General features: G+C 44.4%; 47 protein-coding genes, 2 tRNA genes and 1 pseudogene (2 of these 50 running past the window's edge). 19 read left to right on the top strand and 31 right to left on the bottom strand.

The window, feature by feature from the left end; all coding sequences use genetic code 11:
- Positions 1-2,578 carry the 3' portion of a SusC/RagA family TonB-linked outer membrane protein gene (locus tag H8S63_RS02825; RefSeq protein ID WP_186925669.1) on the top strand. 170 nt of this gene lie to the left of the window's left edge, so only the last 2,578 of its 2,748 coding nucleotides appear in the window; its start codon lies beyond the left edge, outside the window; the stop codon is at positions 2,576-2,578.
- An 11-nt stretch (positions 2,579-2,589) separates the two neighbouring features.
- Positions 2,590-4,233 (top strand): RagB/SusD family nutrient uptake outer membrane protein, encoded by a 1,644-nt coding sequence (locus H8S63_RS02820; protein ID WP_370527595.1) that lies wholly within the window; start codon positions 2,590-2,592, stop codon positions 4,231-4,233.
- A 167-nt stretch (positions 4,234-4,400) separates the two neighbouring features.
- On the opposite strand, the gene H8S63_RS02815 is transcribed toward H8S63_RS02820, so the two are convergent.
- The 3 genes from H8S63_RS02815 to H8S63_RS02805 all read right to left on the bottom strand — a co-directional run bounded on the left by H8S63_RS02815 (position 4,401) and on the right by H8S63_RS02805 (position 7,488).
- The gene (locus H8S63_RS02815) at positions 4,401-5,540 is read right to left on the bottom strand and encodes a DNA alkylation repair protein (protein ID WP_186925667.1); all 1,140 of its coding nucleotides are present in this window, start codon (positions 5,538-5,540) and stop codon (positions 4,401-4,403) included.
- 138 nt (positions 5,541-5,678) lie between these two features.
- On the bottom strand, positions 5,679-6,869 hold the full coding sequence (dnaJ, locus tag H8S63_RS02810) for a molecular chaperone DnaJ (protein WP_186925666.1): 1,191 nt from the start codon (positions 6,867-6,869) through the stop codon (positions 5,679-5,681).
- Positions 6,870-6,906: 37 nt separating this feature from the next.
- Entirely contained in the window at positions 6,907-7,488 is a 582-nt protein-coding gene (locus H8S63_RS02805; protein WP_022275529.1) for a nucleotide exchange factor GrpE, read from the bottom strand.
- 271 nt (positions 7,489-7,759) lie between these two features.
- Here H8S63_RS02805 and H8S63_RS02800 point away from each other — a divergent pair, with 271 nt between their 5' ends.
- Positions 7,760-9,382 carry an ABC-F family ATP-binding cassette domain-containing protein gene (locus H8S63_RS02800; protein ID WP_007753894.1) on the top strand — a complete coding sequence of 541 codons (1,623 nt, stop codon included), beginning with the start codon at positions 7,760-7,762 and terminating at the stop codon, positions 9,380-9,382.
- 90 nt (positions 9,383-9,472) lie between these two features.
- On the opposite strand, the gene H8S63_RS02795 is transcribed toward H8S63_RS02800, so the two are convergent.
- The 4 genes and pseudogenes from H8S63_RS02795 to H8S63_RS02780 all read right to left on the bottom strand — a co-directional run bounded on the left by H8S63_RS02795 (position 9,473) and on the right by H8S63_RS02780 (position 12,394).
- A complete protein-coding gene (locus tag H8S63_RS02795) occupies positions 9,473-9,643 on the bottom strand; it encodes a hypothetical protein (protein ID WP_186925665.1) in 171 nt (56 codons plus the stop codon).
- Positions 9,624-10,213: pseudogene (locus tag H8S63_RS02790) on the bottom strand (AAA family ATPase); the annotation flags it as partial. The pseudogene H8S63_RS02790 and the gene H8S63_RS02795, both read right to left, overlap by 20 nt.
- A 147-nt stretch (positions 10,214-10,360) precedes the next feature.
- On the bottom strand, positions 10,361-11,326 hold the full coding sequence (locus H8S63_RS02785; protein ID WP_255467619.1) for an alpha/beta hydrolase: 966 nt from the start codon (positions 11,324-11,326) through the stop codon (positions 10,361-10,363).
- A gap of 18 nt (positions 11,327-11,344) precedes the next feature.
- Complete coding sequence (locus H8S63_RS02780) at positions 11,345-12,394, bottom strand: leucine-rich repeat protein (RefSeq protein ID WP_186925663.1); 1,050 nt, start codon at positions 12,392-12,394, stop codon at positions 11,345-11,347.
- A 102-nt stretch (positions 12,395-12,496) separates the two neighbouring features.
- Here H8S63_RS02780 and H8S63_RS02775 point away from each other — a divergent pair, with 102 nt between their 5' ends.
- On the top strand, positions 12,497-13,393 hold the full coding sequence (locus H8S63_RS02775) for a CPBP family intramembrane glutamic endopeptidase (protein ID WP_186925662.1): 897 nt from the start codon (positions 12,497-12,499) through the stop codon (positions 13,391-13,393).
- On the opposite strand, the gene H8S63_RS02770 is transcribed toward H8S63_RS02775, so the two are convergent.
- A complete protein-coding gene (locus H8S63_RS02770) occupies positions 13,365-15,497 on the bottom strand; it encodes a Tex family protein (RefSeq protein ID WP_186925661.1) in 2,133 nt (710 codons plus the stop codon). The two genes, H8S63_RS02775 and H8S63_RS02770, sit on opposite strands and share 29 nt — an antisense overlap.
- A 119-nt stretch (positions 15,498-15,616) precedes the next feature.
- Here H8S63_RS02770 and H8S63_RS02765 point away from each other — a divergent pair, with 119 nt between their 5' ends.
- From H8S63_RS02765 to H8S63_RS02755, 3 genes are all read left to right on the top strand, one after another.
- Positions 15,617-17,548 (top strand): HAMP domain-containing sensor histidine kinase, encoded by a 1,932-nt coding sequence (locus H8S63_RS02765; protein WP_186925660.1) that lies wholly within the window; start codon positions 15,617-15,619, stop codon positions 17,546-17,548.
- Positions 17,545-19,290, top strand: a complete 1,746-nt coding sequence (locus H8S63_RS02760) for a bifunctional UDP-sugar hydrolase/5'-nucleotidase (protein ID WP_186925659.1) — start codon at positions 17,545-17,547, stop codon at positions 19,288-19,290. The genes H8S63_RS02765 and H8S63_RS02760 overlap by 4 nt, the downstream gene beginning before the upstream one ends.
- A 92-nt stretch (positions 19,291-19,382) precedes the next feature.
- Complete coding sequence (locus tag H8S63_RS02755) at positions 19,383-20,285, top strand: AraC family transcriptional regulator (protein ID WP_007753908.1); 903 nt, start codon at positions 19,383-19,385, stop codon at positions 20,283-20,285.
- A gap of 5 nt (positions 20,286-20,290) precedes the next feature.
- Here the strand turns inward: H8S63_RS02755 and H8S63_RS02750 are convergent, their stop codons facing one another.
- Positions 20,291-20,875, bottom strand: coding sequence for a Crp/Fnr family transcriptional regulator (locus tag H8S63_RS02750; protein WP_007753911.1), 585 nt, complete (start codon positions 20,873-20,875; stop codon positions 20,291-20,293).
- A gap of 15 nt (positions 20,876-20,890) precedes the next feature.
- Here H8S63_RS02750 and H8S63_RS02745 point away from each other — a divergent pair, with 15 nt between their 5' ends.
- Positions 20,891-21,715 (top strand): DUF3845 domain-containing protein, encoded by an 825-nt coding sequence (locus tag H8S63_RS02745; RefSeq protein WP_186925658.1) that lies wholly within the window; start codon positions 20,891-20,893, stop codon positions 21,713-21,715.
- Between the two features lie 17 nt (positions 21,716-21,732).
- Here the strand turns inward: H8S63_RS02745 and H8S63_RS02740 are convergent.
- A tRNA-Glu gene (locus H8S63_RS02740) sits at positions 21,733-21,804 on the bottom strand.
- A 67-nt stretch (positions 21,805-21,871) separates the two neighbouring features.
- Positions 21,872-21,958 (bottom strand) — tRNA-Ser (locus tag H8S63_RS02735).
- A gap of 633 nt (positions 21,959-22,591) precedes the next feature.
- Between H8S63_RS02735 and H8S63_RS02730 the strand changes: the two genes are divergently transcribed.
- From H8S63_RS02730 to H8S63_RS02720, 3 genes are all read left to right on the top strand, one after another.
- Positions 22,592-23,035: a hypothetical protein gene (locus H8S63_RS02730; RefSeq protein WP_186925657.1), complete on the top strand. Its 444-nt coding sequence runs from the start codon at positions 22,592-22,594 to the stop codon at positions 23,033-23,035.
- 117 nt (positions 23,036-23,152) lie between these two features.
- Complete coding sequence (locus H8S63_RS02725) at positions 23,153-24,817, top strand: putative transporter (protein ID WP_186925656.1); 1,665 nt, start codon at positions 23,153-23,155, stop codon at positions 24,815-24,817.
- A 154-nt stretch (positions 24,818-24,971) separates the two neighbouring features.
- On the top strand, positions 24,972-26,966 hold the full coding sequence (locus H8S63_RS02720) for a fructose-bisphosphatase class III (protein WP_007753923.1): 1,995 nt from the start codon (positions 24,972-24,974) through the stop codon (positions 26,964-26,966).
- Between the two features lie 194 nt (positions 26,967-27,160).
- Here H8S63_RS02720 and H8S63_RS02715 read toward each other — a convergent pair whose 3' ends face one another.
- The 5 genes from H8S63_RS02715 to H8S63_RS02695 form a co-directional block, all read right to left on the bottom strand.
- On the bottom strand, positions 27,161-28,309 hold the full coding sequence (locus tag H8S63_RS02715) for an LA_2272 family surface repeat-containing protein (RefSeq protein WP_186925655.1): 1,149 nt from the start codon (positions 28,307-28,309) through the stop codon (positions 27,161-27,163).
- Complete coding sequence (locus H8S63_RS02710; RefSeq protein ID WP_186925654.1) at positions 28,306-29,964, bottom strand: AMP-binding protein; 1,659 nt, start codon at positions 29,962-29,964, stop codon at positions 28,306-28,308. The genes H8S63_RS02715 and H8S63_RS02710 overlap by 4 nt, the downstream gene beginning before the upstream one ends.
- 232 nt (positions 29,965-30,196) lie before the next feature.
- Positions 30,197-31,267, bottom strand: a complete 1,071-nt coding sequence (locus tag H8S63_RS02705; RefSeq protein WP_007753932.1) for a GDP-L-fucose synthase — start codon at positions 31,265-31,267, stop codon at positions 30,197-30,199.
- Between the two features lie 100 nt (positions 31,268-31,367).
- A complete protein-coding gene (gene gmd / locus H8S63_RS02700; protein ID WP_007753935.1) occupies positions 31,368-32,438 on the bottom strand; it encodes a GDP-mannose 4,6-dehydratase in 1,071 nt (356 codons plus the stop codon).
- A 76-nt stretch (positions 32,439-32,514) separates the two neighbouring features.
- Entirely contained in the window at positions 32,515-33,699 is a 1,185-nt protein-coding gene (locus H8S63_RS02695) for a dicarboxylate/amino acid:cation symporter (protein ID WP_186925653.1), read from the bottom strand.
- 110 nt (positions 33,700-33,809) lie between these two features.
- On the opposite strand from H8S63_RS02695, the gene gnd reads away from it, so the two are divergent.
- The 3 genes from gnd to pgl are packed head-to-tail and all read left to right on the top strand — an operon-like array spanning position 33,810 to position 37,556.
- Positions 33,810-35,285 (top strand): decarboxylating NADP(+)-dependent phosphogluconate dehydrogenase, encoded by a 1,476-nt coding sequence (gnd, locus tag H8S63_RS02690; RefSeq protein ID WP_022275002.1) that lies wholly within the window; start codon positions 33,810-33,812, stop codon positions 35,283-35,285.
- 58 nt (positions 35,286-35,343) lie between these two features.
- Entirely contained in the window at positions 35,344-36,840 is a 1,497-nt protein-coding gene (zwf, locus tag H8S63_RS02685) for a glucose-6-phosphate dehydrogenase (protein ID WP_007753944.1), read from the top strand.
- Positions 36,837-37,556 carry a 6-phosphogluconolactonase gene (pgl, locus tag H8S63_RS02680; RefSeq protein ID WP_186925652.1) on the top strand — a complete coding sequence of 240 codons (720 nt, stop codon included), beginning with the start codon at positions 36,837-36,839 and terminating at the stop codon, positions 37,554-37,556. Before zwf ends, pgl begins: the two co-directional genes overlap by 4 nt.
- Before the next feature lie 19 nt (positions 37,557-37,575).
- Here pgl and H8S63_RS02675 read toward each other — a convergent pair whose 3' ends face one another.
- From H8S63_RS02675 to H8S63_RS02645, 7 genes are all read right to left on the bottom strand, one after another.
- Complete coding sequence (locus H8S63_RS02675; RefSeq protein ID WP_007753948.1) at positions 37,576-37,788, bottom strand: hypothetical protein; 213 nt, start codon at positions 37,786-37,788, stop codon at positions 37,576-37,578.
- Positions 37,789-38,050: 262 nt separating this feature from the next.
- On the bottom strand, positions 38,051-38,749 hold the full coding sequence (locus H8S63_RS02670) for a LytTR family DNA-binding domain-containing protein (RefSeq protein ID WP_022275003.1): 699 nt from the start codon (positions 38,747-38,749) through the stop codon (positions 38,051-38,053).
- A 45-nt stretch (positions 38,750-38,794) separates the two neighbouring features.
- Positions 38,795-39,856, bottom strand: a complete 1,062-nt coding sequence (locus H8S63_RS02665) for a sensor histidine kinase (RefSeq protein ID WP_186925651.1) — start codon at positions 39,854-39,856, stop codon at positions 38,795-38,797.
- Between the two features lie 18 nt (positions 39,857-39,874).
- On the bottom strand, positions 39,875-41,095 hold the full coding sequence (locus H8S63_RS02660) for an ABC transporter permease (protein WP_055279717.1): 1,221 nt from the start codon (positions 41,093-41,095) through the stop codon (positions 39,875-39,877).
- A 34-nt stretch (positions 41,096-41,129) separates the two neighbouring features.
- Positions 41,130-41,876 carry an ABC transporter ATP-binding protein gene (locus tag H8S63_RS02655; protein ID WP_007753972.1) on the bottom strand — a complete coding sequence of 249 codons (747 nt, stop codon included), beginning with the start codon at positions 41,874-41,876 and terminating at the stop codon, positions 41,130-41,132.
- Positions 41,877-41,884: 8 nt separating this feature from the next.
- The gene (locus H8S63_RS02650) at positions 41,885-43,114 is read right to left on the bottom strand and encodes an efflux RND transporter periplasmic adaptor subunit (protein ID WP_186925650.1); all 1,230 of its coding nucleotides are present in this window, start codon (positions 43,112-43,114) and stop codon (positions 41,885-41,887) included.
- Between the two features lie 38 nt (positions 43,115-43,152).
- Entirely contained in the window at positions 43,153-44,550 is a 1,398-nt protein-coding gene (locus H8S63_RS02645) for a TolC family protein (protein ID WP_186925649.1), read from the bottom strand.
- 218 nt (positions 44,551-44,768) lie between these two features.
- Here H8S63_RS02645 and H8S63_RS02640 point away from each other — a divergent pair, with 218 nt between their 5' ends.
- The 3 genes from H8S63_RS02640 to cydB are packed head-to-tail and all read left to right on the top strand — an operon-like array spanning position 44,769 to position 47,751.
- Positions 44,769-45,005, top strand: coding sequence for a DUF4492 domain-containing protein (locus H8S63_RS02640; protein WP_007753982.1), 237 nt, complete (start codon positions 44,769-44,771; stop codon positions 45,003-45,005).
- Positions 45,006-45,025: 20 nt separating this feature from the next.
- A complete protein-coding gene (locus H8S63_RS02635; RefSeq protein WP_186925648.1) occupies positions 45,026-46,597 on the top strand; it encodes a cytochrome ubiquinol oxidase subunit I in 1,572 nt (523 codons plus the stop codon).
- Positions 46,598-46,608: 11 nt separating this feature from the next.
- The gene (gene cydB, locus H8S63_RS02630; RefSeq protein WP_007753990.1) at positions 46,609-47,751 is read left to right on the top strand and encodes a cytochrome d ubiquinol oxidase subunit II; all 1,143 of its coding nucleotides are present in this window, start codon (positions 46,609-46,611) and stop codon (positions 47,749-47,751) included.
- A gap of 107 nt (positions 47,752-47,858) precedes the next feature.
- Here cydB and H8S63_RS02625 read toward each other — a convergent pair whose 3' ends face one another.
- The 4 genes from H8S63_RS02625 to wecB all read right to left on the bottom strand — a co-directional run bounded on the left by H8S63_RS02625 (position 47,859) and on the right by wecB (position 53,864).
- The gene (locus H8S63_RS02625; RefSeq protein WP_022275010.1) at positions 47,859-48,812 is read right to left on the bottom strand and encodes a D-2-hydroxyacid dehydrogenase; all 954 of its coding nucleotides are present in this window, start codon (positions 48,810-48,812) and stop codon (positions 47,859-47,861) included.
- A gap of 23 nt (positions 48,813-48,835) precedes the next feature.
- Entirely contained in the window at positions 48,836-50,113 is a 1,278-nt protein-coding gene (locus H8S63_RS02620) for a replication-associated recombination protein A (protein WP_007753994.1), read from the bottom strand.
- Between the two features lie 5 nt (positions 50,114-50,118).
- Complete coding sequence (locus H8S63_RS02615; RefSeq protein WP_007753997.1) at positions 50,119-52,695, bottom strand: DUF5686 and carboxypeptidase-like regulatory domain-containing protein; 2,577 nt, start codon at positions 52,693-52,695, stop codon at positions 50,119-50,121.
- 83 nt (positions 52,696-52,778) lie between these two features.
- Positions 52,779-53,864 carry a non-hydrolyzing UDP-N-acetylglucosamine 2-epimerase gene (gene wecB / locus H8S63_RS02610; protein WP_186925647.1) on the bottom strand — a complete coding sequence of 362 codons (1,086 nt, stop codon included), beginning with the start codon at positions 53,862-53,864 and terminating at the stop codon, positions 52,779-52,781.
- A 92-nt stretch (positions 53,865-53,956) separates the two neighbouring features.
- Between wecB and H8S63_RS02605 the strand changes: the two genes are divergently transcribed.
- The gene (locus H8S63_RS02605) at positions 53,957-54,580 is read left to right on the top strand and encodes a trimeric intracellular cation channel family protein (protein ID WP_186925646.1); all 624 of its coding nucleotides are present in this window, start codon (positions 53,957-53,959) and stop codon (positions 54,578-54,580) included.
- A gap of 1 nt (position 54,581) precedes the next feature.
- Here the strand turns inward: H8S63_RS02605 and H8S63_RS02600 are convergent, their stop codons facing one another.
- Positions 54,582-55,070 (bottom strand): DUF4251 domain-containing protein, encoded by a 489-nt coding sequence (locus H8S63_RS02600; RefSeq protein ID WP_055279723.1) that lies wholly within the window; start codon positions 55,068-55,070, stop codon positions 54,582-54,584.
- 268 nt (positions 55,071-55,338) lie between these two features.
- Here H8S63_RS02600 and H8S63_RS02595 point away from each other — a divergent pair, with 268 nt between their 5' ends.
- The gene (locus tag H8S63_RS02595; RefSeq protein ID WP_007754006.1) at positions 55,339-55,842 is read left to right on the top strand and encodes an RNA polymerase sigma factor; all 504 of its coding nucleotides are present in this window, start codon (positions 55,339-55,341) and stop codon (positions 55,840-55,842) included.
- A gap of 56 nt (positions 55,843-55,898) precedes the next feature.
- On the opposite strand, the gene mtgA is transcribed toward H8S63_RS02595, so the two are convergent.
- The 3 genes from mtgA to H8S63_RS02580 all read right to left on the bottom strand — a co-directional run.
- Positions 55,899-56,651, bottom strand: a complete 753-nt coding sequence (gene mtgA, locus H8S63_RS02590; protein WP_186925645.1) for a monofunctional biosynthetic peptidoglycan transglycosylase — start codon at positions 56,649-56,651, stop codon at positions 55,899-55,901.
- Positions 56,629-57,345, bottom strand: coding sequence for an OmpA family protein (locus H8S63_RS02585; RefSeq protein ID WP_007759796.1), 717 nt, complete (start codon positions 57,343-57,345; stop codon positions 56,629-56,631). Before H8S63_RS02585 ends, mtgA begins: the two co-directional genes overlap by 23 nt.
- Positions 57,346-57,504: 159 nt before the next feature.
- Positions 57,505-57,671 carry the 3' end of an MATE family efflux transporter gene (locus H8S63_RS02580; RefSeq protein WP_149923465.1) on the bottom strand. 1,186 nt of this gene lie beyond the right edge of the window, so 167 of the gene's 1,353 nt are visible here — the last part of the coding sequence; its start codon lies beyond the right edge, outside the window — the gene reads right to left on this strand; the stop codon is at positions 57,505-57,507.

Below are 57,671 nucleotides of genomic sequence, written 5' to 3'. Positions count from 1 at the left end.
GGAGACACAGATGAATAAAGACCAGATAACGAACCCTTTGGAAGCAATCCGCGGACGTGTGCCGGGCTTGACTATCCAACGCGGGTCAAATGGTCCGGCAGCCTTGGATGCAGTACGCCTGCGGGGAACTACCTCACTGACCAGTGGCAATGACCCTTTGATAATCGTCGACGGAGTATTTGGAGACTTGAGCATGCTCACCTCCATTTACCCTACGGATATTGAGAGCTTTACCATTCTGAAAGACGCTTCCGAAACCGCACAATACGGTTCACGAGGAGCTTCCGGTGTGATCGAGGTCACCACTAAAAAAGGAATGAGCGGCAGAACACAAGTAGCCTACAACGGTAGCTTCGGAATTTCCACCGTCTACAAGAATCTGAAAATGCTGTCCGGCGATGAGTACCGCCGTATCGCTTCGGAACGCGGGATTTCCATTCTGGACAAAGGATATAATACCGATTTTCAGAAAGAGATTGAACAGACAGGACTACAACAAAACCATCACATCGCCTTTTATGGTGGTTCCAGTGAGTCCAGCTATCGCGTTTCTCTTGGTTTCATGGATCGTCAGGGAGTGATTTTGAATGAAGACATGAAAAACTTCACTTCGAATATGAACATGAATCAGAAAATGTTCGACGGCTTCCTGAACTGCGAGCTGGGAATGTTCGGTTCCATTCAGAAGAATCATAATCTGGTGGATTATCAGAAAACGTTCTATTCGGCAGCCACATTCAACCCCACCTACCCCAACCATAAAGACCCCGTCACCAATTCCTGGGACGGAATAACGACTGCCAGCCAAATTACCAATCCATTGGCATGGATGGAAGTGCAGGATGATGATGCCACTTCGCACATCAGCACGCACGCCCGTCTGACTTTCAATCTGCTGGAAGGACTGAAACTAAACCTCTTCGGCGCCTATACCTATAATATCGTGGAAAATTCGCAATACCTCCCCACCTCCGTCTGGGCGAACGGCCAGGCTTACAAAGGAACCAAAAAGCGAGAATCCTTGCTGGGCAACATGATGCTGACCTATAAGAAAAACTGGAAAAAACATTTCTTTGACGTGCTGGCACTTGCCGAACTTCAAAAAGAAACCTACACGGGATATTATACAACAGTAAGCAATTTCAGCACCGACAAATTCGGATATAATAATCTTCAGGCAGGTGCACTCCGCTTATGGGAAGGCACTAATTCTTACTACGACCAACCCCGTCTGGCATCTTTCATGGGACGTTTCAACTATACATACGCCGACCGCTACGTACTGACGCTGAACGCCCGTACAGATGCTTCCTCCAAATTCGGAGCGAACCATAAATGGGGATTCTTCCCCTCCGCATCTGCCGCATGGGTGATTAGTGAAGAAGAATTTATGAAGCAGTTGCCGATGGTGGATAATCTGAAATTCCGTATTGGCTATGGTCTGGCAGGTAATCAGAGTGGGATTGACTCATACACTACATTGAACCTTGTAAAGCCGAACGGTGTAGTCCCCGTCGGAAACTCCGCCGTCGTATCTTTAGGAGACTTGCGGAACACGAATCCCGACCTGAAATGGGAAGTGAAACATACCTTTAATACCGGTATCGACGTAGCTCTTTTCGGCAACCGCCTGCTGCTTTCCGCCAACTATTACAACTCCCGAACCACAGATATGCTTTACCTTTACAACGTAAGCGTACCGCCTTTCACCTATAACACCTTACTTGCCAACATCGGTTCCATGCGCAACTGGGGTACGGAAATCGCCATCGGCATCACCCCCTTGAAGACCAAGGATATGGAACTGAATATCAATGCCAATATCACTTTCCAGCGCAACAAACTGCTCTCATTAAGCGGTATGTATAACGGCGAAATGCTTTCTGCTCCCGAATATAAAAGTCTTTCTGGCCTCGACGGAGCCGGCTTTCATGGAGGATACAACCACATTGTATATCAGATGGTGGGTCAACCGTTGGGCGTGTTCTATCTTCCCCACAGTACGGGACTGGAATCCGACGGAAACGGTGGATACACCTATGGCATCGCCGATCTGAATGGCGGAGGTGTCAGCCTTGAAGATGGTGAAGACCGCTACGTGGCAGGACAAGCCGTACCTAAAACGATTCTTGGCTCCAACATCAGTTTCCGCTACAAGCGTTTCGACCTGTCTTTGCAGGTTAACGGAGCTTTCGGACATAAAATTTACAACGGAACCTCCCTGACCTATATGAACATGAATATATTTCCCGACTATAACGTAATGAAGAAAGCCCCGAAACAGAACATCAAGGATCAAACCGCCACCGACTATTGGTTGGAAAAGGGAGATTATGTCAACTTCGACTATGTGACGCTGGGTTGGAACGTGCCGATTGAGAAAGTGCAGAAACTGAAAAAATATGTCCGTTCCCTGCGTCTGGCATTTACAGTCAACAACCTGGCAACCATTTCCGGTTATTCGGGACTTTCACCCATGATTAACAGTTCAACGGTGAACTCCACTTTAGGCGTGGATGATAAACGGGGATATCCGTTGGCGCGGACGTACACACTGGGATTGAGTATTAACTTTTAATGGAGGAGGAGATGATGAAACAATATATGAAAAATAAAAGTCGGTTAGGATTCTTTCTGGCAATGTGCCTGGGTTTATTCTCATGTAGTAAGTTTTTGGAGGAAAATCCGAAAGATAAGTTACCCGAAGATGACGTTTACAATACAATCTCGGAAGTATATCTCAATGCAGTAGCTTCGCTTTATACATACGTAGGCGGTTATAGTGATAGTCAGGGATTGCAGGGAACGGGTAGGGGAGTCTACGACCTGAACACCTTTACCTCCGACGAAGCCATTATCCCCACCCGTGGAGGTGACTGGTATGACGGTGGTTTTTGGCAAGGACTTTACCTGCACGATTGGGGAATAGAGAATGATGCCATTCAGGCTACATGGGAATATCTCTATAAAGTCGTCATGTTAAGTAACAAATCACTGGAACGGATAGACAAATTCGCCGTAACTCATTCCGCTACGGAACTGCCGACATACCGTGCCGAAGTACGTGCCATGCGGGCTATGTATTATTATTACCTGATGGATTTGTTCGGACGCATTCCGCTAGTTCAATCCTCTTTCGTAGCAATGAAAGATGTAGTGCAAAGTGAACGAAAAACGGTCTTTGACTTTGTTGTCAAGGAATTGCAAGAGGCGGCTCCTTTGTTGAGCGATGCACATAGCAACCAGTCCGGCCCTTACTATGGCCGTATCACTCGCCCCGTGGTTACTTTCCTATTGGCCAAACTGGCTTTGAACTCCGAAGTTTATACAGACAATGATTGGACAGACGGACAACGCCCAGATGGAAAAAATATAAAGTTCACTGTGAACGACAGCGAACTCAATGCCTGGGAAACAGTCATCTACTATTGTGACCAACTCAAGACTATGGGCTACAAACTGGAACCGGAATACGAAACGAATTTCTCTATATTCAACGAACCGTCCGTAGAGAATGTCTTCACTATCCCGATGAATAAAACTCTGTACACCAACCAGATGCAATATCTCTTCCGTTCCCGCCACTATAATCACGCCAAGGCTTACGGGTTAAGCGGTGAGAACGGTCCTAGCGCCACCATTGAAGCCCTCGAAACTTTCGGTTATGAAACCGCGGAACAAGATCCCCGTTTTGATATTTGCTATTTTGCAGGAATTGTCCACGACCTGAAAGGAAACATAATCAAACTGGATAATGGAACGGTACTGGAATATCTGCCCTGGAAAGTATCTCTGGATATAACAGACACTCCATACGAACAAACCGCAGGAGCCCGCATGAAAAAGTATGAAGTCGACCCGACTGCCACAAAAGACGGTAAGTTGATGGAGAATGACATTGTATTGTTCCGCTATGCAGACGCTTTGTTGATGAAGAGTGAAGCGAAAGTCCGGAACGGAGCAAACGGAGATGAAGAACTCAATGAAGTTCGTAGCCGTGTCAACGCTTCTCCCCGCACTGCCACTTTAGAGAATATCCTTGCCGAACGTCAGCTGGAACTGGCTTGGGAAGGATGGAGACGACAGGACCTAGTTCGCTTCGGGAAGTTTACAAGAGCTTACAGCAGCCGTCCGCAACTGCCGGATGAAGCAAGTGGCTATACAACTGTATTTCCTATACCGGAGAAAATACGGGTGATGAATGAGAGGTTGAAACAGAATCCGGGGTATTAGGAAGAAGATAGTAGTAATCAAAATAAAAAAATCCTCGATTTTCATCCGGAGAATCGAGGATTTATATTATTTGTTGCAGCGCTTGTAGAGATAATAGCTAATGCAGAAATCCATATTATATGTAGTGGTTATTACCCAATCCAATCAAATAACTCAATTAAATCGAATTACTCAATCAAATCGAAATCATATTTTTCAAATTCACTCCCATTGATTATTATAGCGATTTGATGAAGCCCGAGATGGAATTTTCTCGTCGTAACCACACGGAAAGAGTGTTTTCGCGTTATTCGTGTGGTAGAATTTCCGGTATATTCTTTTTCGCTGATTTTATGAACTTTCTTCGTCAGCGTTCCATTTACTTTTTGGTAATAAATACCATATTCAAGCCGTATTTTGATTGTCTTATTGCTATGATTCAACAAGTTAAAACCAAACTCCAACGAATCCCCGACTTTAACCTTAAGACTTGAAATCTGAAAATCTTCCACACTAATATTATTTCTGATAGAATCAAAGCCAAACAACTCCATCACCTCCGGAATCCCTTGCTTTAAGAGCGTCCGGCAACCGTGTTTAATAATCCAGTCTACCTCTTTCGATTCCCCCTTCCATTTCTTTGCCAAATCAATGACAATTTCCGGATTATCTTTCGCAATATCATTCAAATTATTGGCAACGCTCAACCGTACAAATCTTGCCGGATCATTTTTAAGATTCTCCAAAATAGGAATAATAGGTGTCGGATCTTTCTTCAGATTCGGCAAAGCCATCGCCCAAGGCAAACGCGGACGGCAACCTTCTGACGCAAGCCGCCTTACTCCCCAATGCTCATGTTTCGACCAAACCAACATCTGCTTCATCATTTTATCCGGATATTTTATTATAAAAGGATGAGTCACAAATTCGCAACTTGTGAACTGTGTGATTTTCTCTATCGCCTTGACAGACGTTTCATAATCATCCAACCCATATTGCTCGACATAATTATTCATAATCACCCCATACTCCAGCATCAATCCAAACTTCGTATCGTCTATCACCGAAAAATCAGGCCGCGTACTTTTTACATGATCCAACAACTCAAGAATCTTAGCGATCGCCTCTTTGTAATCTGCCGGCAAAAACTTTTTCAGAATGCTAGTGATATGTATCCAGCGCTGTTTTAATTCCCTGCCTTCCCATTCATCATCCATTATTTGAGAAACAAAACCGTGAGCATCAAAATCATCGATAACAAGTCTCAAATCTTTCGTAAACAGATCGAAAAATTGCTTGTTGTACATATTCTTAAAAGGTTCTGCCATACTTGAAGTCTATATTTAGTATCCATTTATTTGCTACACAAATATATGTCTTTTTTTTAAAAGGACAAGCCCTAAAAACAGAAGTGAGCCACAAAAAAGATTGCAGCTCACTTATACCTTATATATTATAGCAAAAAATTAATCGAAGAAACTCTTGAACTTCTTGAAAATCTTCTCCTTCACCGACGTGTTAGGTTTGAAGTTGTCCGAAGCCTCCATCTTTTCGAGCGTGCTCTTTTCCTCTTTATTGAGCGCTTCCGGCACATAGATACTGATGTTGACGAGTAAATCCCCCGTTCCGTACCCGTTCACATTCGGCAATCCCTTGCCGCGCAAACGAAGCACCTTACCCGGTTGAGTACCCGAATCAATCTTTACTTTCACTTTGCCGTCGATAGTCGGAATTTCCACAGCTCCGCCTAGAGCAGCAGTCGGGAAACTAAGCAACAGATTATAAATCAAATCATTCTCGTCGCGAATCAAGTCCTGATGCGGTTCTTCCTCTACGAGAATCAGCAAGTCGCCTGCCACACCGTTGTGTTTGCCGGCATTTCCTTTGCCACCCATAGAAAGCTGCATACCCTCTGCCACTCCGGCAGGGATTTTCACCGATACCACTTCTTCACCGTAAATGATTCCGTCGCCACCACATTTCTTACATTTGTTCTTGATAATCTTACCCTCACCGCCACAAGTAGAACAAGTGACGCGAGTCTGCATAGTGCCCAGAATAGTCTGCTGGTTACGGATTACGGAGCCGCTACCCTTACAAGTAGGACAAGTCTCCGAACCACCGTCACCTTCGGCACCCGTGCCATGACACTGGTCACACGGCACATATTTTTTGAGTTTAAATTTCTTTTCTACTCCGGTAGAGATCTCCTTCAACGTCAGCTTCACTTTCACACGAAGGTCACTGCCGCGATACCGGCGTTGCTGTGAGCCTCCACCGCCTCCACCGAATCCGCTAAAACCTCCGAAACCACCTCCGAAACCGCCACCGCGACCTCCGAAGATATCACCGAACATGGAGAAAATATCATCCATCGACATGCTTTCGCCACTGAAACCGCCGAACGGCCCTCCATTTCCTGCCGCACCGCTCACTCCCGCATGGCCGAACTGGTCATAACGCGAACGTTTTTCCGGATTGCTCAATACATCATACGCTTCCGCAGCTTCCTTAAACTTCTCTTCCGCCTCCTTGTCGCCAGGATTCTTGTCGGGGTGATATTGAATCGCTTTTTTGCGGTAAGCCTTTTTTATTTCTTCTACTGTGGCCGTCTTTGTTACCTCCAGTACTTCGTAATAGTCTCTTTTTTCTGCCATGCTTCTTTAAAAAAAATATGAGTTTTATGGGTTGTCCTTATTCCCCTACTACCACTTTAGCGTGGCGGAGCACTTTGTCGTTCAATGTATAACCCGTTTGTACACAATCCAGAATCTTACCTTTCTGTTCCTCAGATGGTGCAGGGATTACTGCGATGGCTTCGTGATAATCGGTATCCAACGGTTGGTCTTTAGTCTCGATAACCTTTACACCGTTTTGTCCCAATACAGCCATGAATTTATTATAAATCAGCTCGACACCTTCTTTCACGGCACTCACATCGGTTGCCGTCTCCATCGTTTTGATGGCACGCTCGAAGTCATCCACTATCGGAAGAATGCTGCTGAGACTTTTTTCTCCACCGTTCAGAATCAGTTCCGCCTTTTCCTTCATGGTGCGTTTACGATAATTGTCGAACTCGGCGGACAAGCGCAGATATTTGTCTTTCTGCTCATCAATAGTCTCCTGAGCCTTTTCCAATTCCTTTTCCAACTCCTCTTCGTGCGTCAGTGGAGCCGCCTCTTCAGCTTGTTCGTTTTGCGGTTGTTCATCCGCACCGTTCTGAGTTTCTTCAACATTCAGTTCTTCTTCCTTCACTTTTTTTTCTTTTGGATCCATTTTGGTATTTACTATTTAACTAGTTACTATTTATTGTTTAAAAACACGTTATCTTTTAGAGATACCGTCTATTCGACATACTGGACTGACCGGATGTCATTAGTTTTGCTTGCAAAAACTTTGCCAAGTCGGTGTTTTTGCCAGAAAACGCAGCAAAGGTAACACTTTTATGTCAGATTGGCACATATCGGATAGCTCATAATTCATTTTAAATGTCTACCTTTGCACGCTAAAACAATAAGTAGTAACTAGTAAAATAGTAAATAATAAGATGATTACAGTTTCAAACGTTTCGGTACAGTTTGGTAAAAGAGTGTTGTTTAATGACGTAAACCTGAAGTTTACAAGTGGTAACTGTTATGGTATTATCGGTGCGAACGGTGCGGGAAAATCTACGTTTCTCCGTACGATTTACGGAGATCTGGACCCTACAACAGGTACGATTGCGCTCGGACCGGGCGAACGTCTCTCAGTGTTGAGTCAGGACCACTTTAAGTGGGATTCATATACCGTCATGGATACCGTTATGATGGGACATACCGTGTTGTGGGACATCATGAAGCAACGCGAAGAATTGTATGCAAAAGAAGATTTCACAGACGAAGACGGACTGAAAGTATCCGAATTGGAAGAAAAATTTGCCGAGTTGGACGGATGGAATGCCGAAAGTGACGCAGCCATGTTGCTGAGCGGATTGGGCATTAAAGAAGACAAACACTATACATTGATGGGTGAACTGAGCGGTAAAGAAAAAGTTCGTGTCATGCTAGCTCAGGCGTTGTACGGAAACCCGGACAATCTTTTGCTCGACGAGCCTACCAACGACTTGGATATGGAGACGGTAACCTGGTTGGAGGAATATCTTTCCAATTTCGAACATACGGTATTGGTGGTGAGTCACGACCGTCACTTCCTCGACTCTGTATGTACGCACACCGTAGATATTGACTATGGAAAAATCAATATGTTTGCCGGTAACTATAGCTTCTGGTACGAATCCAGCCAGTTGGCTCTCCGTCAGCAGCAGAACCAGAAGGCAAAGGCGGAAGAGAAGAAGAAAGAGTTGGAAGAGTTTATCCGTCGGTTCAGTGCGAACGTAGCGAAGAGCAAGCAGACTACTAGTCGTAAGAAAATGCTTGAGAAGTTGAATATAGAAGAAATCAAACCTTCTTCACGTAAGTATCCGGGCATTATTTTTACTCCTGAACGCGAGCCGGGCAACCAGATTCTGGAAGTTTCCGGATTGAGCAAGAAGACGGAAGAAGGCGTAGTGCTCTTCAACGACGTGAACTTCAATGTAGAGAAAGGTGACAAGGTGGTATTCCTGTCACGCAATCCGCGCGCGATGACTGCTTTCTTCGAAATTATCAACGGAAACATGAAACCGGATGCAGGTACCTTCAGCTGGGGGGTAACCATCACCACTGCTTACCTGCCGCTGGATAACACCGATTTCTTCAATACCGATCTGAACCTGGTAGACTGGTTGAGCCAGTTTGGAGAAGGCAACGAGGTATATATGAAAGGCTTCCTCGGTCGTATGCTTTTCTCCGGCGAAGAGGTGCTGAAGAAAGTAAGCGTACTCTCCGGAGGTGAGAAGATGCGTTGTATGATTGCCCGTATGCAGCTGCGCAATGCAAACTGCCTCATTCTGGACACTCCGACCAACCATCTGGACTTGGAATCTATTCAGGCTTTCAATAACAACCTGAAGACATATAAAGGAAATATCCTTTTCTCATCTCATGACCACGAATTTATCCAGACTGTTGCCAACCGCATCATCGAACTGACGCCGAACGGTATCATTGACAAGATGATGGAATATGACGAATATATCACTTCCGACCATATTAAGGAATTGCGGGCGAAGATGTACGGTGACAAATTGTAATTTCACCACAGAGGACACGGAGGACACAGAGGTTGTTATTCAGAGATAATTAGAGTCTCTGCGTCCTCTGTGTCCTCTGTGGTTGTTCTATTATGATACTTCTTCCATCAGCACCAGCTCCCAGCTTCTCCATACGACCGTTGTCAGTTTCAGTTTCCCTTTCTGACGGGCTTCCGCCACACATTCGTCCTTGCTATAACGGATCAGCTGCTCCCGCGCTTCATCGGCAAGCTCCCTTATTTCGGGTATACCCTTCACCATGCATCGCTTTCCGATATAAGTCCGTTCCGTAAGTCGATAGGATGGTATTCGTGAAATTATCGTATTCATCGATCAGTAGATATATTTTGATGTCCCCTTTGCGGGTGGCGTAAGTGTTGATGGCTGACAAAAAAGCGCCGGGCTCTTCTTTTGTTTTTTCATCCAGCACTTTCCAGATGTCTTTTCCCAGCAAATGTCCGTACCTGTAAACAAAATCAGAAAGCTTCCCGCAGCAATGCATCCGGAAAGATTCCTCCACCTCATTGATATTCGAGCTCACCTCCGAGAAATTGAATCTCATGATGAGAAACTGGTTATGTATGGATGTGGGATGTTGCCCGATATACAGCTTCCCGAACAATTCGTCGAACTGGTCAGCGTAACGGACATCATAGTACGCCTCCAACATCGCCAGCGTGAGGCTTTTCCCGAAGCGTCGGGGCGGATGAGGAAGAGATAAGACGGCTGCATTTCTATCTTTTCGATAAACATTGTCTTATCCACATAATAATAGTTTTCTTTTTGGATGCGTCCGAAATCCGTCAATCCGTATGGTATTTGTTTCATCATATCGCGATTCCCTTCTTTAATTCATATCGAAGCAAATATACGGAAAACGATGAAAGGGCATTTTTAAAGCTACTTATTTATTCGTTTATTTGTTATTTTGTAAGAAAACAGCTATTTTTATCTCCATTGTTGAGTTTTGATTAGTTTTTATTTGCCAAGAAACTCCACTGTATACTTCACCGCTTCATTGAAAGCTGTTTCTTGACCGGGCACAGTGATAAACAAATGCACTGCCGAGGGAAATTCGAGTCGGGTAGCATTTACGCCAAGAGAGGTGATACGGTCGATAAACTCTTTCCCTTGACAAGCCAGGATATCTCGTCCGGCTGCGATAAGGAGTGTGCGAGGTAGTTTTTTCAAGGTTTTGTCTGTAGCCGACATGGGGGATATTTCCGGATTGTGTATCCTGTCGGGTGATGGTTCATAACTTTGGTTGAACGCTTCCATTAAGTCTCCGTCCAGCCCGAATCCCTTGTCGTACTTCTGCCATGAAGGGGTATGGTCATTCCATGCCTTCACAACGGGATAGAAAAGCAAAAGCCCCGCTATATCCCCTTCGTTCATTCTCAATGTGGAAGAAATGGCGAGATTGCCGCCGGAACTATCACCGCCTACCATAATCCGGTTGGGAGAACATCCCCAACGGGCTGCATTCTTTATTGCAAATCTGATAGCTTCCTCACAATCGTCAAGCGGTGTCGGATAAGGGTGTTCGGGGGATAAACGATAGTCAACAGCGAGGACACTTATGCCGCTTCTAGAACAGACTTCGCTGCAAAACCGGGCACAACTGTTCAAACTGCCGATTGTCCATCCTCCGCCATGCAGATAGATAAGCAATGTATTGTTGGTGGAAGTGGTAGGGGTGTAAAGCCTCAGATTACCGGCGGGCTCTGTCACTTTTACATTTGCGGGATAAGTAGGTTTGCTATTACGCGCATTTCTTACATTTTCCAACTTCTTCGTATTTCCGTTGATAGCTGTAAATATAGCGTCACGCTGTGTGGGTTGCAGCGTCGGACTCATCTGTGCCATGAACGCATCTGCCTCTTTCCACATCACTGAGTCTTTGGGCTCGTCAGCGACGGGTATCCCCATGAGAGATACCGCCATTATCGTTGTTAGAATCATTTAGTTCTTATAAATCAACTTGCTCGGCACTCCTTCGCCAAACAAACTGTCTCCGACGGTCGTAATCTTATCTCCGGTAGCCACTACATAGCGAAGATTGTCGCATCCCATAAATGCGCCGAACTCAATAGCCGTCACACCGGCGGGAAGCTCCAATGTGCCGCACAGACGGCCGCAATTACTGAATACACGTTGACCGATGGATTTCAAATTGCGGGGTAGTTTTATTTTCAGCAGGTATTTTTTCTGTGAGAAAGTGAAGTCGGGGATGGCCGTTGCGTTTGTTTTTGAAATGTCGACCGCTACCAGATTCGGCATATAGTCGCGGATTAGTTTGAAATCGGCGTTGTCCAGTTTGCCTTCTACAGTCAGGAAATTGATGTCTCTAGGTTGTAATCCGGCTTTCAAAATCTCTTCTTCCAATTTGCCCATCAGTCCCACTTGCAGGGTTGCTTCTACCGGTTCACCCTCGATGAAAGCGAAGTTCCGCCATCTGTCCTTATTGCGGTAAGAATCGCTGCTGCCTAGAGGTACGAAAATGGCGGTAACGCTGTCCGCCAACGCTTCCGGCAACAGATTGGGAGCTGTCTTTTTGCGAATCTGACAGATTCTCAAGTTTTCGCAACCTTTGAAGGCTGCATCCTCTATGTTTTTGGTTTTTTCCGAAAGTATTATCTTCTCCAACGTCTTTTTGCCTTTGGTTACTCCGTCTACAACATTTGAGAATGCGTATGCGGGAATGAAATTCGGCATATAAATGTAGAATTTTCCGTTGGGATAAGTGCCCGCCTTGCCGCTGTACATCTTAATCTCGGCATTCGAGATGTCCAATACTTTTAGACTAGCGAATTCGTCACGCAGATGTCGGAAGTCTTCTGCATTCAGCTTGCCGGTCAGGGTGAGATGGGTGACGGTGTTGGCTTCCTCCTCCGTCATCATGGAAATAAGTGTGCCGGGTTTGCTTACATAATAAGTTTTACTCACTTGTGCTACTGCTCCTAAAGCGTTGGTTGCCAATAAAAAGCTTATCAATAGTAGTTTAATTTTCATAATCATGCGAATTTGTTCTGACAAATATAGGAAAAAACGAAATTATATGGTGTTTTTTTATGTTTTATATCTAATTTTGCAGGTGGATTAACAAATTGTAAAATGACGGCAGAAGATATTGTGGAGAAAAAAGAACCTAAGAGACTTCCTGTATGGGCGTGTATCCCATTGTTTATAGGAATATTTTTCATATTTATGGGATTGTACGGCACGCTGGCGAGAGGATTTTTGTCGATGGTGCTTGGAGTGGAAGCCCGTCATCCGGGATTGGTGGGGTATATTTTGCTGGAAAGCAGTATGCTGCTGGCTGTTCTCACTGCCGCCGCTATCATGTTGCGTTTTGAACGCTGCCCGTTCTCTGGCTTGGGGCTGTCCGTCAGAGGACATACGAAAGGGTTGTGGTACGGGTTTCTGATGGCTGTCCTGTTGTATGTGGTAGGCTTCGGTCTGTCGTTGGCTATGGGCGAAGTGGAAGTAATCGGTTTTCAGTTCAAGGCTTGGGATTTAGCGGGGGCATGGGTGTTTTTCCTGCTTGTCGCAGTGTTTGAAGAGATTCTGATGCGTGGCTATATATTGGGACGTTTATTACATACTCGTCTGAATAAATTCCTTTCCCTGTTTATCTCGGCATCGTTATTCGCATTCCTGCATATTTTTAATCCTGGAATAAATGCCTTGCCGATGATCAACCTTTTGCTGGCAGGCATGTTGCTGGGTGCTCCTTATTTATATACGCGGAATCTTTGTTTCCCGATTTCCCTCCATCTTTTCTGGAATTGGATACAAGGTCCGGTTCTGGGCTATCAGGTGAGCGGCAACAATTTTGTATCTACTATGCTGAAACTGAATATGCCCGAAAAGAATGTGCTGAATGGCGGAGCCTTCGGTTTTGAAGGCTCGCTCATTTGCACGGTACTGATGATTCTGTTTACTGTTCTTATTATCTGGTGGGGTGAGAAAAGAACGGCGATCAGTCTTGCGGTACACCGATCATGCTAAGCTGAATCCGTTTGCGGTCGGTATCTACGTTCATCACTCTGACCATGACGTGCTGGTGGATGGAAACGATTTCCGTAGGATCGGAAATGTAACGTTCCGCCAATTGGGAGAGGTGTACAAGACCGTTCTCCTTGATACCTATATCGACGAAAGCTCCGAAATTGGTGATGTTTCCTACAATGCCCGGAAGAATCATACCTTCGCGCAAATCGGCTATGGTACGTACATTCTTGTCGAACTCAAATACTTTGATGGTTTTTCGCGGGTCGCGTCCGGGCTTTTCGAGTTCCTGCATAATATCCTGTAAGGTAGGCAGGCCGACGACGGGAGTGACGTAATTGGAGATATTGATTTTCCGGCGGAGTTCCTTGTCGGCTATCAACTCATTGACAGTGCATTTCAGATCTTTTGCCATCTGTTCCACAATATGGTAACTTTCCGGATGTACGGCCGTATTGTCGAGCGGATTCTTTGCTCCGGGAATACGGAGGAACCCGGCACACTGCTCGAAAGCTTTGGCGCCCATACGCGGAACTTTCATCAGTTCTTTGCGGGAGTTGAAGGCTCCATTCTCGGCACGATAATTGACGATATTTTGCGCCAGTTGAGGACCTAATCCGGAAATGTAAGTCAACAGATGGCTACTGGCTGTATTCAGGTTCACTCCTACGAGGTTTACGCAATTCTCTACGGTCTGGTCGAGCGCTTTCTTTAATTTCGTCTGGTCTACATCATGCTGATACTGACCGACTCCGATGGACTTGGGATCTATCTTGACTAATTCCGCCAACGGATCCATCAGACGGCGACCGATGGAAACGGCTCCTCTGACCGTCACGTCGTAGTCCGGAAATTCGTCGCGGGCGATCTTGGAAGCCGAATAGATGGAAGCCCCCTGTTCGCTGACTACAAATACAGGAATCTGACGATCGAATGTCTGTTGGTTGATAAAGTCCTCCGTTTCGCGGCTGGCTGTTCCGTTGCCGATGGAGATAGCTTCGATCTGGTAGGCTTCGACCATCTTACGGAGTTTCGAAGCGGCTTCACCGGTCTTGCCGACCGGAGGATGCGGATAAATGTTTTCATTATGCAGCAGATTACCTTGAGCGTCGAGACAAACAACCTTGCAACCGGTACGGAAACCGGGATCGATGGCGAGTACCCGCTTCTGTCCCAATGGGGCGGCAAGGAGTAGCTGGCGGAGGTTCTCCGTGAAGACGCGGATGGCTTCGTCGTCGGCTTTCTCTTTTGATTGTGCGGCAAATTCCGTTTCGATGGAAGGTTTAAGCAGACGTTTGTAGGCGTCGATAGCAGCCTCGCTCACTTGCTCGCTACATTCATTATTACCACGTACGAATTGGCGTTCCAGACGTTCGATGCACGCCTCGTCGTCCGGAGTGATGGACACTTTCAGCAGCCCTTCGGCTTCGGCACGGCGGATGGCAAGCAGGCGATGGGAAGTGCAGCGTTTCAAAGGTTCGGAAAAGTCGAAATAGTCCCGGTATTTGGCGGCCTCTTCTTCTTTGCCTTTAACTACTTTAGCGTTGATTTCCGCTTGGCGGCTGAATTGATTGCGGACAGCATTACGGGCACGTTCGTCTTCGTTCACTTGCTCGGCTATGATATCGCGAGCCCCTTTCAATGCGTCTTCCACGTCTTTTACCTCTCCCTTGACGAATGAGGCGGCACGGGCGCTCAGGTTGTTTTCCCTCTGTAATAGCAGTAGGGTGGCAAGCGGCTCCAACCCTTTCTGACGGGCGGCTTCGGCACGTGTCTTACGTTTGGGCTTGTAGGGGAGGTAGATGTCCTCCAGTTCTGTCGGATTCCAGGTGTCGTTGATACGTTTCTCCAGCTCGGCGGTGAGTTTTCCTTGTTCGGTGATGGTGCCGAGAATAGTCTCTTTCCGTTTGGCTATGTCGCACAACTTATCATGTTGCTCTTTGATCTGTTCTATCTGAACTTCATCCAGCCCGCCTGTAGCTTCTTTGCGGTAGCGGCTGATGAAAGGAATCGTAGCGCCTTCACCCAGAAGGTGGAGGGTACTGCTTATTTGTTTTTCCGATATGCCTGACAGTCCGGAAATCATCTTGTGAAATAATTCCATAAATTGTATTTTTTGAGAATAAATGAGCGACAAAAATACACATTAATCCGTTAAAACCGACAAGTTTTACTATATTTGCAACCTAAATAAATAAGTAAGCACATCAAAACTGCATAACTATGCCCAGATATTCAGGATGTCTTTTTGCTTTCTTCCTTTGGCTATCCCTGTCAATGGAGGTCCTTGCAACCTCTAAGGATATGAATCCTATTCTAATTATTTGTTCCTATAATCCGGCTGCCCATCAGACTTCAGTTACTATTTCCGATTATATGGAGGGATATACCAGATTGGGAGGGAAACGTGATATTATTATTGAGAATATGAACTGCAAGAGTTTCTCGGAAGCTCCTTTGTGGAGTGGTATGATGACACAAATCCTTGCTAAATATCAGGGGGGGAAGCAGCAACCGGCACAAATTATATTGTTAGGACAGGAGGCGTGGGCAGCTTATCTGTCTCAAAGGGATTCGATGCGGGTGAAAGTTCCGGTAATGTGTAGTCTGGTCAGCAGCAATGTCGTGATATTGCCGGAGGATACCGTCGGAGATTTGGATAGCTGGTTGCCCGGATCTGTAGATATCTTTGAAGATCATATGAATATTCCTGAATTGCAGTCGGGATTTATCAATCATTATAATATAGGAGATAATGTGCGTATGATTCGTGCGTTCTATCCCGAAACAAAACATATTGCTTTTATCTCGGATAATACGTATGGCGGCGTCACGATGCAAGCATTGGTGCGAAAGGAAATGAAAAATTTCCCCGATCTGGATCTTATTCTGTTGGACGGAAGAAAACATACCATTTATACGATTGTAGAGGAATTACGGCATTTGCCGGAGCATACTGTTATCATCGTGGGCACTTGGCGGGTGGACATGAATGAGGGGTATTTTATGCGGAACGCCACGTATGCGATGATGGAAGCGGCTCCTGCCATTCCTACCTTTACACCTTCATCGGTGAGCCTGGGGCATTGGGCGATAGGAGGTGTGTTGCCCGATTATCGGAAAGTGGGAGAAGAGATGGCTATGGAATCTGTCCGGATGGATAATCAGTCCGGCAACACGGAAAAACATCTGCAGATTATTGAATCTAAGGCTGTGATGGACAGTAGGAAAGCGAAAGAATGGGGGCTGGATCCGAAGGCTTTGCCTTTTGGCGTGGAGCTCATCAATCAGCCGGTTTCATTCTATCAGCAGTATACATATCAGATATGGTCTGCTTGCACTTTGTTTGTTGTATTGGTATTGGGGCTGTTTATTTCTCTCTTTTATTATTTCCGTACGAAGCGGTTGAAAGACGAACTGTTGAGATCGGACAAAGATTTGCGTGTGGCGAAAGACAGGGCGGAAGAGTCCAACCGACTGAAAAGTGCTTTCCTGGCAAACATGAGTCATGAGATACGTACACCGCTGAACTCAATTGTCGGATTCTCGGATGTGTTGGCTGTGGAAGGAAGTACGGAGGAGGAACGTCAGTCCTATTTTCAGATTATCAAGACTAATTCAGATTTACTGCTCCGCCTGATTAATGATATTCTTGACCTTTCGCGACTGGAGGCTAACCGGGTGACGCTGACTTGGGAGGAGTGTGATGTCGTACTGTTGTGTCGGCAGGTGGTTGCTTCCGTTAGTTTTTCACGGCAATCTTCGGATAATCAGTTTCTGTTTACCACTTCATTTGAGACGTACCGGATGGAGACGGATATACAGCGTATGCAGCAGGTGATTATCAATCTCTTGTCGAATGCTGATAAGTTTACGAAAAAGGGGAAGATTACATTGGACTTTTCTGTCGATGAAAAAACGGGAATGGCGGTTTTCTCAGTGACTGACACCGGATGCGGTATCCCGAAAGAAAAACAGAAACTTGTGTTCGAACGCTTTGAAAAACTGAATGAGTATGCTCAGGGAACCGGATTGGGGTTGTCTATCTGTAAATTGATCGTATCTAAATGGAAGGGAGCTATATGGATTGATCCCGACTATACAGGCGGGGCACGATTTATATTCTCGCATCCTCTAAAAATAGAAAAAGAATGAAACGAATAACATTGATTTATGCTTGGCTTTTCTGTCTGACACTGTCCGTTGCAGCACAGGAAAAGGTAGTGAAGTTGAAGATTGTACAGACAAGTGATGTACACGGAAATTATTATCCTTACAATTTTATAACCCGTCAGGAATGGAAAGGGAGTCTGGCCCGGATATACTCATTTGTTGAGAAGGAACGCCGGGAGTATAAAGATAATCTGATATTGCTGGATAATGGGGATATTCTGCAAGGACAGCCTACCGCTTATTACTATAATTATATAGATACCGTGTCTCCGCATCTTTGTGCCGAGATGATGAATTATATGAAATATGATGCGGGCAATATGGGGAATCATGATGTGGAAACTGGACGTGCTGTATTCGACCGTTGGATTGGAACCTGTGACTTTCCTGTACTGGGAGCCAATATCATTGATACGTCTACGGGGAAACCTCATCTTCCTCCTTATAAAGTGTTGGAACGGGACGGGGTGAAGATCGTCGTTTTGGGGATGATTACACCGGCCGTTCCTGCCTGGCTTTCGGAAAATCTGTGGAGAGGGCTTCGTTTTGACGATATGGAGGAGACGGCTCGCAAATGGATGAAGATAATCCGTGCAAAGGAGAATCCGGATGTGGTAATCGGGTTGTTCCATGCCGGACAGGATGCGTTTAAGATGTCCGGTAAATATAATGAGAATGCGTCTCTGAATGTGGCAAAGAATATTCCGGGATTCGATGTGGTATTGATGGGACATGATCATGCCCGCGAATGTAAGAAGGTGATGAATGTTGCCGGAGATTCGGTGTTGGTTATTGATCCGGCAAGCAATGGAGTGGTGCTGTCCAATGTCGACATCACTTTGAAGTTGAAGGATGGCAAGGTACTGAGCAAGGATATTCAAGGGGTATTGACGGAGACAAAGGATTATGGTGTCAGCGAGGATTTTATGAAACGTTTCGCTCCGCAGTATGAGGCTGTGCGGAAGTTTGTGTCCAAGAAAATCGGTACGTTTACTGAGGATATCTCTACGCATCCTTCTTTCTTCGGTCCTTCTGCTTTCATCGATCTGATACATACTTTGCAGCTCGATATCACGGGAGCCGACATTTCTTTTGCAGCACCGCTTTCATTCGATGCGGAAATTAAGAAAGGGGATGTGTTCGTCAGTGATATGTTCAACTTATATAAGTATGAAAATATGCTGTACGTGATGACTTTATCCGGTAAAGAAATCAAGGATTTTCTGGAGATGTCTTATTTCATGTGGACTAACCGGATGAAATCACCGGACGACCATTTGCTGTGGTTCAAGGAAAAACGTCGGGATGGTGCGGAGGACAGGGCTTCTTTCCAGAATTTCAGTTTTAACTTTGATTCGGCTTCCGGCATAATCTATACGGTGGATGTTACTAAACCGAAAGGGGAGAAGATTACGATTGTCAGTATGGCAGACGGCTCTCCTTTCGATATAAATAAGATTTATAAAGTGGCGTTGAATTCTTATCGTGGTAATGGTGGCGGTGAATTGTTGACAAAGGGTTCGGGCATTCCTCAAGAGAAATTGAAAGACCGTATCATTTTCTCTACTGATAAGGATCTTCGTTTTTACCTGATGAATTACATCGAGGAGAAAGGGGGAATGAGTCCGAAAGCGTTGAATCAGTGGAAATTCGTTCCGGAGGAGTGGGCTGTTCCTGCTGCCCGGCGTGACGCTGAATATCTGTTCGGGGTGGTCAATAAGTAGCCAAAAATGTTCATTTTGTCTGGTGATACTCTGTTTTGACTTGTATATCTGATTTATTGCTGGTATATTTGTCGCAAAAAGAGAGAGAGAGTATGGATATTCAAAATGTTCCTAAAGTAGGTATTTCTTCTGTAGTTCATTCTAAACATATAGATGCTGATAGCATTGATGTCATTGATAATGATATAGCGCTCTTCGATTCGGAGAGCGTTATTTCCTTATATAGCGGTCCCAGCAAGTTAGAGGTATTGACAATAGGACTTTGCCTGGAAGGTGAGGGGACTTTTAATATTAATCTGCAGGATTTTCAATTATCTTCGGGAGGGATGGTGATAGCCCTGCCGAGCCAGATTATAGAACACCGGCAGTTTAGTCCCGACTTCAAGGGAATCTTCTTTGCGGTATCCAAGAGTTTGCTGGAGACATTGCCTAAAGTAGGCAATCTGCTTGCATTGTTTTTCTATCTGAAAGATTATCCCTGTTTTAGCCTGACTCCGAACGAGCAGCGCACGGTGCAGGAATATCATACGTTTATCAGAAAGAGGTTGAGGAGTAAAGGGGATCTGTATCGCAGGGAGGTCGTGCTCGGACTGATGCAGGGTTTCTTTTTTGAATTGTGCAACATTTTTAACAATCATGCGCCTGCAGTCACTGCTTCGGTGAAGTCGAAAAGCCGGAAAGAGTATATCTTTGAACGTTTCTATGAAACGCTGGTAGAATCTTATCAATCAGAACGTAGTGTGAAGTTTTATGCTGACCAGCTGTGTCTGACACCGAAACATCTTTCCGGAGTTGTGAAAGAGGTGAGTGGAAAGACCGTGGGCGAGTGGATCGATGAGTTTGTGATCTTGGAAGCAAAAGCACTTCTAAACTCCTCAAGCATGAATATACAGGAGATAGCTGACCGCTTGAGCTTTGCCAACCAGTCCTTCTTCGGGAAATATTTTAAGCATTATACGGGGATGTCTCCCAAAGAATATCGGAAGAACCGATAATGTGTTTACAGAACTCCGGAGCGTACGCGGCTCAAGGTCTCCGGTGTCATCAGCAGGTAAGAGGCTATGTGTGCCAAAGGAGCGCGTTTGATGATTTCCGGATGTGTCTCGAGCAGGAGATTATAGCGTTCGCGGGCGGATTCAAAGCGCCAGGAGTCAGCTTTGACTTGCGATACAATTAAAGAGTATTCCAATATTTTCTGATAGAACATATTGATTTCCCAATTTTCTCTCGCCAGCTTCTGTATCATGTCGCGGGGGAAAAGGTAGATAATGGAAGGTTCCAGTGTCTCCACTATAAGCCGGGTAGGTACTTGCTTCAAGAAACTTTCAATGCACATCACGATACATCCTTCGTAAGAGAAATGCTCGGTAACGTCTTTCCCGTTTTTGTAGTAGTATTGTCTGAGCATACCTTTACCGACGAATACAATCTCGTGAGCGACCTCTCCCTCATTCAGTGCAATGGCTCCTTTGGGAAACTCTTCACGGATCAATATACTTTCTATCTGCCGTCTTCCCTCTATACTCATTTCCGGAAAGCGGGAATTTACAACGGCATTCACAGTTTCTCTTAACAATGTATCCATGTCTTTTTTGTTTTGGTGTGTGCAAAAATACTAAAAACGGTTGATATAAATCAATTGCAGCACAAAAAAGATGTATATTTGTTATTAAATCAAGATATAGAAAAGATTATGAATAAGATAATAGGATTAGCAGTATTGCTGCTATGCGTTTGTGGCTGTGCGAAGGATGATGATGCGATTTATTATCCGGTAGGCAATGTGGATATTGAAAGGGGTGATGTCGCTCTGGAAGATGGAAAGGGAGAATTGGTAGCCGGGAGTTATAATGAGGAGGATTATGTGCTGGATACGCTGGCGCAGTATCCGGGAGATCCTACTCTTGGCAAACTGACGTTTATGATTGATCTGAAGAATCAGTTGGCGAGACAGGAAGCTGGCGGATTTAACGGAATCGGTAAATCGGGATTGACAATGAGTCTGGGATATAAGAATGGTGACTATCCGTCGGAAAGTCAGATACCTGTTTATACTTCTCCTGATGTAACTGCTGCGTATGCGGTTAAACTCCGTTTAAAAGGGGAGCTTGCTTTGGCAGGAGATGAATGGATGATTGATTACATTTATGTGCAATTGGCTGGCTTATTTCAACCTTATCCGCCTGCGTCCTTTCCTGAAGTGTTTATGTGTAAAGGTGGTGAGCAGACATTTGCTGCTTTTGACTCTTTTCGTAGGACTTGGACATTTGATATTACTTATAGCCGTTCCGGTCTTTCTTTCAGTCAGTTATATTTCAATTTATTCTTGAATTTGGCAGGGCAGAAACGGGAAGAGAGAATTAGGTTGAGGATTGATAAAGAATCTTTCTTTGAGGTGTATAAATTAAACGAGGAAATGAATTGATTCATTTCCTCGTTGTGTAGTGGGTACGAGAATCGAACTCGTATTACATGCGTGAGAGGCATGTGTCCTAACCGTTAGACGAACCCACCGGATTTTGATTGATTTAAAAAGAGCTAAGTCTTAAAATACTTAGCTCTTTTTATTTTTGAGATTTTGCGGAAGCTGGGGGATTCGAACCCCCGGTACCCTTACGAGTACGTCAGTTTAGCAAACTGGTGGTTTCAGCCACTCACCCAAACTTCCTTGAACCCGCATTCTCTCTCAAATGCGGTGCAAAGATAGGGGGAAGTTTTTGACTATGCAAATCTTTTAGCAAGATTTTTTTTACTTGTTTTTCAATAATGGAGATAACCCTCTATGTTTCAAATGTTAAACGGAATAATTTTTTTCGAAATTTTTTAGGGCTTGTTTCATTTCTATTCAGAAACGTTCATAAAATGTCGCTATAAGTAAAAGATGCATTGGATTTATTGAATAAAAGAGGGGAGATAATGTAGGTGTATAAAAAAAGGCTATCTATCCCAGACAGCCAATCTTTTTGTTAACCTTAAATCTAATACTATGAAAAACACATTGCAAATATACGGACTTCTGTGATATCTGCAAATAATACAAGAAAAAACGGATGTTTTATAACATTGATTAAATGTTTGCTTCTTATATTCTATTTTTATTAAGACTTTGGGTACTTGGAATGAGCTGTGCACGGTATTATACCATTAAATCTCAAGCGTGGGGATTTGCCCCTATAAGTAGGTAATTTCCTCCTGAAAAGTAGGATTTTTCAGTTTCAAGGGGAAAATTCATTCTATACTTTTGTCATATCGAAGGATAAATGATAGATATTAATAAACGAATCATTAAAAATAAAGGAATATGAAAACGAACACATTTAAATATTTAGGTCTGGCTTTGATGGCTGTATTGATGGTCGGTCTTACTTCTTGCGAAGTGGAGATAGACAGTTTCTACGATGATGATAATAACGGACCGGGTTATTACAACCGTTCGGCCGATTTGTGTAGCCGCATTTGGGTCAGTTTTTATCGGGATATAGACAACAACTACTGCTGTCAGGAACTGGATTTCTTTTTAGATCGTACAGGAATAGACTACATACGGGTGGAATATCCGGACGGATATGTGGAAGAATTTGAATATAAGTTCCGTTGGAGTTGGGAAAATTTCGCGCAAACTTCCATCCGTATGTCGTATGGGCCCAATGATGTTTCCTACCTGGACGACGTATATATTGGAGGCAACAGGTTGAGTGGCTATCTGGATGGGCGGAATAATTTTGTGGAATATCAAGGAAGATAAGAAAGATGATATAAAGAATATCAGCACGAGGCATGAGTAGGGCGTAAAATGAAAGCATAAAAGTTTTGAATGGGACTAAATAGTTTTTATCTTTGCGCCCTGTTAGTTTGAAAATACATGGAGTGGTTATATAGTCTGTTTCTCGAACATTCTGCCTTACAGGCGGTTGTGGTGTTATCGTTGATTTCTGCGGTAGGTTTAGGCTTGGGAAGAGTGCATTTCTGGGGAGTATCCTTAGGAGTCACTTTTGTTTTTTTTACAGGTATCCTTGCCGGACATCTCGGACTTTCGGTAGATCCTCAGATGTTGAATTATGCGGAAAGTTTCGGTTTGGTGGTTTTCGTTTATTCTTTAGGTTTACAGGTCGGTCCTGGTTTCTTCAGTTCTTTCCGTAAAGGAGGAGTAACGCTGAATATGCTGGCATTGGGAGTCGTCCTGTTGGGGACATTGTTGACGGTCGTAGCCAGCTATGCCACAGGTGTCTCACTTCCCGATATGGTCGGTATCCTTTGTGGAGCGACAACGAACACTCCGGCGTTGGGAGCTGCTCAGCAAACTCTGAAACAGATGGGGCTGGAGAGTAGCACACCTGCTTTGGGATGTGCGGTAGCCTATCCGATGGGAGTCGTCGGTGTGATACTTGCCGTCTTGTTAATCCGTAAAGCATTGGTTCGCAAAGAAGATTTGGAAATAAAAGAGAAAGATGATGCGAACAAAACTTATATTGCAGCGTTTCAAGTACACAATCCTGCTATTTTCAATAAGAGCATTAAAGACATAGCACATATGAGCTACCCGAAGTTTGTCATCTCCCGCTTATGGCGGGACGGACACGTCAGCATTCCGACTTCCGACAAGGTGCTGAAAGAGGGAGACCGTCTGTTGGTTATCACTGCGGAGAAAGATGCTTTGGCGTTGACTGTACTTTTCGGTGAACAGGAAAATACGGATTGGAACAAAGAGGACATTGACTGGAATGCGATTGACAGCGAACTGGTTTCACAGCGTATCGTCGTCACTCGTCCCGAACTGAATGGAAAGAAGCTGGGATCGCTCCGATTGAGAAATCATTACGGCATCAATATCAGCCGTGTCTATCGTTCGGGTGTGCAACTGCTCGCTACTCCGGAACTGATACTCCAGTTGGGCGACCGACTGACAGTAGTAGGGGAGAAAGCTGCCATCCTGAATGTGGAAAAAGTATTGGGTAATGCCATTAAAAGCTTGAAAGAACCCAATCTGGTTGTTATATTCATCGGAATAGTATTGGGATTGGCATTGGGAGCTATTCCCTTTTCAATACCGGGTGTCAGTACTCCCGTGAAACTGGGACTGGCCGGCGGACCGATTATTGTTGGTATTCTTTTGGGGACATTCGGACCACGGATACACATGATAACCTACACTACCCGCAGCGCGAATCTGATGTTGCGTGCCTTAGGGCTTTCCCTGTATCTCGCATGTCTGGGATTGGATGCCGGAGCTCACTTTTTCGACACCGTATTCCGTCCGGAAGGTCTGCTGTGGATTGCTTTGGGAGCCGGGCTGACTATCATCCCGACAGTATTGGTAGGTTTTGTCGCCTTCAAAATGATGAAGATCGATTTTGGTACGGTATCCGGTATGTTGTGTGGAAGTATGGCCAATCCGATGGCGTTGAATTACGCTAATGATACAATACCCGGTGATAACCCTTCTGTGGCTTATGCGACGGTATATCCGCTCTGTATGTTCCTGCGGGTGATTATCGCACAAGTACTTCTGATGTTCTTCTTGGGCTGAAAAATGAAACTTTGAATAAAAAATAATAACCGGATAAATAAAAAAGTATTATATTTATCGCGAATAATCGAAAAACGTAAGTTTGGAGATTAGAACAATGGATTGTGAGCCGATAAATGGTAATTTGATTTTAGTAATTTGTGATTAAATAGAAATGACTGCTCAAAGTAACATAACTCCTGAAAGCATTGTGAACGATCTGCGTTATCTGCAACTGCTTTCCCGAAGTTTTCCTACTATTGCCGATGCAAGTACGGAAATAATCAATCTGGAGGCTATCTTGAACCTACCTAAAGGGACGGAGCATTTCCTGACAGATGTACATGGTGAATATGAAGCTTTCCAACATGTGCTGAAGAATGCTTCCGGTGCAGTAAAACGTAAGGTAAATGAGATATTCGGCAATACGCTTCGCGAGGCCGAGAAAAAAGAGATCTGCACGTTGATTTACTATCCCGAAGAAAAACTTCAACTGGTGAAGGCCCGTGAGAAGGATTTGGACGATTGGTATCTGATCACTCTGAACCAGTTAGTAAAAGTCTGTCAGAACGTATCTTCCAAGTATACCCGTTCCAAGGTACGTAAATCATTGCCTGCCGAATTCTCGTATATCATACAGGAATTGTTGCACGAGTCATCTATCGAGCCGAACAAGCATGCCTATATCAATGTGATTATCAGTACGATTATCACGACAAAGCGTGCCGATGATTTTATCATTGCCATGTGTAATCTGATTCAGCGTTTGACAATCGATTCACTTCATATCGTAGGCGACATCTATGATCGCGGACCGGGAGCGCATATCATTATGGATACCTTGTGCAATTATCATAATTTCGATATTCAATGGGGCAATCACGATATTCTGTGGATGGGCGCCGCTTCCGGCAATGACAGTTGCATAGCCAATGTGATACGTATGTCTATGCGATATGGTAATCTGGCTACACTTGAAGACGGTTACGGAATCAATCTGCTGCCGCTTGCTACCTTTGCTATGGATACTTACGCTGATGATCCTTGCACCATTTTCATGCCGAAAATGAATTTTGCCGATACTCATTATAATGAGAAAACGTTGCGCTTGATTACTCAGATGCACAAGGCGATCACTATTATCCAGTTTAAGCTGGAAGCCGAGATCATCGACCGCCGTCCGGAGTTTGGAATGGCAAATCGTAAATTGTTGGAGAAGATAGATTTTGAGCGTGGTGTCTTTGTCTACGAAGGTAAGGAGTATGCCCTTCGTGACACGAACTTTCCAACGGTAGATCCCGCCAATCCTTACCGCTTGACGGATGAAGAACGTGAGCTTGTGGATAAGATTCATTATTCATTTATGAATAGCGAGAAATTGAAGAAGCATATGCGTTGCCTGTTTACTTACGGCGGGATGTATCTGGTATCCAACTCCAATCTTCTTTATCACGCTTCCGTGCCTTTGAATGAGGACGGTAGCTTTAAGCATGTCAAGATACGCGGAAAAGAGTATTGGGGACACAAACTTCTGGATAAGGCCGATCAACTGATCCGTACCGCCTACTTCGACGAAGAGGGAGAGGAGGATAAGGAATTTGCGATGGATTATATTTGGTATATGTGGTGTGGTCCGGATGCGCCTTTATTTGATAAGGATAAGATGGCTACTTTTGAACGCTATTTCCTGGAAGACAAAGAAATGCATAAAGAGAAGAAAGGATATTATTATACATTGCGCAATCGGGAGGATATTTGTGATCAGATACTGGCCGAGTTTGGAGCTTTAGGTCCTCATTCGCATATAATAAACGGTCATGTGCCTGTGAAGACTATTCAAGGAGAACAGCCGATGAAGGCCAATGGCAAACTATTCGTTATCGACGGAGGATTTTCCAAAGCCTATCAGCCGGAAACGGGAATTGCCGGATATACACTTGTCTACCATTCTCACGGTATGCAGCTTGTACAGCACGAACCGTTCCAGTCTCGTCAGAAAGCTATCGAAGAGGGACTGGATATCAAATCTACCAATTTCGTATTGGAATTTAATTCGCAACGGATGATGGTGAAAGACACCGATAAGGGAAAAGAATTGGTAACTCAAATACAGGACTTGAAGAAGTTGCTCGTTGCTTATCGTACCGGTCTGATAAAGGAAAAGGTCTGAATGAAGGTTACTTCTTTGCCATGTGACATTCAATAATTTTCAGTGCAACGAGTGGTTCGTTCCACAGTTATTATCTTTTCGTTCCACAGTTGTTTCCCTTTCGTTCCATATTTGTGGAACGAAAGGGAAACAACTGTGGAACGAAATGCTTTTAGTAAAGCAAGAGAATAAATGCTATATATGCAGGATTTATATTAGAAAAGGACAATGCCTGCCTCTATAATCGCTCCTTTATCGTAATTGCCGGATTTATTATAGAATCTGGTTAGGCCATAACCGCCCGTTGCGAAGATACCGAATTTCTTGGTTAGCTGATATTCCAGATTAGCGCGTGCTTGTAGCGCATATAGACGTCCGGGAATCACTTCATCCTTATTGTCGAAAGTTTCGATATGCTGATAACCTAAGTCGCCGCTAATGGATAATCCTTTATAGATAGGAAAAGATAATCCTGCACGATAGGAAGCGCTCGCCGAAAACTTATCATTTAATCCCTGATACATAGATCCGGCTCCAAGAATCGTATAAAACAACTGATTCTTGAAACGTACCCCGATATTGGCAGGAGTCACATTCCCCCCGTATACCATCATCTGTACTTTGGTGTCGGGATTGGCATTAACCAGTCCCAGCTGGAAACCTTTCAAGTCTTCCCTATAGTAATTGACCAGACCGATCTGAAGGCCGCGAACTTGTGTGGCATAGTTGCACAATGCCATTTGAACTCCACGTAGCTGTGTCCCGGTTATGTTGGCGATACCTGCTATCTGCAGGCCATTCATATTTTCACCTACCACATTCAGAAGACCGGAAGTAATCATGCCGTTGAAACTCTGTCCGGTGATATTCGCCGCACCGGAAAACTGTAAGCCTGAAGCCATATTCCCGGTAACATTCATAAAACCGCTCATCATAACTCCTGCGGTGTTATCTCCACCGATACCAGTCAGTCCGGATATAACCACCCCCCGTGTCCCGTCTCCGGTAATATTTACCAGTCCGGCTGCGGAGAGTCCGATCGTATTGTTACCGCTGATATTGCTTATACCTGCTATCTGCACGCCTCGCATTGTCCCACCGGCCAGGTTAGCCAGTCCTGTAATCTGTACACCGTTCATATCTCCATGAACAACACTTCCCAGCGCATTGATGCCTACACCATTCAGGCGATTCATAGTAGACAAAAGACCGATATTCACATAAGTCGTCTGTGTACTGTCATACGGTTGCGTACAAATATCTTTCCAGATAGAAAGATTAATACCGGCACTTTTGTTCTGTGCAGGCAGACAAACGGCAGCCATCAGTATAGCTGCCGTGAGTATTGTTTTCTTCATTTTCATCCTTTAGCCTCCTGATACAAGTATCGTTTGATACTCTTCTTCGGTGTCTTTTCAAACTCTTCCGGGTATATCTTCATCTTTGAAATCTGGCTGTACGTCGGTAACATGGCATTCAATGCCACCCGGTTTTCTTCCATCACCCGCTCGATGTCTTCATTCTTCAGACCGTGTGCGAAAGCGTCGTCGAAATCCGGATAAACCAAACCGACAAGTTTCTCATTCTGCTGAACGATAATGCTTTCGGATACATACGGCAGATTGTTTAATTTATCTTCTATCTCTTCCGGATAGATATTCTGTCCACTGGCGCCCAACAGAAGGTTCTTGCTACGTCCTTTGATGGTAACATTTCCTTCGGCATCCATCAAAGCCAGATCACCGGTATGCAGCCAACCGTCTTTGTCGATCACTTCTCTGGTAGCTTCCTCATTCTTGTAGTATCCCAGCATTACGTTAGGACCCTTACAAACGATTTCGCCAACGATATTTTCCGGGTCGGAGGAAAGGACCTGTACATCCATACGGGGTACGGCTTTTCCGCAAGAACCCGGTTTGAACCTTCTCCAGTCTTCGTAACAGATGATCGGACCGCATTCCGTCATTCCATATCCTACGGTATAAGGGAAATCGATCATTTTCAGGAACTGTTCAACCTCCTGATTGAAAGCGGCACCTCCTACGATTACCGCCTTAAATTCTCCTCCGAACGCCTTAATCATCTCTTCGCGTACCGTAGCTTTAATCTTATCGTTGATGATAGGCACTTTCAGCAAAATCTTCATTGCCGGAGTTTCCAGTTTCGGAAGTACACTCTTCTTGATAATCTTTTCGATGATAAGCGGAACAGCGACAATCAGATTCGGTTTTACCTCTTCGAAAGCCTGGAAGATTATCTTCGGACTAGGCATACGGGTCAGGAAGTAGATGTGGCAACCGACGGAAAATTCATAAAGGAATTCGAATGCCAGACCATACATATGCGCCATCGGAAGCATAGATACAATCTTGTCTCCAGCCTTCAAGTCGAGTACTTCGTAGGCAAACTTCGTATTTGACCACAAACTGCGGTAGGGGAGCATAACCCCTTTTGAGTAGCTCGTTGTTCCCGAAGTATAATTGATGACAGCCAGCTCCTCCGGCTCGTCTTTATGATAAGCGACGTGTTCTTTACGGAAGTTTTTAGGGAATTTCTTGCCGAACATCTCGTTCAGATGCTCGCGGGCGTATGTCAGGCGTTCGCTGCGTGAAACTAGCAAAGTGAAGTCATTCATCATCAGAATACCTTCCAATAGAGGCATTGCCGACTCGTTCAGGTTTTCCCATACCATATCGCCTACAAGCAGTAATTTCGCTTCGGAATGGTTGACGATATTGTGGACGTTGTCCGCCTTAAATTCATGAAGAATAGGGACGATAACCGCTCCGTATGTCAATGTGGCGAGGAACGTCACACCCCAATGCGAACTGTTTCTTCCGCAAACGGCAATCTTGTCTCCCTTGCGGATTCCGCTTTCCTCGAAAATGATATGGAGTTTCTCTATTTTGCGAGCTACGTCTTTATACTGTAAGGTGGCGCCCTTATAATCGGTCAGGGCATCCAGATCCCAATTATTCTTGATACTATTCTCAATGTAAGCTATAAAACTTTGTTCCATTGTTTTTTGCACATTTGATATTAAATTGTGCAAATATAGCAATTAAATTAAGAATGAAGAATTAAGAGGGAAGAATTTTTGAAAATGGGGGAAGGGTGATGTAGTGAGATTGCGACAGGCTGGTAGAAGGAAAGATTATGGTGATAGCTAATTTCATTATGCTATAATAAAAAAATATGCTATAAGCAAAACAAATTCTGCTTATAGCATATTGACGGATTCTTGGAATTCCCTATTTCAAGTACCATTCGTACATTCTTTGTACGCCTTCCTCGATTTCAATTTTGTGGTGCCACCCCAAAGAGTGCAGTTTCGAAGGATCGGTCAGCTTGCGCATAGTGCCGTCCGGTTTGCTGCTGTCGAAGGTCAGTTTACCTTGATAGCCGACAGTTTCTACAATGCGTTCAGCCAGTTGGCGGATAGTGATTTCCTTTCCCGTGCCGATATTGATATGGCAGTTGCGGATGTCCTTGTCGCCTTCCTTATACGTGTCTTTGAAGTCCACATGTTCCATGACGAATACACTTGCATCAGCCATTTCCTCGCTCCAAAGAAACTCGCGAAGCGGAGTACCTGTACCCCAAAGAGTGACTTCCGTTTCGCTGATTCCGTATTTTTGCAGAATAGCTAGAATTTCTTCTTTCGGACTGTCTCCGTTGACACCTTCTACCGGACGCAGGTTCATATCCTTGCGTACAGCTTCCCAGTTACCCTCTTTCAGGCAATGTGCCAGATGGATTTTCCGGATCATGGCAGGCAGTACATGGCTACGTTCCAAATCGAAATTATCATTCGGACCGTAGAGATTTGTCGGCATGACAGCGATATAATTCGTGCCATATTGCAGGTTGAAACTTTCGCACATCTTCAATCCGGCGATTTTGGCGATTGCATACGGCTCGTTGGTATATTCCAGCGGAGAAGTAAGCAATACATCTTCTTTCATCGGCTGTTCCGCATCACGCGGATAAATGCACGTGCTGCCTAAGAACAGCAGTTTCTTCACATTATGGCGGAAGCTCTCACCGATTACATTCTGTTGAATCTGCAGATTCTTGTAGATAAAGTCAGCACGGTAGATACTGTTTGCCATGATACCACCTACGAAAGCAGCGGCAAGGAAAACATATTCCGGCTGTTCTTCATCGAAGAATTTACGGACAGCTACGCCATCCAATAGATCGAGTTCCTTGTGGGTGCGGCCTACCAGATTGGTATATCCTTTATCCTGCAAATTTTTCCAGATAGCAGATCCCACAAGACCGTGATGTCCTGCTACATATATCTTTGCATTCTTTTCCATTCTATCTTTTATTTGTTCACTACAGAGGACACAGAGGACACGGAGGATTTTATGTTTTCCTCTGTGCCCTCCGTGTCCTCTGTGGTGAAATGAAATTCATTTAATGTTTGGTAGCAATCATTCGTTTTACTTTCTCCATATCGTGGCGTACCATGATACTTACCAGTTCTTCAAATGAAGTCTTGCGCGGATTCCAGTTCAGCAAAGTCTTAGCTTTTGTGGGGTCACCAAGTAGTTGTTCAACTTCCGATGGACGGAAATATTTAGGATCTACTTCTACCAAAGCCTTTCCGGTAGCCACGTCAATGCCTTTCTCGTTCACGCCTTCACCTTCCCAACGAAGTTCGATACCGGCTTCTTTGAATGCCAATGTCGCAAATTCGCGCACGGTGTGCATCTCGCCGGTAGCAATCACGAAGTCTTCCGGAACGTCATGCTGCAGAATCAGCCACATACATTCCACGTAATCTTTGGCATATCCCCAGTCGCGGCGTGCATCCAGATTACCCAGATATAGTTTGTCTTGTTCACCTTGTGCGATACGTGCGGCAGCCAGAGAAATTTTACGGGTAACGAAAGTCTCGCCGCGACGTTCGCTCTCGTGGTTGAACAGAATACCGTTTACGGCAAACATACCGTAGCTTTCACGATAATTCTTGGTAATCCAGAAACCATATTGTTTGGCTACCCCATACGGAGAACGGGGATAGAACGGAGTTGTCTCTTTCTGTGGAACTTCCTGCACTTTACCGAACAATTCGGAAGTGGAAGCCTGATAGATGCGGGTTTTCTTTTCCAATCCCAGAATGCGTACAGCTTCGAGCATACGCAACGTACCGACAGCATCCGCCTCGGCTGTGTATTCCGGAACATCGAATGAAACTTTCACGTGGCTTTGAGCAGCGAGATTGTAGATTTCATCCGGTTGCACCTGTTGAATGATTCGGATTAACGAACTAGAATCTGTCATATCCCCATAATGCAGATTGATCGTACGTTTCTGTTTCATGTCGCGTACCCACTCGTCAAAATACAAATGTTCAATACGTCCGGTATTGAACGAAGAAGAACGACGGAGAATACCGTGCACTTCATAACCTTTTTGCAATAGAAACTCGGCAAGATAAGAACCATCCTGCCCGGTAATGCCTGATATTAGGGCTTTTTTCATACGCTATTATTTAATAAATCAAAAATATGGGTGCAAATGTCGGTATTTTTTGTGACCCATGCAAGCCACATTCTATTTATTTTTCAGCATGGTTATTCAGCACAGTTTTTCCCATCATTTTGTCGATAATCAGTGCGATAGCTCCGTCACCGGTCACATTGCAGGCCGTCCCGAAACTATCCATAGCGATGTAAAGAGCAATCATCAATGCCTGTGCCGATTCATCGAAACCCAACATGGATTGCAAGATTCCCAAAGATGCCATGATGGCTCCGCCCGGAACTCCCGGTGCGGCTACCATCGTGATTCCCAGCATGAAGATAAAACCGGCAAAGAGTGGGAAGTCGAACGGCATTCCCTGCATCATCATCAGTGCCAGAGCACAGGCTACGATTTTCAGTGTACTTCCCGACAGATGGATTGTGGCGCACAACGGAATCACAAAACCGGCTATATCCGCCGAAACACCATTCTTTTTCGTCTGTTCCAGTGTCACGGGAATAGTGGCAGCCGATGATTGTGTGCCCAATGCCGTGAAATAGGCAGGCATCATCTTCCCCAATAGTTTGAACGGATTTTTGTGTACAAACAGCGCTGCGATAGAATACTGAAAGACCAGCAGGAAGATATGCAAAATGAAAATGACTCCGATAATCTTGATAAATACCATCAGAATGGAGTACACCTGTCCCGAATGAGTCATATTCAAGAAGATGCCGAAGATATAAAGCGGAAGCAAGGGGAGAATTACCGCACTGATCATACGGACGATGATTGCCTGAAAATCCCGTGCTACGTTTTTCAGAGCATCGCTGTTCAGCGAAGCCAATCCCAATCCTAATGTGAAAGCGAGAACCAAAGCTGTCATTACGTTCATCAATGGAGGAATGGAAACGGAGAAATAAGGAAGAATTCCTTTTGCCTCGCTCACTTCCTCAAGCGGCACGCCCGGTTCAATCAATGACGGGAATACCGTGACTCCGGTGAAGTAAGAGAGGAACCCCGAGAACAGGGTGGCGAAATAAGAGATAAGAGCGGTGACGAGCAACATCTTTCCTGCGCCTTTACCGATGTCGGCAATAGCCACAGTGACCAATCCGACGATAATCAACGGAATGGAGAAATTAAGAAATTCACTGAAAATGCCGTTGAATGTTACAAATATCCGGACAAGAGGAGCCGGGAAAAAAGTGCCGATGGCGATGCCTAGAATAATAGCGATAATAATGCGGGCTAATAAACCGATTTTGATTTTCTTCATCCTTGTTTCTATATAGTTAATTGCAAAAATAATATTTTAATCTAAATATAGCGAACAAATGTCTGTTTCAATTGTTACTATGGTAACCAATATTACAAAATATACAAGTTATGGCAAATCAGAATAAAACAGATATCGGACTTATAGGCTTGGCTGTAATGGGCGAGAATCTTGCTTTGAACATGGAGAGTAAAGGATGGAATGTATCGGTTTATAACCGTACCGTTCCGGGAGTTGAAGAAGGAGTGGTGGATCGTTTCATGAACGGACGTGCGAAGGGCAAAAACATTGAAGGATTCACAGATATAAAGGACTTTGTAGATTCAATCGCTACTCCCCGTAAAATAATGATGATGGTTCGTGCCGGGAGTCCGGTAGACGAACTGATGGAACAGCTTTTTCCTCTGCTTTCACCCGGAGATATTCTTATCGATGGAGGTAACTCCAATTACGAAGATACCAACCGTCGTGTCAAACTGGCCGAGTCGAAAGGTTTTCTTTTCGTCGGCAGCGGTGTGTCCGGTGGTGAAGAGGGAGCTTTGAACGGAGCGTCTATTATGCCCGGCGGCTCGGAAAAAGCATGGCCGGAAGTGAAACCTATTCTTCAAAGCATTGCGGCGAAAGCGTCTGACGGCACTCCTTGTTGTCAGTGGGTAGGGCCTGCGGGATCCGGTCACTTTGTAAAGATGATCCATAACGGTATCGAATATGGTGATATGCAGTTGATTGCCGAAGCATATTGGGTGATGAAAAACCTGCTCGACTTGAATAATGAAGAGATGGCAGATGCCTTTTCCCGTTGGAATGAGGGCAAACTCCGCAGTTACCTTATCGAGATAACAGCCAACATCTTGCGTCATAAAGACAAGACCGGAGGTTATCTTATTGATAAGATTTTGGATGCGGCCGGACAGAAAGGAACCGGCAAATGGTCGGTTATCAACGCTATGGAGCTCGGGATGCCGTTGGGACTGATTGCCACTGCGGTGTTTGAGCGCAGTCTTTCCGCACAAAAGGAATTACGCCATCAAGCTTCCCACCAATTCCCGCGCCAACATACACAACCTATATATAATAAGGTGGAGCTCGTGAAGGATATCTTCTCTGCCCTTTATGCTTCCAAACTCGTCTCATACGCTCAAGGATTTGCCGTGCTGCAACGTGCTTCCGATACATTCGGCTGGCAGCTCGATCTGGCTTCCATCGCCCGTATGTGGCGTGGCGGATGCATCATCCGCAGTATTTTCCTGAACGATATTGCCGCTGCCTTCGAAGCCACCGACAAGCCCAAACACTTGTTGATGGCTCCTTATTTCAGGGAAGAAATGAAGGCGTCACTCTCCGGATGGAAGAGCCTTGTAGCCGAAGCCATGAAAGAAGAACTTCCTGTTCCCGCTTTCTCTTCTGCCTTGAATTACTTCTATTCGCTTACTTCTGCCGATCTGCCCGCTAATATGGTGCAGGCACAGCGCGATTATTTCGGTGCGCACACCTTTGAGCGTAAAGACGAACTGCGCGGACAGTTCTTCCACGAAAACTGGACAGGACATGGCGGTGACACGAAATCGGGCACATATAATGTGTAAGTAGGATGTCTTTCGGAGTAATAAGACTATTTTATGAATTAAGAAATAAAAAGCGACAATGGATAAATTCGCAATGATAATTTTTGGCGCCTCAGGCGACCTTACCAAACGTAAGTTGATGCCTGCCCTTTACTCGCTCTTCCGTGAAAAGCGGTTAACAGGTGATTTTCATATACTGGGTATCGGACGTACGATTTATTCTGACGAGGATTATCGCTCGTATATATCAGGTGAACTTCGGACTTTCGTGAAATCCGAAGAACAGGATGCGGCACTGATGGAGGCTTTCATCTCGCATCTGTGTTACTTGCCCATGGATCCGGCAAAGGAAGAAGGATATGCCATGCTCCGCCAACGTCTGGTAGAGTTGACCAATGAGGTGGATCCGGATAATCTGCTGTTCTACCTTGCCACTCCGCCTTCACTTTACGGTGTTGTTCCCTTGCATCTGAAAGCTGCAGGACTGAATACTCCCCATTCGCGTATCATCGTTGAAAAACCTTTCGGTTACGACCTCGAATCGGCACGTGAATTGAATAAAATTTATGCTTCTGTTTTCGAAGAACATCAGATTTACCGTATTGACCATTTTCTCGGTAAAGAGACAGCGCAAAATGTGTTGGCTTTCCGTTTTGCCAATGGTATTTTCGAGCCTCTTTGGAACAGGAATTATATTGACTACGTAGAAATTACCGCTGTAGAGAATCTGGGAATCGAGCAACGTGGCGGATTCTACGAAACGGCGGGAGCTTTGCGGGATATGGTACAGAATCATTTGATTCAGCTTGTAGCTCTTACTGCTATGGAACCTCCTGCTATCTTCAATGCGGATAACTTCCGTAATGAGGTGGTGAAAGTATATGAGTCTCTGACACCGCTGAATGAAGAAGATTTGAATGAGCATATTGTGCGCGGGCAATATACCTCTTCCGGTACTAAAAAAGGATATCGTGAAGAGAAAGGGGTAGCTCCCGACTCGCGTACGGAAACATACATTGCCATGAAGCTGGGTATCAGTAACTGGCGTTGGAGCGGTGTTCCGTTTTACATCCGTACCGGCAAGCAAATGCCGACTAAAGTGACGGAAATCGTGGTTCATTTCCGCGAGACACCTCATCAGATGTTCCGTTGTTCAGGTGGCAATTGCCCACGTGCGAATAAATTGATTCTTCGTTTGCAACCGAATGAAGGAATTGTGCTCAAGATAGGCATGAAAGTGCCTGGTGCGGGCTTTGAAGTCCGTCAGGTGACAATGGATTTCAGTTATGCCCAGTTGGGTGGAGTGCCGAGTGGTGACGCTTACGCACGTCTGATAGACGATTGCATTCAGGGCGATCCGACTTTATTCACCCGGAGTGACGCCGTGGAGGCTTCATGGACATTCTTCGATCCGGTACTTCGCTATTGGAAAGAGAATCCCGACGCACCGCTTTACGGTTATCCGGTCGGTACGTGGGGACCTTTGGAAAGTGAAGCGATGATGCATGAGCACGGGGCTGACTGGACCAATCCTTGTAAGAATTTGACGAATACAGACCAATATTGTGAATTATGAAAGTAACTGTTTTTCCCTCGTCCATTGAAACTTCACGTGGACTGATACTCCGTCTGGTGGAAATCATGAATAATGAACCGGACAGAATATTCAATATCGCAGTTAGCGGCGGCAGTACTCCTGCTCTAATGTTCGATTTGTGGGCGAACGAATATATGGAAACTACCCCCTGGAATCGTATGTGTATTTATTGGGTAGACGAACGCTGTGTTCCCCCCGATGATTCGGACAGCAATTACGGAATGATGCGTAATCTACTTTTAGGAATGGCTCCCATTCCTTATGAGAATGTCTTTCGTATTCGTGGTGAAGTCAAACCGGTGAAAGAAGCGGCCCGTTATTCGGAGTTGGTCAAGCAACAAGTACCGTCCAAGCAGGGATGGCCAGAGTTTGATATTATACTGTTGGGTGCAGGAGACGATGGTCATACTTCCTCCATTTTCCCCGGACAAGAAGAACTGTTGACTTCCGCTTCTGTTTATGTAGTCAGTATTAATCCCCGTAACGGGCAGAAGCGCATCGCAATGACCGGTTATCCGATATTGAATGCCCGTCACGTTATTTTCCTGATAACCGGAAAGGGTAAAGCTGATGTGGTAGAAGAAATCTGCCAGTCGGGAGATGTAGGGCCCGCAGCCTATGTAGCTCATCATGCGCAGAATGTGGAACTGTTTATAGATGAAGGAGCTGCGCTATACATTGGCGACCGTAAATAATAAAGAGTTCGGAGGAGAGTTACACTTTTGTAATCTCCTCCACGATGTATTTATCTTCTACTTTTTTACAAGTACATACAAAGTACTCCGGGTGCTTCAAGGCTCCTTGCAAAGTATCAGGAAGAATGATCTCTTTGGTTCGCCTGTCTACTGCTACCATTGCATACAAGATACCTTCACTTTTGCACTTCTCAATAAGTGCACTTTTTAATTCCTCTACGTTAAATTCCATTTATGTGAGATTTTATTGTTGCAAAGTTATGGAAATTATGAATATTTTGTGCAATAATATTCTTATAATGTAAAAATAGCTCCCTAGTTCGTCCGCTGACGAGGGAGCTATTTAACACAAAAACTAAACTAGACTTAACTAAACTATTCTATTCTTGGAATTTCACAATTCCTTTCTGTTCGTTGCAAAGGTAGGGATAAAACAGGTTTTGGCAAACTATAATCGACAAAAATCTCGTTTTTACCGATAAAATAGGGAATCATCAACTTCTTTCATCAAGGAATGCTTGGAAAACCTGTTTGTAACTGTCACTGATGGGGATGTATGTTTTGTCAAAAACAATGCGTCCACGATCTATTACACGTATCTTATCCTTTTGAACGATGAAAGAGCGATGCACACGTATAAAACGGCTGGAAGGCAAAAGTTCTTCCATCGCTTTCATACTCATAAGGGACAGTATTGGTTTGGAGGCGTCTTCCGTATAGATTTTAATGTAATCTTTTAATCCTTCGATATACATGATTTTCTTTAATTCCACTTGTACCAATTTGTAGTCACTTTTTACAAAAATACTGTCTATCTCTTCTGGCTTCTGAACCAGTTCGAACCATTGAAGCGCTTTGTTGGCTGCCTGTAGGAAGTCGATGTATGAAATCGGCTTTAATAGATAGTCAAGTGCGTTGACACGATAGCCATCGATGGCATACTGTCCAAAGGCGGTAGTGAATACGATACGGGTACGGGAATCCACCATTTTTGAGAATTCCAGTCCGTTAAGTTCGGGCATTTGGATATCCAGAAACAAGAGGTCAACTTCCTCGCCAGGCAATTCTTTCATTGCCTGAACAGCGCTGGAGTATTTTCCTACGAGTTGTAGAAACGGGGTTTTGTTTGCATAACTTTCCAAAAGGCCGATAGCCAAAGGCTCATCATCTACGATTGCACAACGTAATACCATACTACTATTCTATTAATATAAAATTCTATACTTAATGTTTTCTCTCTACTCTTTGATCTTAATGCTCAATTTTGATTCGTAACACTTCCCGTCCCGTGAAGTGCCTTTCGACCAAGTGTAAGCCCCCGGATAAAGTATCTCCAGCCGTCGGCTGACTTGTTCTAACCCCACGCCCGAACCACTTTTATCCCACACTTCCTTGGGGAAATTACTATTGCGGATTTCGCAGATCACTTCTTGGTCGTTCTCGGAAATATGAATGTGGATGAAACTAGCTTCGGTAGGGGAGATACCGTGCTTGAAGGCATTTTCTATCAATGAAATAAAGATTAGCGGGGCGATCAGTGTCTGGCAGTTTGGGTGAATATCGAATTGAGTACTCATCTGTACATTAGCCGACAGGCGGATACGCATCAGTTCGATATAGTTACGGATGAAATCAACCTCTTTACAGAGCGGGACATACGTCTGCTGATTGTCATATAATACGTATCGAAGCAATTTGCTCAGTTCCTGCACAGCTTGTTGAGCTTTGTCCGAATCGAATGCGATTAAAGCATAAATATTATTCAGAGTATTCAACAAAAAGTGAGGGTTCAACTGATTACGCAGATTTTTCAGTTCGGCTTCCGTGCGATTCCGTTCCGCTTCCTTGCGGGTAGCCTCGTTTTGCGTCCATCGTGCGCTCATACGGATAGCGGCACTCAATCCGATAGTGAAAACAAGGCTTAGCATATCTCGCAGGAAAAACAACCATCCCGGAGGCATACCCGGACGTCTGGGCTTGTTCTCAAATGACGGATCGAATGTCAGACTTTGCCAGAGATGAAGCAGTATCCCGATGATACACAACAAGATAATGTTGTAGACAATATATCTTTTTGATTGATTCTGAAAAAGATATCGGGGGACCAGAAAGAAGTAATTGACGTAGAACACAATCATAAAAGAAAGCGGTACGGCAAAATGGCGTATATAAGCCATCCAGTTAATGTTCCCGTTTCCGCGTTCTACGAAAAAGAACGGGAAACCGAACATAATCCCCCAGCTGATAATGTGTATCAGTATCTCCAGGGGACGACGTGCGGATGTAAAGGTTTGTTTCATAAAGACAAAGATAGCTCTTTATTCGTATCTGATAGCTTCAATCGGGTCTAAATCTGCTGCTTTTTTGGCAGGATACCATCCAAAGAAGACTCCGGTGACGGTACAGACGGCAAAAGAGAGGAATACACTCCACGGCTGGATATAGATAGGCCAATGCGCCACGCTTTTGACTATCCAACTGGCTCCGCAGCCGATGACCACTCCGATGATTCCTCCTGTGATACTGATCATGATGGCTTCGATAAGGAATTGGCTCAGAATGTCGATTCCTCGTGCGCCGACCGACATTCGCAGACCGATTTCACGGGTTCGTTCCGTGACGGATACATACATGATATTCATAATTCCGATACCGCCTACAACCAATGAGATGCCGGCAATACAAGCAAGCAGGGTGGTCATTAAATCGGTGGTAGAGTTGAGCATTGTACTCAATTCCTGTTGTGTACGAATGGTGAAATCATCATCGTCAGAGGTCTTCAACTTATGATTGCGACGAAGAATCGTGCTGATTTCATCCGTAGCGTATTCTGTCATATCTTCGGTGAGGGCGGAGGCGAAGATACCTTGCAGATAGGTAACGGCAAGCAGACGTTTCATCACCGTTGTGTAGGGAGCAAGTACTACTGCATCCTGATCCTGTCCCATAGAATTGTATCCTTTCGACTTGAGCACACCTACCACTCGGAAAGGGATCTTGCTAAAACGGATAATTTTTCCCACCGGATCGCTTCCGTCGGGAAAAAGATTGTCTACTATTGTCTTTCCTATCACGCATACTTTTGCCGAGCTTTGTATGTCGGCTTCCGTGAACATCTCACCGTTCTCCACCGTTAATTGGCGGATCTCGAGATATTCCGTTCCAACCCCGTTCACGGAGGCAGGATAGTTGTTGTTGCCGGCAATAAGCTGCCCCGATGAAGAGACATTGGGGCTGATGGCTGACAGGAAATTGGTCTCGTCACGCAAAGCCTCGTAGTCGGTGAGCTTTAACGTTTGCATGGCAGACGGATCTTGGCGCACACCTCCACGCATATCGGCTCCGGGATGAATCATAATCATGTTCGATCCCATTTCGGAAATCTGTTGCTGGATACTTTTCTTCGAACCTTGTCCGATGGCAAGCATCGTGATGACGGAAGCGACACCGATGATAATACCGAGCATGGTGAGAAATGCACGCAATTTGTTGTTTGCCAATGCGCGGAGAGCTATCTTGAATAAATTGGTTCCATTCATGTTGTTAGTAATTAGTTATTTCGTTAAACGCGGTCTATCCTTCTTCGTCATTTTTTGGTAATGCAGCCAATGCTTCAGCAGCGGATAGAATTTCCGGATTAGCGGTATCCTCTATGACATGACCGTCGCGCAGGCGGATATTCCGGCTGCTATATTGCGCAATCTCCGGATTATGCGTTACGAAGATGATGGTGCGTCCTTCCGCATGAAGCTTTTGAAAGAGGACAAGTATCTCAAATGAGGTACGGGTGTCGAGGTTTCCGGTTGCTTCATCGGCAAGAATCACAGCCGGATTGTTGACCAATGCGCGTGCAATGGCCACCCGCTGCATTTGCCCACCGGACATCTGGTTTGATTTGTGTTCCAGACGGTCACCTAATCCTACGGCCTGCAGAGATTCGATGGCACGGCGACGGCGTTCGGCGGCACTGACAGAAGAGTTGTACATAAGTGGCAGTTCTACGTTTTCTACAGCCGTTGTTTTGGGCAACAAGTTATAGTTTTGGAACACGAATCCGATTTTCCTGTTCCGCAAGACCGCACGTTGAGGCTTGCTCATAGTGCGGACGGGGATGTCGCTGAGCAGATATTCACCGCTCGTCGGAGTATCCAGGCAACCCAGAATATTCAGTAACGTAGATTTTCCCGAACCGGAAGTACCCATGATAGTGACAAACTCCCCTTCGTGAATGGTGAACGAAACACCTCGTAACGCATGGACGGTTTCATCACCTACCTGAAAGTTACGCTTGATATTTTGTATTTCAATTACTTTCTTCATGGTGTTTGTCACTTGTTGTTTTTCTTCTTACTTCCCGGAGGGCCAGGCATGAACGGGCTTCTTTCTCCTCCGCTCTGTTGGTTGGGTCCGGCTTCCATATTTTCGCCCGGCATGGCACCGATAGTAGCTTCCGTCACAATTTTAGCGCCTTCGGAGATACCACTGATAATTTCCGTCGACATACCGTTACTGATTCCTATCTCTACCGGATGGGCAGTGAATGTATTTCCTTCGCGTGTCCAAAGTTTATGTTCACCTTTACAGTCATTTACGATGTCGTTAGCACCGATTAAGGGTTTTTCGGGTACGAAACGCAATGCTTTGTTCGGTACAGAAAGTACGTCTTTTTTATCAAGGATATAGATGGTGACATTGGCCGTCAGACGTGGTTTCAGTTTCAAATCGGGATTGGGAGCGGAGATTACCACTTCATAAGTAACCACCGTGCCGCTGCTGGTACTTGTACTGCTGGTACTGCTTGCATCGCCCAAACGAATCTGGGTCACAACGCCTTCAAAGGTATCATTAGGATATGCGTCCACCGTAAAACTGGCGCGCTGTCCTTCTTCTACGCCACCTATATCGGCTTCATCCACATCGGCCACTACCTGCATTTGCGTCAAGTCCGCAGCGATAGTGAACAGGGTAGGAGTCTCGAATCCGGAAGCGACAGTCTGTCCGGCTTCCACATCACGGCTGATAACAACTCCGTCGATAGGCGAAGTGATGGTAGCGTATGATAAGTTACGCTCTGCCTTTGCGAGAGAGGCCTTACTGCTGTCATAGCTGCTCTTCGCCTTCTGGTAGTTGTAGAGGGCTTGTTCGAAATCCGTGTCGCTGATGAGTGATTTTTCGTGCAAGCCTTTGCTACGTTCATAGTTTTTCTTCTGATATTCATATTCGGCTTTCGCACCGTCGTATGTCGCTTGTTGTGAAGCCAATTCACTTTGCAGTGTGACGCGGTCCATTTCGGCAATCAATTGTCCTTTGGTGACTGTTGAGTTATAATCTACATAAATCTTGTCGATGATGCCCGATACCTGTGTACCGACTTCGACTTCCGTCACCGGCTCTATCGTTCCGGTAGCAGTTACCGAATTTGAAATATCGCCTTTGCTGACAGCGACGGTAGCATACGTGACTTTATGCTTGGCGGGTGAACCGGTGAAGAACCAGATTCCTATACCTACTACCGCAATGACTGCCACGGCGATTAGGATAATCTTTTTCGTTTTCATTCGTTTATGATGCTTTTAATTAATATACGTTTGTTGATTTATAATGTCAATTTGTCTCCTTGATAGAATTTCAGCAACTGTGTGTTTAGTATGGCCATATATTTAGCCTGAAGTTGTTCTTGTTGAGCTTGTAGCAAGTTATTCTTTTCGGTGAGGAGCTCCACCGTATTTTTCATACCCAGATTGAACTGTTCGCTGATCAGATCATAGCTGATCTGCGTACTTCTCAGTTTTTCGTTGGCTGCCGCATAACGTTGTTGTGCGCTGTTTGCGTCCAACCAAAGACTTTCGATGGTCTTATAGAGGGCTTTTTGTTCGTCAAGTAAGGAAAGCATATTCGTTTCGCGTTGCAGCTTAGCTTTTTGTACAGCACTTTTTGTCTGGCGGTTATTAAAGATAGGTACACTGACAGACAATCCGATGGAATTATTCCATCCGTTTTTCACTTGTTCGCCGAAAGTGAAATCGCTTCCACTTGTATGGTTTGTGCCGATGCCTGCGCTGAGGCTGATAGTGGGGAAGTAACTCGATTTGGCAATATCAATGCCTAGTTCGGAAGCCTCTACATTCAACTTACTTGCCTCGATTTCGGGACGGATGGCAAGGGCGCTTACATAGACATCCTTTTTGGCAGGTAACGGAGCCAGTACGTTTTCATCGGACAGTTTAGGGAGGTAGACGTTCATTTCATTCTCTCCGTCCAGTTCGAGCAATTGTTTCAGTTGCAATTTGTAATCTTGTAAGGTGGCTTGCGCTGTGACAAGTTGATAACGGTCTGTGCTTACCTGAGCCTCTAACTGTGCGAAGTCACTTTTGGCAATACTTCCGGCATTGAGAAGTTCCTGTCCGCGATCACGCTGGGCAATGGAGACTTGCAGTGTGTTTTCATTTACCCTGACGGATTCGGCGGCATAAAGAATCTGGATATAAATTTGTGCAATCGACTCTTTAATCGTATTTTCCGAAGTGGCTACATCCAATTCGGCTACCTGGTTGTTCAGCCGTTCCTGTTTGAGAGTTTTGAGTCGCTTACTGCCGTTGTATATAGTCCACGAGGCATTCAGGCCATAATTGCCGTTGTAACTTGTTTTACTGTTGCTGCTGATGATTTCGCTGCCACTCACCCGGCTGCTCGTCTCCTGATAGGGGCGATTCACTACTTGCTGGCTGGTAGAGAACGAAAGGCTGGGAAATAGAGCCGCTTTGGCAGTCTTTACGTCAATCTGTGTGCTTTCCGCAGTCACACGGTTCTTGCGAATCGTAATATTCTGTTCCAAAGCATAGTCGATGCAAGATTGCAAATCCCATTGAGCGGGGAGTCTGGCTTCATTTAACGTATCGGCTTGCAACGAAAAATCTTGTGCAGATATGTCGGAAAGCATACCTGCACCAAGAAATGTCATCACTGCCAATCTTCTTACATTTATCATATTCATACTTCTATTGATTTATTGGTAACGAAGGTACGTACATATTATATTAGTGGCAAAAGTGATAGACGGATCATTGAATTTTACCGTTAAATGATTTTTTTCTGTCGATAGGGAGATTAGCCGGGAAAAACACAATAAATCTCGCAACAATTCGGGGGATTTGTTTGTTTTTATTATAAATATTGTATATTTGTACTCATTACAAATTCTAACGACGATATATGAAGAATGCACTGCTTGCCGTTTGGAACTTTTATTTGGAAGGTTTCCGCAGTATGACACTTGGTCGTACATTGTGGGTTATTATCCTTTTGAAATTATTCGTCATGTTCTTTATCCTCAAATTATTCTTTTTCCCGAATTTCCTTAGTGATCACCCTACGGAGGCAGAAAAAGGAGCGTATGTGGGTAATGAACTGATAGAACGTGCCCTTCCGGAGAAACCGATTGATTTTTAACTCTTAAACAACATAAGATTATGATTGAAAGTATTGACACCTCGCTGATCGATTGGTCGAGAGCCCAATTTGCGATGACAGCTATGTATCATTGGATTTTTGTTCCGCTTACACTTGGACTGGCAGTGGTGATGGGAATCATGGAGACGCTGTATTATAAAACAGGAAATGAATTCTGGAAAAAGACTGCTCAGTTCTGGATGAAGCTTTTCGGCATCAACTTCGCTATTGGTGTAGCGACCGGTTTGATTCTGGAATTTGAATTCGGTACAAACTGGAGTAATTATTCGTGGTTTGTTGGTGACATTTTCGGAGCACCGTTGGCAATTGAAGGGATTTTGGCATTCTTCATGGAAGCCACATTTATAGCTGTGATGTTTTTCGGTTGGGGAAAAGTGAGCAAACGCTTCCATCTGGCTTCTACCTGGCTGACGGGATTGGGAGCAACTATTTCCGCTTGGTGGATTCTGGTGGCCAATGCATGGATGCAACATCCGGTAGGAATGGAGTTCAATCCCGATACGGTGCGTAACGAGATGGTAGATTTCTGGGCTGTGGCTACATCACCTGTGGCTGTCAACAAGTTCTTCCATACCGTATTGTCCGGTTGGGTGCTGGGCGGTGTGTTCGTGGTCGGCATTAGTTGCTGGTATTTGTTGAAGAAACGTAATCGTGATTTTGCACTTGCGAGCATAAAAATTGGTGCTATCTTCGGACTAGTGGCATCGTTACTCGCCGCTTGGACAGGAGACGGTTCCGGTTATCAGATTGCACAGACACAGCCGATGAAGCTGGCTGCTGTGGAAGGCCTGTATGAGGGTGGAACGAATGTAGGACTAGTAGGAATAGGAGTGCTTAATCCTGAAAAGGAAACTTATGATGATGGGAAAGAACCTTTCCTCTTCCGTTTTGAGATACCGAGTCTGCTTTCTTTTCTGGCGGAACGTGATGCGGATGGTTACGTTCCGGGAATCACAAACATTATTGAAGGCGGTTATCAAATGAAAGACGGTACGACGGCTCTCTCGGCAGCCGAGAAGATAGAACGCGGGAAAACGGCTATTGGGGCATTGGCAGCCTATCGTGCGGCAAAGAGTGCAGGTCATGAAGAGGACGCGCAAGTGGCATATAAAGTGTTGCAGGAGAATATCCCCTATTTTGGATATGGGTATATTAAAGATGTGAATCAGTTGGTTCCGAATGTTCCTTTGAATTTTTATGCGTTCCGTGTCATGGTAATTCTCGGAGGATATTTTATTTTGTTCTTTATTGTAGTATTGTTCTTTGTTTATAAGAAAGATTTGAGTAAGATGCGCTGGATGCATTGGGTCGCTTTGCTTACTATTCCTTTGGGATACATTGCCGGACAAGCGGGATGGGTGGTTGCCGAGTGTGGTCGTCAGCCTTGGGCAATTCGTGATATGCTGCCTACAACGGCTGCTATCTCCAAACTTGATGTGGGTTCCGTACAGACTACTTTCTTTATTTTCCTGTTCCTGTTTACTGTAATGTTGATTGCCGGTACCGGAATTATGGTGAAGGCTATCAAGAAAGGACCGGATACGGAAGATAATATGAATATTAATCATTAATTGTAAAGGCTATGTATATATTTCTACAACAATATTGGTGGCTTGTCGTTTCCTTGCTGGGAGCTATCCTCGTATTTTTATTGTTTGTGCAAGGAGGTAATTCTTTGTTGTTCTGTCTCGGTAAGACGGAAGAACACCGGAAAATGATGGTGAATTCTACCGGTCGTAAGTGGGAGTTTACATTTACTACACTGGTCACGTTCGGAGGGGCTTTCTTTGCTTCTTTTCCATTGTTTTATAGTACAAGTTTCGGTGGAGCTTATTGGCTTTGGATGATTATTCTTTTCAGCTTTGTATTGCAGGCTGTCAGTTATGAGTTTCAGAGCAAAGCGGGAAATCTGTTGGGCAAAAAGACATATCAGACTTTTCTGGTGATTAATGGAGTAGTAGGGCCGTTGTTGCTTGGCGGAGCTGTGGCAACTTTCTTCACAGGTTCCGATTTCTATATCAATAAAGCTAATATGACGGATACTGTTATGCCGGTAATCAGTCATTGGGGGAATGGCTGGCATGGATTGGATGCACTGACAAATATATGGAATGTTATTCTTGGATTAGCAGTATTCTTCCTTGCCCGTGTGCTGGGTGCGCTTTACTTCATTAATAATATTGCGGACAAAGAACTGACGGATAAATGTCGTCGTGCGGTGCGGAATAATACGATTCTGTTTCTTGTGTTCTTCTTGACATTTGTGATTCGTACATTGGTTTCTGATGGCTTTGCCGTGAATCCGGATACACAGGAGATTTATATGCAACCCTTTAAATATTTCATGAACTTTATCGAAATGCCCGTAGTTTTGATCTTATTCCTGATAGGAGTGGTGTTGGTACTCTTCGGTATTGGCAAGACGTTGCTTAGAAAGACTTTTGATAAGGGTATCTGGTTTACAGGGATTGGGACGGTATTGACTGTTTTGTCTTTGCTGTTGGTGGCAGGATATAATAATACTGCTTATTATCCGTCTTATACGGACCTGCAAAGCTCATTGACTTTGGCTAACAGTTGTTCTAGTGAGTTTACATTAAAGACGATGGCTTATGTTTCTATACTTGTCCCGTTTGTGATAGCTTATATATTCTATGCTTGGCGTAGTATCGACCGTCATAAGATAACGGAAAAAGAGATGGACGAGGGAGGACACTCTTATTAAGTTGAAAGTTGAGAATTGAGAGTTGGCTGCGCAATAGTAATATTATTGCGCAGCCAACTTTTTGTTTTAATGTCGGACTGGATAGAAAAACAGTTTTTGATTCTTACCTATTTGACTACATTTTCCGGTGTTCCGGCGATGTATGCTTGCAGATTGCTGATTGCAATGTTCATCAATCTTTCGCGGGCTTCTAGGGTTGCCCATGCAATATGTGGAGTGATGTAGCAGTTCTTGGCTGTCAGCAACGGGTTATCAGCATGGGGAGGTTCGGTAGAGAGTACGTCTACTCCTGCTGCAAAAATCTTACCACTGTTCAGAGCATCTGCCAAATCTTGTTCATTGATTAGCGGTCCACGCCCGGTATTGATTAAGATAGCTGTTGGCTTCATCATGGCAAGACGACGGGCATTAACCATCTCATGTGTCTCCGGAGTAAGCGGGCAATGTAAACTGATAATATCACATTCGCTGAAAAGTTGGTCTAAATCCATCTTCTTGATTTCAGGTGGTAATTGGAAATGAGACTTTGAAGTCAACGCATACACTTGCATACCAAAACCTATGGCAACACGTGCTGTTGTATATCCGGTATTTCCCAATCCGACCAGACCTATTTTCTTATCTCTCAATTCTATCAGCGGCGTATCCCAGAAACAGAAATCTTTGCTGTTCGTCCAGCGGCCTTTATGCACTTCTTCCGAATGATGTTGCACTTGCTGGCTGATATTCAATATGTGGGCAAATACCATTTGGGCAACGGAAGCTGTGCTGTATGAAGGAATGTTAGTGACAACAATACCCCGTTCTTTAGCTGCAACTGTATCAACTACATTGTATCCGGTAGCTAATACACCGATATATTTCAATTCGGGCAGTGCAGCCATGTGTTCTGCATTAATGATTACTTTATTAGTCAGGAGTACTTCTGCTCCGGCTGCACGTTCTAATACTTCTTCGGGAGCAGTACGGTCGTAAATCACGCATTCTCCTAAGGCTTTTATCCCTTCCCAAGACAAATCGCCGGGATTGGCTGCAAAACCATCTAAAACAATAATTTTCATTTCGATTTTATATTAATAATATGTTATACGTCTTTTTTGAACTTGTCTCCCCACAGTTGTATCATCCGTTCGGCATGTTTCTGTTCTGCCGGATTATTCTGCGGTTTCCAGATACGTTTGTCTTTCAATTCGTCCGGAAGGAACTGTTGTTTCACAAAATTTCCTTCATAATTGTGAGCATACTTGTACTCTTGTCCATAGCCTAATTGCTTCATCAGCTTCGTAGGTGCATTGCGCAAGTGTAATGGGACAGGTAGATTACCTGTCGAGCGAACCAACTCCAGTGCATCATTAATGGCATTATACGCTGAATTGCTTTTAGGGCTGGTTGCCAGATATATGGTCGTTTCAGCTAAAGGAATTCTTCCTTCGGGCCATCCGATTTTCATCAATGTATCGAAACAGGCATTAGCAAGAAGCAAGGCATTGGGATTTGCCAAGCCGATATCTTCGGAGGCCGAAATAACCAGTCGGCGGGCAATGAAAGCCGGATCTTCACCGCCTTCCACCATACGGGCAAGCCAATAGATTGCTCCGTCCGGATCACTGCCACGAATAGACTTGATGAAGGCTGAAATAATATCATAATGCATTTCCCCGTCTTTATCGTATGCCAACGGGTTTTGTTGTAATCGTTCAGTCACCATTTCATCAGTGATCACAACGGTGTCTTCAGCTTCGGATTCAACGACCAGCTCTAATATATTAAGGAGTTTGCGTGCGTCTCCACCGGAAAAGCGCAGCATGGCAGTTGTTTCTTTTAGTTCGATTTTACGTTCTTTCAGTACAGTATCCGTAGTGATGGCACGTTGCAGGAGTTCCAGCAAATCTTCCTTCTCCAGCGATTTGAGTACATAGAGCTGGCAGCGGGACAGAAGCGGACGGATAACCTCGAACGACGGATTTTCCGTTGTTGCTCCGATTAGTGTGACGGTTCCGTTCTCTACAGCTCCCAACAAAGAATCCTGTTGTGATTTACTGAATCGATGGATTTCATCGATGAATAGGATAGGGCTGGACTGGGAGAAGAATCGGTTGCTTTTGGCACGGTCTATCACTTCACGCACATCCTTTACCCCTGAAGTCACTGCGCTTAAAGTAAAAAACGGGGTTTCCAGCTTATTGGCAATGATTTGTGCCAATGTAGTTTTGCCTACCCCGGGAGGTCCCCAGAGGATAAAGGAGGAGATGCGTCCTGCGTCAATCATCTTTCGCAAGATAGCACCCGGTCCTACTAAATGTTTCTGACCGATATATTCGTCTAATGTTTTGGGGCGTAATCGCTCTGCTAAAGGTTGCATAATTCTTAGAATGCCATTAATACCATGAAGCGGACACCGTTTTTATTGATACCCGGATTATCACGGTAGGTGAAACGATGTACATATTCAATGTGCAGCAACTTGAATATATTATAGATACCCACACTTGCTTCAACATACGGAATCTTCGGATCCATGACAAAACTAGTAAATTTTCCATCACGCATCGGGAAGCGGAACAAATCGGGGTTACTGCTTTTGAACGGATTGTTCTTGTCTGTCAGAGTACCCCATAAGGCACGGACACGGAACATTTCCCTCCATTTCAGATTCTTGATAAGGGGAATACGATTGAATAGTTTGCCATTCATATCGTAAGACAATGAAACTGAAGCGAAACGGTCGTTCAAGAACTCCATATTATTAATAAGGTTGAACGTCTCGCGTTGGGTGATGTATGATAAGTTGGCTTCCGGCAGAATCAGTAACGGGAAAGGAACGGTGTTCCACTCGGCCCCTGCCTTTATACTGCAATCTATCTTTCCCCACGAAGATGGAAGCCAGAAACGTTTCCATACACTCGCTTCCGTACGGTTGAAACTGTATTCGCCACCTAACACTCCTTTGAATCCCATGGCATGAGTGAGTGTGAAGATAGGAGCGTCCAATGACACGGGGATACGACGCTGTTTGGAGTTGACAAATGATTCGCCCGGAGCATAGCGTAGTGTCAGGCTTGCTTCGGCAGTAGTGACGTCATGCACACGGGTTTGTGCGGCATCGTTACGCAAATACTCCAATTTTCCGGCAGGCTCGTCGTTACGGTGGCGGAGCATTGCTTTTATACCGAATCCTGTAAGTGTTTCAAGTTCATAGTTGATGGTAGCATCGCGCATATACGACATTTGGTCTACTGTCGTTGTTTTTAATGAAAGGAAAATGTTATCTTTATCTGTAAATAGGAATTTATCCATCGGAGACATTACATCATAACTGTAAGTTGCCGAAATGTAATGCTTCGGGAACTCCCAAACCACATAATCGCGTTTGTTGAATGAATATGTCAGTGTTCCGCTGTATTTCCATCGTTCATCTTTCAGACCGTAGGCTCCATAACCGTTCAAGAACCAGTGTTTGTTGAGATGAGCTGTTGTCATGCCACTTAACCGAAAACGGGTTCCATCAATATAGTTGCTCGAAATCATCGTATTGATAGGACCTATGTCTACTTTACTCGGATGTTTCTTGCTTCCTGTTTCTACGAAGTTTTCGATCACAGCTTTCGCACCGAAGATGATATACTTAAATCCCGGAATCTGTTCGAGTCTGTTGACGAATACATCCATTGTGCTTTCTGTTTTTGTCAGTGGTACTTGGCGAACACTAGCCCAGTATTCATCGCTTTTCGAGAGCATATCGGCTTCTTTTATCACACTGCCTTTCAAACGGAAAAGCCGTTGCTCTATAGGGTCGAACTTATAATTGCTATATTTTGTAGTTCGCTCTACCTGCAATCCCCCCACCGTTTTGTTTGAACTCCACGAGAGATCTACGGTCATATCGTCATCTGCCAATACCCAATTGCCATTTGGTAGTTGTTCATACTGTTGGACGATATCCATACGGTTCACAAAATTGACTCCGGTCTTTTTAGGCAGGTTCATTGTACATTTCTGGACTGCATAGGTAGAATCTTTCAATACATAGAGATGTCCTGTAAATCCGAAATCCTGCGAATTCTGTGGAACAAATGTCAGATGTACGCATTCGCGCCTGTCCACCATCAACGTATCCATCAGATAATACTTATAAAAAGAAATGGCATTGCTACCTATAGGACTGACGAAACGCTGCTGAAGCAGACGGATCTCGTCATCATAGATGTTGATATCCGCAAAGACGTCCTTCAATACAGTGCCGAGCATATCTCCTGTAGAGAAGAATTCTTCGATACCATTGGAGTTTTTTCCTTTGATAATCGTTTTCTTACTTTCGGGATCTTTGCGGAAGATGGTTTGTGAAGCCGTTTCTTGTACAGAGATCGGGAGAATCAATTTATTGGTAGTTTCCGACACTTCTACCTGATCTCTAAGGAAAGAATATTTTTTGTAGATACCCTTCTCTAGTTTTTCCGGAGTAAGGTCATTGATAGACATTTTCATCTTTTCGTACTTATCGTACTGATAATATTCGTTCACTTCGAGGGCTTGCGCCTTCTTATGTTCGATTACTTTCTTCATGAACTCCACTGCCGGATTGTTCTTGCGCGAATATTTTTCTTTCTTAGGCTTTACAACGACTTCATTCAGAATCACGTTATCCGGAGCCAACTGTACATTGACCGTCTGATTGCCATAGTTCACTTTTACTGTCTTACTGATATAGCCCACTGCGGAAAAAACAAGTGTCCCCCCGTTTCTACGGGCTTCGAGACTGTATTCTCCGTCAATATTGGTGATCGTACCCATATCCTTTTTTTCTTGGTAGTAAACAGATATATACATCAATGGCTCATGGGTCACCGAATCTGTAACTACTCCCTTTATCTGCTGCGCAAAAACGTTTGAGGCTGCCAATATGAGTAAGATCAGTATAAGTATTTTGCTATATCGTTGTTTCATAAACGTTCTTAGTAGAGCTACAAAGTTAACAAATAACTCTGAGGATGGTTGAATATATAACTTTTTTTACCCATCATTGTTGGTTATTTACTCGTAAGGATCTGTACGATACGCTCTGCTGTGCGCCCATCCCAGCGTTCGGGAAGCTCGCCTCTTTTCCATTCGCCTTTCATTAATATGTCCATTGCTTTGGCGAGAAGAACAGGATCTTCACCGACAAGTTCGTTTGTTCCCATACGCCATGTTTCCGGATGTTCGGCGTATGTATTGAGCGTAATACATGGAATGCCTAAGAATGTCGCTTCTTCGGCTACGTTGCCTGAATCCGTTATGATTCCTTTTGCCTTGTTTATCAGATAACCGAAAAATAGATAATTCTGAGGAGGCATGATATGCAGGTTCGGTGCTTCGATTCCTAATTCTTTAATGGCATTGCGTACATACGTGTGCATTGGAGCTACGATAGGCATACCGGCAGACTTTTCGATTAATGTTTGCAAAAGTTGTCGGAGATTCTCCTTATCATTGAGCAGTACACGCCGATTCAGGGTAAGTAGGAGGTAATTACCTTCTTGCAGTCCCAATACGGAAAACCATATCGGCTTGAGTAACCGGTTTCTATTATATCGGATAGTATCTATGAGGATATTACCTACATAATATACGTTTTCGTTTTCTGTTCCCGTCTGGTTCAGATTACGGTTGGCAACCATACCGGCAGTGAACAGATAGTCGGATAGCCCGTCTGTGATCATACGGTTTACTTCTTTCGGCATTTTCATGTCGAAGGAACGGGTTCCCGCCACCAGATGCGCCACTTTGATTCCTTGTTTTTTAGCGACGATGGCACAACTCATCGTTGCTGTCAGATCATCCACTACAAGGACTACATGAGCAGGATTTTCGGTTAGTTCCTGTTCAAAAGCTATCATGATTCCGGCTGTCAAGCTCGTAGGATTACTACTTTCCACTCCCAGATAGACATCGGGAGCTTTCATGTCGAGGTCCGAAAAGAGAGAAGCGTCCAAACTTGTATCCTCTTTCTTGCCTGTATATACCAATCGGTACGAGATACTTTTACCCAGCGCCCGTGCGGCTTCAATAGCGCGTGTAATGGGGGCTATCTTCATGAAATTGGGGCGTGCCCCGGCAACAATTGTTATTTTCATACTGTTTCTATCTTATTCGGTTTAATTCGTGAAGCAAAAGTACATTTTCTTACGGAATTTATTCGTTACTTTGCATACAAAATAACAAATATATGCCCACATTCGTTCAAATTCTTGATTTTATAGGCACATTTGCCTTTGCCATCAGTGGTATCCGGCTTGCGTCGGCTAAGCGTTTCGACTGGTTTGGAGCCTATGTTGTAGGTCTTGCTACTGCGATCGGTGGTGGTACTATCCGTGATGTTCTGCTTGATGTTACTCCCGGTTGGATGACAAATCCTATTTATCTGATATGTACGGGACTTGCTTTGCTGTGGGTTATTTGTTTCGGACGTTGGCTGATCCGGCTCAATAATACCTTCTTTATTTTTGATACTATCGGGCTCGCTTTGTTCACTGTGGTAGGTGTGGAAAAAAGTATCGCTTTGGGATATCCTTTTTGGGTAGCCATCATTATGGGTAGTATAACGGGAGCAGCCGGTGGCGTGATTCGTGATGTGTTTATCAATGAGATTCCCCTCATCTTCCGAAAAGAAATTTATGCGATGGCCTGTGTGGTAGGAGGCATTGCCTATTGGATTTGTGACCTAGCAGGGATCGAATCATACGGTTGTCAGCTGATAGGCGGATTAGTAGTCTTTCTAACCCGCATCTTAGCTGTGAAATATCATATTTGCCTACCTATATTAAAAGGGGGAGAAGAGGCGGAAGACTAGGCTAATCCTCCATCTCCAGTTCGCCTTGGAAACTGATAGATTGACGGTTCTGCATATTTACGTTGATGCTTGCCTCACCATTCGTATATACTTTGGCTCTGAATTCATATCTGTCTTCCGGATTCCGGGCAACGAATTCGATAACGGCATTTCCTTTTTTATCCATTTTCATATCATATTCTTTAAGGGGAGCTTTGAAATCGAGTCCGTCACCTCCACCATACGGGATACTGTAGGCCCGTCCGAAATAAGGCAAGTAGGAGATAACCGAGTCATTTCTGATTTCCAATGAGTAGGGAGACGTCAAGGGAATGGAGCGTCCGCGCATCGGCATGGCGGTCCTGACATCTATCTTGTAATTCTCTGAGGCAATGAGCTTCTTGACAGCCTCTTTTTTCTGCTCTTTCTTCTCTTGTTTGCTTTGAGCGGAAAGGGGGAGCCCCACTAGCAAGGCTAGCAATAACATAAAGATTTGTTTCTTCTTTTTCATATCCGTTGTATTTAGGTTGATATAAGTATAACAACCAAATTTACTAAAAAGTCGGGAACTCCTCTGTTTTCTTTAATGAAAATTAAATAGAAAATTCGACCTTCCTCCGATTTGCACCACCCAAAAACTATCAAAAAACACCTAAAAACTATCATTTGATAGAATTTCCCCTCATAAATAACGGAAATTACCCTTCCGAAGAGGGAAAATACCTTTAAACTTGCAAACATCGAGAAAAACGAATATTAACCATTAAAACCTTTAAAGTATGAAAAGTTTAAGTTTCAGAAAAGATTTAATTGGAGTTCAGGAGGAGTTGCTTCGTTTTGCTTATAAATTAACGGCTAACCGTGAAGAAGCAAATGATTTATTGCAGGAAACGTCTTTAAAAGCATTAGATAATGAGGACAAATATGTTCCGGACACAAACTTCAAAGGATGGATGTACACTATTATGCGCAACATCTTTATTAATAACTACCGAAAAATAGTACGTGACCAGACCTTTGTAGACACTACCGATAATTATTATCATTTGAATTTGCCGCAAGATTCCGGATTTGACAGTACGGAGGGCGCGTATGATTTGAAAGAGATGCATCGTGTAGTCAATGCATTGCCAAAAGAATATAAGGTACCTTTTTCCATGCATGTGTCGGGATTCAAGTACCGTGAAATAGCAGAGAAGTTAGGTTTGCCATTGGGAACGGTGAAGAGCCGTATCTTTTTCACACGTCAACGTTTACAGCAAGAGTTGAAAGATTTTGTATAAATGGGGATAGTACACAGTCGGACAAGTTTATCAGTGAAAGGAGCAAGAGAGATTTCTCATTGCTCCTTCTTCGTTTTCTTGTTTTTACCTTGTTGCTTTCTTATAGTCTTTTCTTCCGGTGGGAACTTGGGAACCAGATTCATTAATCGTAATATCTGTTTTTGACGTTTTAGGATATATGGCGAAGGCTTCGCAGAATTGAAGCGTATCGGGTTAGGGAGGGTAGCGGCGATAAGCGCACATTGTCCCCGTGTCAGTTTGGCGGCTGTTGTTCCAAACTTTATTTGGGCGGTAGCTTGTGCACCATAGATACCATTTCCCATTTCAATGGAGTTGAGATAAACCTCCATGATTCGTTCCTTCGACCAAAATAACTCGATCAAAAAGGTAAAATATACTTCAAACCCTTTTCGTACCCATGAAGACTTAGGCCATAGGAACACATTTTTGGCTGTCTGCTGGCTGATGGTGCTTGCTCCCCGTTTTCGCTTACGTGTTTTGTTCTCTTTCATTGCTTTCCTGATCTCTACGAAATCGAACCCGTTGTGTTCCGCAAAACGGTTATCTTCGGAAGCTATCACCGCTATCGGGAGGTTAGGGGATATCTTATCAAAAGAAACCCACGTGTGTTTCCACGTGGGTTTATCTCCTGAGAAAATCTGCTGAACACTTCGAATAACCATCAGCGGAGTGATATAAACCGGCATAAACCGATAGATAATGACCGTCAGTAAGGTCGATGCGAAGAAAAAAATCAGCAGGTTGCGTGTATAACGCAGTAATTTTTTAATTAGCAGCTGCCTGTGCATCTCTGATCATCTGTTCGCTAGCGTACATATATACTTCTACACGGCGGTTCTGTTCGCGGCCGGCTGCTGTATCGTTGCTTGCAACGGGATCGCTTTCACCCATACCTTGCACACCTTTGATCTGGTTGCTGGACACACCGCAATTCAACAGATAGCTTGCTACACTCTGTGCACGTTCCTGTGACAAGTTCAGGTTTTTCTGGCGACTTTGTTCAGCCGTACTGTTTCTCCATCCTTGATTGTCGGTATATCCATAGATAGATACGTCCATATCACGGTTCTGGTTAAGTACATTATTTGCGAATTTGCTTAATGCGGATTTAGCGGCAGGACTCAAACTTGCGTTACCTGTTGTGAAAAGGATACCCGAGTCGAATGTTACTTTTACGGCTTTCAGTCCGTTGTTATCCGTAATCTGTTCTACTTGCGCACCTTCTATTTGTTTTGCTTCGGCTGCAGCTTTATCCATTTTCTTTCCGATGAGGGCACCTGTACCTGCGCCTACTGCCGTACCGATGGCAGCGCCGATAGCCGCACCTTTACCTTTACCGATGACGCCTCCTAGAATAGCACCCAGAGCAGCGCCCGAACCTCCACCTATAGCCGCACCTTTACCGGTGTTATTCATACTCGCACAGCCACTGAATATCATGGCAACACTCATAAAGAGAACCATAAACTTCATCTTGTTCATAATGTTGATGTTTTTAATTAGTAAAAAAATAATTTCATACGAATCATATCGTATGATGAATAACACCGCAAAGATATATATTATTTAGCAAAGGTGTACTTTTTAAGTTAAAATAACGAGTGGAATTCCGACCGTCTGTTAACGAAGGAGAATCCTGAGTTATTCTTTTGTTACAGAAGGGATACTCAGACATTTCTTTTTAATAATCACAAACCAGCTTAAAAGTACCAATCCTTTGGCAACGGTAGTGACGCAGACAGCCCACCAGATTCCTTCCACTCCCATACCCATTTGCACGAACAAAATAGCAAGCGGAATGCGCATAT

This window comes from Bacteroides sp. NSJ-39 (genome assembly GCF_014287315.1).
Lineage (GTDB): Bacteria > Bacteroidota > Bacteroidia > Bacteroidales > Bacteroidaceae > Bacteroides > Bacteroides finegoldii.
The sequence above is the reverse complement of the archived record's forward strand: the minus strand, read 5'-3'. Positions and strand labels throughout refer to the sequence as shown.

Coding starts and splice junctions, on each gene's coding strand:
- H8S63_RS02820 (WP_370527595.1), top strand. CDS start 2,590: ATGATGAAACAATATATGAAAAATAAAAGTCGGTTAGGATTCTTTCTG.
- H8S63_RS02815 (WP_186925667.1), bottom strand. CDS start 5,540: ATGGCAGAACCTTTTAAGAATATGTACAACAAGCAATTTTTCGATCTG.
- dnaJ (WP_186925666.1), bottom strand. CDS start 6,869: ATGGCAGAAAAAAGAGACTATTACGAAGTACTGGAGGTAACAAAGACG.
- H8S63_RS02805 (WP_022275529.1), bottom strand. CDS start 7,488: ATGGATCCAAAAGAAAAAAAAGTGAAGGAAGAAGAACTGAATGTTGAA.
- H8S63_RS02800 (WP_007753894.1), top strand. CDS start 7,760: ATGATTACAGTTTCAAACGTTTCGGTACAGTTTGGTAAAAGAGTGTTG.
- H8S63_RS02795 (WP_186925665.1), bottom strand. CDS start 9,643: ATGGTGAAGGGTATACCCGAAATAAGGGAGCTTGCCGATGAAGCGCGG.
- H8S63_RS02785 (WP_255467619.1), bottom strand. CDS start 11,326: ATGGCGGTATCTCTCATGGGGATACCCGTCGCTGACGAGCCCAAAGAC.
- H8S63_RS02780 (WP_186925663.1), bottom strand. CDS start 12,394: ATGAAAATTAAACTACTATTGATAAGCTTTTTATTGGCAACCAACGCT.
- H8S63_RS02775 (WP_186925662.1), top strand. CDS start 12,497: ATGACGGCAGAAGATATTGTGGAGAAAAAAGAACCTAAGAGACTTCCT.
- H8S63_RS02770 (WP_186925661.1), bottom strand. CDS start 15,497: ATGGAATTATTTCACAAGATGATTTCCGGACTGTCAGGCATATCGGAA.
- H8S63_RS02765 (WP_186925660.1), top strand. CDS start 15,617: ATGCCCAGATATTCAGGATGTCTTTTTGCTTTCTTCCTTTGGCTATCC.
- H8S63_RS02760 (WP_186925659.1), top strand. CDS start 17,545: ATGAAACGAATAACATTGATTTATGCTTGGCTTTTCTGTCTGACACTG.
- H8S63_RS02755 (WP_007753908.1), top strand. CDS start 19,383: ATGGATATTCAAAATGTTCCTAAAGTAGGTATTTCTTCTGTAGTTCAT.
- H8S63_RS02750 (WP_007753911.1), bottom strand. CDS start 20,875: ATGGATACATTGTTAAGAGAAACTGTGAATGCCGTTGTAAATTCCCGC.
- H8S63_RS02730 (WP_186925657.1), top strand. CDS start 22,592: ATGAAAACGAACACATTTAAATATTTAGGTCTGGCTTTGATGGCTGTA.
- H8S63_RS02725 (WP_186925656.1), top strand. CDS start 23,153: ATGGAGTGGTTATATAGTCTGTTTCTCGAACATTCTGCCTTACAGGCG.
- H8S63_RS02720 (WP_007753923.1), top strand. CDS start 24,972: ATGACTGCTCAAAGTAACATAACTCCTGAAAGCATTGTGAACGATCTG.
- H8S63_RS02715 (WP_186925655.1), bottom strand. CDS start 28,309: ATGAAAATGAAGAAAACAATACTCACGGCAGCTATACTGATGGCTGCC.
- H8S63_RS02710 (WP_186925654.1), bottom strand. CDS start 29,964: ATGGAACAAAGTTTTATAGCTTACATTGAGAATAGTATCAAGAATAAT.
- H8S63_RS02705 (WP_007753932.1), bottom strand. CDS start 31,267: ATGGAAAAGAATGCAAAGATATATGTAGCAGGACATCACGGTCTTGTG.
- gmd (WP_007753935.1), bottom strand. CDS start 32,438: ATGAAAAAAGCCCTAATATCAGGCATTACCGGGCAGGATGGTTCTTAT.
- H8S63_RS02695 (WP_186925653.1), bottom strand. CDS start 33,699: ATGAAGAAAATCAAAATCGGTTTATTAGCCCGCATTATTATCGCTATT.
- gnd (WP_022275002.1), top strand. CDS start 33,810: ATGGCAAATCAGAATAAAACAGATATCGGACTTATAGGCTTGGCTGTA.
- zwf (WP_007753944.1), top strand. CDS start 35,344: ATGGATAAATTCGCAATGATAATTTTTGGCGCCTCAGGCGACCTTACC.
- pgl (WP_186925652.1), top strand. CDS start 36,837: ATGAAAGTAACTGTTTTTCCCTCGTCCATTGAAACTTCACGTGGACTG.
- H8S63_RS02675 (WP_007753948.1), bottom strand. CDS start 37,788: ATGGAATTTAACGTAGAGGAATTAAAAAGTGCACTTATTGAGAAGTGC.
- H8S63_RS02670 (WP_022275003.1), bottom strand. CDS start 38,749: ATGGTATTACGTTGTGCAATCGTAGATGATGAGCCTTTGGCTATCGGC.
- H8S63_RS02665 (WP_186925651.1), bottom strand. CDS start 39,856: ATGAAACAAACCTTTACATCCGCACGTCGTCCCCTGGAGATACTGATA.
- H8S63_RS02660 (WP_055279717.1), bottom strand. CDS start 41,095: ATGAATGGAACCAATTTATTCAAGATAGCTCTCCGCGCATTGGCAAAC.
- H8S63_RS02655 (WP_007753972.1), bottom strand. CDS start 41,876: ATGAAGAAAGTAATTGAAATACAAAATATCAAGCGTAACTTTCAGGTA.
- H8S63_RS02650 (WP_186925650.1), bottom strand. CDS start 43,114: ATGAAAACGAAAAAGATTATCCTAATCGCCGTGGCAGTCATTGCGGTA.
- H8S63_RS02645 (WP_186925649.1), bottom strand. CDS start 44,550: ATGAATATGATAAATGTAAGAAGATTGGCAGTGATGACATTTCTTGGT.
- H8S63_RS02640 (WP_007753982.1), top strand. CDS start 44,769: ATGAAGAATGCACTGCTTGCCGTTTGGAACTTTTATTTGGAAGGTTTC.
- H8S63_RS02635 (WP_186925648.1), top strand. CDS start 45,026: ATGATTGAAAGTATTGACACCTCGCTGATCGATTGGTCGAGAGCCCAA.
- cydB (WP_007753990.1), top strand. CDS start 46,609: ATGTATATATTTCTACAACAATATTGGTGGCTTGTCGTTTCCTTGCTG.
- H8S63_RS02625 (WP_022275010.1), bottom strand. CDS start 48,812: ATGAAAATTATTGTTTTAGATGGTTTTGCAGCCAATCCCGGCGATTTG.
- H8S63_RS02620 (WP_007753994.1), bottom strand. CDS start 50,113: ATGCAACCTTTAGCAGAGCGATTACGCCCCAAAACATTAGACGAATAT.
- H8S63_RS02615 (WP_007753997.1), bottom strand. CDS start 52,695: ATGAAACAACGATATAGCAAAATACTTATACTGATCTTACTCATATTG.
- wecB (WP_186925647.1), bottom strand. CDS start 53,864: ATGAAAATAACAATTGTTGCCGGGGCACGCCCCAATTTCATGAAGATA.
- H8S63_RS02605 (WP_186925646.1), top strand. CDS start 53,957: ATGCCCACATTCGTTCAAATTCTTGATTTTATAGGCACATTTGCCTTT.
- H8S63_RS02600 (WP_055279723.1), bottom strand. CDS start 55,070: ATGAAAAAGAAGAAACAAATCTTTATGTTATTGCTAGCCTTGCTAGTG.
- H8S63_RS02595 (WP_007754006.1), top strand. CDS start 55,339: ATGAAAAGTTTAAGTTTCAGAAAAGATTTAATTGGAGTTCAGGAGGAG.
- mtgA (WP_186925645.1), bottom strand. CDS start 56,651: ATGCACAGGCAGCTGCTAATTAAAAAATTACTGCGTTATACACGCAAC.
- H8S63_RS02585 (WP_007759796.1), bottom strand. CDS start 57,345: ATGAACAAGATGAAGTTTATGGTTCTCTTTATGAGTGTTGCCATGATA.